Genomic DNA, 57671 nt, shown 5'->3' on the forward strand with positions numbered 1-57671 from the left:
GCCTGGCGCGTTACAGGGTGCCGCGCAACTGCGCGAGGCGACGGCGCTCGCCGAAACCGTCCTGCCGCCGTAAGATCCCCCGAAACGCACAAGAACCCTGACCTGCACCGCCATGCATCCGCTTCGCACGATTACCGGAGCGGCGGCCATCGCCGCGCTCGTAACGGCCACGCCGCTGCACGCCCAGCTCGACGCGACCGAGCAGCGCATCGTCCAGGCGGTCGGCGCGAACCAGCCGCAGGCGATCGCGCTGCTCGAGCAGATCGTCAACATCAACAGCGGCACCCTGAACGCTGCCGGGCAGCGTCGTGTATACGACGTCCTGGCTCCGCGCTTCGAGGCGCTCGGCTTCGAGGTTCGCTACGTCCAGCCCGCGGTTCCGAACCGCGGCGGGCACCTGGTCGCGACGCGCGCGGGCACGCGTGGTCCTCATCTGCTCCTGATCGGCCATCTCGACACGGTGTTCGAGGAGGACAGCCCGTTCCAGGCGTGGACACTGGTGAACGACAGCGTCGCGAAGGGTCCGGGCGCGAGCGACATGAAGGGCGGCGACATCGTAATCTGGTCGGCGCTGGAGGCGCTGCACGCCGCGGGCGCACTCGACGGCGCTGCCATCACCGTGGTGATGACCGGGGACGAGGAGCGGCCGGGCGAGCCGCTGGAGGAGGCGCGGCGGGCGCTGGTCGAGGCGGGCGTCGCGGCGGATATCGCGCTCGGCTTCGAGGGCGGCACACAGGGCTACGGCGTGATCGCGCGCCGCAGCTCGACGGACTGGCGGGTCGACATCGAGGCGCGGACGGCACACTCGTCGGGTGTCTTCTCGGATGGCGTCGGTGCGGGCGCGATCTACGAGGCCGGCCGCATCCTGGAGGACTTCTACTCCGAGATCCGCGGCGAGGAGTACCTGACGTTCAACGCGGCGACGATCGTCGGCGGGACGAAAGCCAGCTGGGACGACGAGACGGCCCGCGGCAGCGCGTTCGGCAAGACCAACGTCGTGCCGCCGGCGGTCGTGATCACGGGCGACATCCGCACGATCACGGACGAGCAGCTGGAGCGCACGCGGCAGAAGATGCGCGAGATCGTCGCGCGGCCGCTGCCGGGTGCGACGTCGCGCATCACCTTCGGCGACGGCTACCCCTCCATGCCGCCGACCGACGCGAACCGCGCACTCCTGGCCGAGCTCGACGGTGTGAGCCAGGCGCTCGGCATGGGGCCGGTCGTGGCCTTCGACCCGGGGCGTCGCGGCGCGGCGGACATCTCGTTCGTGGCGTCCGTGGTGGACGCCGGGATCGACGGGCTGGGTCCGGAGGGAAGCGGCTCGCACACGGTCGAGGAGACCGTGAACCTGAGCTCGATCGAGCGCGCGGCGAAGCGGGCCGCGCTGCTGATGTACCGGTTGACGCAGTCGGCAGAACAGGAGTGAAGCACATGAGGTTCATCCCCGGTCGGGGCGGTGCGGCCGCCACACTCGCGCTCGCACTGGGTGCGGCGTGCAGCAGCGGCACCACGGCGGGAGGGCCGGCAAATCACAGGGACGCGGCGGCAGCGCAGGCGGACACGCACGCGGCACACGCCGGTGACACGGCAGCGCAGGCGGCGGCCACGCATGCGGCACATGCCGGTGACGCGACTGCGCAGGCGGCGGACACGCACGCGGCACACGCCGGTGACACGGCTGCGCAGGCGGCGCCCACGCACGCGGCACACGCCGGTGACGCGGCAGCGTCGCACGCCCATGATGCGGCGATGCACGCTGCGCACATGGCTGACCCGGCGCACGCGGCGCGCCACGCGGCGATGCACGGGCAGCAGCAGCACGGCGCGCACGCGATCCCGGCCACTGCAGGTCCCGGCTACACGGTTGCCGACGTGCAGTTCATGCAGCACATGATCGGGCACCATGCGCAGGCGGTCACCATGACGGACATGGTGCCCACGCACGGCGCGGGTCCGGCCATGCGGCAGCTTGCGGAGAAGATCGACATCTCGCAGCAGGACGAGATCGGCTTCATGAAGCAGTGGCTGCGCGAGCGCGGCCAGGTCGTGCCGGAGCCGGAGGCCATGCACGGCATGGACATGCCGGGCATGCTGAGCGACGAGGAGATGGCGCGGCTCGACGGGGCGCGCGGCGCCGAGTTCGAGCGGCTGTTCCTGGAGTTCATGATCCGGCACCACGAGGGGGCGCTGCTGATGGTGGAAGAGCTGTTCGCCGCGCCGGGTGCGGGGCAGGAGCCCGACCTCTTCCGCTTCGCGACGGACGTCGACGCGGACCAGCGCGACGAGATCTACGTCATGCAGGGCATGCTGAACACGCTGACCAACACGGGAGGAAACTGAGCTGATGGGAATGCATCCGGAACGTGCGCGGTCGCGCCGCGCGATCACTGCAGCAGCGGCGCTGGCAATGGTGGTTGCCGTTGCGCCGGCCGCGGCGCAGCAGGACACCGTCGCAACGACGGACGACCCGCGCGTCGGCCTGAGCGCGGGCACCGGCAACACGGCGGGCATCTCCGCGGAGAACATGCGGCTCGTCTCCTGGTCGCCCAAGCCCGAGGCGTTCGACTCCACGCGTGGACTGGCGTACGTCAACTCGGACCTCGCGTTCCGCGGTGACGTCCTCTACCAGGGCAACTTCAGCGGCTTCTCGGTCTGGGACATCAGCAACCCTGCCGACCCGGAGCTGCTGAGCACCGTGCCGTGTGCGACCGACCAGGGCGACCCGTCGATCTACGGCAACCTGCTCTTCGTGTCGGCCGAGTCGCCGCGCTCGCGCATCGATTGCGGGATGCAGGGCGTGGAGGACGGCGCGGACCGCATGCGCGGGGTGCGCATCTTCGACGTCAGCAACCCGCGCGCGCCGAAGCTGATCAAGAACGTGCAGACGTGCCGTGGCTCGCACACGCACACGATCGTGCCGGATCCGAACGATTCGAAGACGATCTACATCTACGTGGGTGGCTCTTCGAGCGTGCGTGACTCGACGGAGATGCCCGGGTGCTCCGACGGCTCGCTCGACGAGAACCCGAACACGGCGCAGTACCGCGTCGACATCATCCGCGTGTCGCTGGACGCGCCCGAGCAGGCGTCGGTCGTGGGCTTCACGCGCATCTTCGAGGGGCTGCCACGCGCGCCCGGGCGTGCCGGCGTTGCGATCAGCGACACCGCCACGGGCCGTTTCGCGCAGGGGCCGCGCGGCTGCCACGACCTGACGTCGTACCCCGAGTTCAACCTGGTGGCGGGCTCATGCGGCACGTTCGGCATCCTGCTGGATGCGTCGAACCCGGAGAAGCCGGTGCGCCTCGATGCAAAGTCGGACCTTAACTTCTCGCTCTGGCATACGGCCGTCTTCAGCAACGACGCGCAGACGGTGGTGTTCACGGACGAGTGGGGTGGCGGCACGCAGCCTCGCTGCCGCGTCGGTGACCCCGTGCGGCTGGGCGGCAACACGATCCTGACGATCGACCGCGGCCGCATGACGCAGCACGGCTACGTGAAGATGCTCGCTGCACAGACGGAGACGGAGAACTGCGTCTCGCACAATGGCGGGCTGATCCCGGTGCCCGGTCGCGACATCATGGTGCAGGGCTGGTACCAGGGCGGCGTCAACGTGGTCGACTTCACGGATCCGAAGAACCCGGTCGAGATCGCCTGGTTCGACCGCGGTCCGCTGAGCGACAGCACGCTGATCATCGGCGGTTCGTGGGGCGCATACTGGTACAATGGCCACATCTACTCGTCCGAGATGGCACGCGGCCTGGACGTGCTCGAGCTGGTGCCGAGCGAGCACATCTCGCAGAACGAGATCGACGCCGCGAAGCTCGTGATCATGGACGAGTACAACCCGCAGGCGCAGCCGCAGATCACGTGGCCGGCGGCGTTCCCCGTCGTGCGCTCATACCTCGACCAGCTCGTGCGTGGTAACGGGCTGCCGGCTGCACGCACGCGTGAGATCGCAGCGGCGATCGATGCGGCGGAGCAGGCGACGGGCTCGGCGCGCGCGGAGCGGCTGAATCAGCTCGCGACGGCGCTGGACAGGGATGCTGCGGGTGCGTCCGACGCAGAGCGGGTACGGGCGATGGCGGCGGCGGTGCGGGAGCTGGCGAACGCCAGCCGGTAGCGCCGCGTCCGACGTTCACCGTCGTACCGTGTATCGCGAACGGGACAGGGCTCGGGCGGTTTGTCCGGGCCCTTTCTCCATCTGCTGCGAGCCTCGGAAATACTCGTGCATGACAGCAGAAAGGCCCGGGCTTGCGCCCGGGCCTTTCTTCGTGCTGGAACCTGCTGCGAGCTCGTCAGCAGGGGTAGTTCGGGTTCACGTCGCACTCGCGCTTCGGTGTCGGCAGGAAGTCCATCTTTGCCTGCTCACCGGAGTACTGGCCGAGCCGCCGCAGGTCCTCCCAGCGCAGTCCCGTGAGGAACAGCTCGTAGCGCCGCTCGTAGGCGATCTGCGCCAGCACGTCCTCGGCGGTCGGCAGGTCCACGAGCGTGAGTGCGGGCAGGCAGGGCGCCGGATCCTCGATTCCGGCGTCGCACTGGGTGCGCACCTCGTTGATCTCGTCGATGGCCGCCAGCAGGTTGCCGTTGCGGGCATGGACCTCTGCGCGGATCAGGCGCATCTCGTCCGGTCGATAGAGCGGCCAGGGCGAGTCACGCTCCATGAACGCGACAGGCGCCGCGAGCACCGGATCGACCGTTTCGTCGAGGTTCAGCGTGTCTGTCCACATGGCCACGCGCTGATCGCCGGCTTCGGCCTCCCGCGCGAAGCTGAGCAGCGGCCACGTGTAGTCCAGCTGCTCGGGAGAGGAGTACTGGTAGATCGTGTTCATCTCCGTGCCGCTGAACGTGTAGTAGGACGCGTTCTCGTCGTCGGCGCGGTTCGCAGCCTCGAGCGCCGCGTCGTACTGCCCGTCGATCAGGTAGTAGCGCGCGAGCACCGCGTCGATCGAGCTGCGCAGATCGATGCCCGGGTCGAGCACGCGCTGCCGGAAGCCGGCCAGGTCGGCGTCGCTCACGCCGGCCAGGTCGCTGCGGGCGCTCTCGAGCAGCGACAGCACGGTGTCGAGCACCGCGTCGCGCGACGCGGGTGGCGCTCCCTCGAGCGCGAGCGCGACGGGATACTCCTCGTAGATCTGGATCGCGCGGCCCATCGCCATGGCCTTGTGCAGCTTCGCGGTGGCGAGCACACCACTGAGCAGCGCGGGTCCGAGCCCGACGTTGGGCGCGTTCTGGACGATGTTGTCCGCCGTGCGCATGATCTGGAACGTCTGCGCGAACGGGTTCGCCACGATACCGAACTCCGGATCGGGCGTGCCCTCGAACATTGCCTTGTCGGCGGGCAGCGCGCGGCTGCGCGGTCCCCACTCGTCGGTCACGAGTGCCGAGGGCAGCGCGTAGTGGCGCGCCGCTCCTGCAAACTGCTCCTGGATGCCGACCGTCAGGCCGAGAATGCCGTCGTCGTCGGTCAGCACCGTCGCCTCGGTGGGCGAGTTCGGGTTGACGAGGTCGAGGTCGCAGCCGGCCGTCATGATGCCCATGACGAGCAGGGCTGCGCCGAGTCGTGTATGCATGCTGGTCACTCCGCGCATGATCTTGGAATGTCTGTTCATCACCTTGCCTCCGCTCAGAACGTCAGGGTGAAGCCGGCCGCGAACGTGCGCGGAATGGGGCTCGTCGCGAAGTCGACGCCGCGCGCCACGGTGTTGGCGGAGAACAGGTTGATTTCAGGGTCGATACCCTTGTAGTCGGTCCACGTGTGCAGGTTGCGCCCGGCGAGCGTGATCGTCGCTGCAGATGCGCCGATCCGGTTCGCCCACGACTGCGGCACGTTGTAGCGCAGTGCGATCTCGCGCAGCTTCACGTAGCTGGCATCCTCGACGAACTCCTCGTACAGCAGGTGCCGCTCGAGATTGAGGAAGTGGTACGTGCGGACGACCGCGCCGGTCGTCGGGTTCCGGAGCACCGGCAGCTCGCCCGAGATCTCGCCCTCGATGGCCGAGCTGACGCCGAAGTAGTCGGAGATGCGGCGCGAGAAATTCGCGACGTCGTTGCCGAAGCGGCCGTCGAGCAGGACGCTCAGCTCGACGTTGTTGCCGAACTGGAAGTCGTTGCCCCAGGACAGCGTGAAGTCCGGGTTCGGATCGCCCAGCTTCTTGGTGAGCACGCGTCCACTCTCGTCGCGCGCGCGGGTCGGCAGGCAGCCGAGCTCCACGTTCAGCTCGGTGCCGCAGATCGACGCATCGTAGATCGGCGTGTTGCTGGTCCCCACGCGCGGGAAGTAGATGATGTTGCCCTGCTCGTCGCGCGGGTAGTACGCGCCGTAGAACACGCCGATCGGCTCGCCCTCGACCACGTAGTTCAGGTAGGCGTAGTTGACGGAGTCCGTTGCCGCACCGAGATCGACGACCTTGTTGCGGTTGTGCGAGTAGATGACGCGCGAGCTCCAGCTGAAGTTGTCGCTCTCGATCGCGAGCGCGTTCAGCGTCAGCTCCACGCCCTTGTTGGAGACCTCACCGATGTTCTGGTACTGCGACGTGAAGCCCGAGCTGTACGGCAGCGGGACGGACAGCACGAGGTCGTTCGTGACCTGGTCGTAGTACGTGAACTCCAGGCCGAGCCGATCCTCGAACAGCCCCATCTCGAAGCCACCCTCCCACTCGCGCTGGCGTTCCGGCTTCAGGTCCGGGTTGCCCGCCAGTGTGCTGGGCACGAAGCCCACGCGGTCGGCGTGCGCGATGTTGCCGTAGTTCGAGAAGCGGAAATACGCACCCGGCGGCTGGCCACCCGTCTGGCCGTATGCCGCGCGCAGGCGGAGCGTGCTGAAGAGGTTGCCCAGGCTCGACTCCTGGAAGAACGGCTCGTCGCTCAGGACGTACGATCCGCTGACGCGCGGGAACATCTGCCAGCGCTCGTCCTCACCGAACGCCGAGGAAGCCTCGATGTTCAGGCCGCCCGTCAGGTACAGCCGGTCGCCGATCGAAACGCGCTCCTGCAGGAAGCCGCCCAGCGTCGTGATCTCCGCAATCGACTGCGATGCCGACGGCGTCGCGCCGCCGCCGCCGATCGTGCCCTGGCCGGGGTTGAGGCCGAGAGCCGCTGCACGCACCGTGTTCGTCCGGTCGAACGTGTGACGGAAGCCCGCCGTGCTCGTGAGGCTGACCGATTCCGTCAGGTCGGCATCGTGGCTGGCAGTGATGTCCGTGTTGTAGCGGCGGATCGAGCGGATCGGGTTCTGCAGCGACCCGGCATACGATGCGCCGAGCGAGAACGGGGGCTGCAGGTACACGAACTCCTCGCGGGAGTCGTCGAGCCCGAAGAGCATCGTGAAGCGCAGGTTCGACAGCGGCGTGACGTTCGCCTCGATGTTGCCCAGGAAGCGGTTCACGTCGCCTTCGGCCTTCCAGTTCTCGATCACGTCGAACGGGTTCGTGCTGATGATCGGACTGTAGGGGTAGCGGCCGAGATTTTCGTCGAAGAAGGGGTTGAAGGTGGTCGGCGTAAAGATCAGCGTCGTCGTCACGCCCTGCGTCTGCTCACCCTCGGGCACGAAGTTCGACTCGGTCTGGAGGAAGTTCGCGCTCGCGCCGACCTCCAGCCAGTTGTTGATGCGCTGCGTGAGTCGCGCCCGCGCACCCACACGGCCGAAGTCCGTGCCGCGGATGGCACCCGAATTCTCCATCCACGAGCCCGACAGGTAGTACTGCGTGCCCTCGGTTCCACCCGACAGCGCCACCTGGTTGTTCGTGCCGAACCCGGTGCGGAACAGCTGGTCCTGGTACAGGTAACGCGTGACCGGCTCACCGATGTCGTCCGCTGGGCCGAAGATCACGTCGCCCGGTCCCGCCAGCGGTGACTCCAGCAGGTCGTAGCGCTCCGGCACGCTGCTCCACGTGTTCTCACTGCTCAACGTGATTACCGGCTCGCCCGTGCGACCACGGCGCGTGAAAATCTGGATCACGCCGTTGTTCGCGCGCGAACCGTAGAGTGCCGCTGCTGCCGCACCCTTCAGCACCACGATGCGCTCGATGTCCGACGGCGGGATGTCGGCGAGGCGGTTGCCCATCGCGGCGCCGCCGTACGATGCGTTCGCGCCCAGACCGACGAGCGCGCTCGAGTTGTTCTCGACGATCACACCGTCGATTACGATCAGCGGCTCTGCACCGCCCAGGATCGAGCTCGTGCCGCGCAGGCGGATGCTCACACCACCGCCCGGCTGGCCGTTGTTCTGCGTGATCACCGCACCGGCGATCTTGCCCTGCAGCGCCCTGTCGATCGACGTCGCCGCGGGCGCCTCGTTCACCTCGTCGCCGCTGATCGACGCAACCGTGTTGCCGACCGCACGCCGCTCCGCCTGGACACCCGTACCGGTGACCACGATCTCGTCGAGCTGAACCGCACTTTCCCGCATGCCCACCTCCGGCACCTGGATCGTGCGCTCGTCGCCAAGCTCGACCTGCCGCGTCGCGTCCGCGTGACCGATCAGAATGAACCGGAGCGTGTACGTTCCCGGCCGGACCGCAGCCTCCAGGGAGTAGCGACCCGCCGCATCGGTCAGCGTACCGATCGACGTGCCCTGCAACAGCACCTGAACGCTGGGCAGCGGTTCCGCCGTCCCCTCGTTCACCACTGTGCCCTGGATCTGGTAGGGTTCCTGAGCCCAGGCCTGTGACCATGTGCCCAACAGACACAGGCCGGACAGTGCGACGCCCAGAAGCAGGCGTCGCGGAGCTGCGTGTGGCATGTAGTTCTCCTCTCCTCGTTGGCGGGCCCGCCAGCCGCGAAGGCAGGGTGAGCGGGCATTACTTCCCATCATCCGCACCCCGGTCAGGGGCCGCGCTACCATGCACGCGCCGGCGCCGCGGTGCAACCGCACCCGTCACCGGATCCGGTGCACCCGGGGCAAAGTGTTGGTGGGATCATGGGTTTGTATGCACTTCCATGTGCTGCTCCCCGGCGCTTCCAACGGCAGTCGGGGCAACCCACGGGCGCATTGCGGTTCCTTGACATGCGTCCGTTCGGGGCGTACGATGCCCAGATCTGCATACAACGTACGGTTCCAGCCCCGGCGCTTGCGCAAGGCGCCGGTGGCGTATTTCGCGGACGGGCGCGCAATCCCGGCCGCGGGGGCGACAAGCCCCGTAGACGCTCCAAACACTGAATAAAAATTCATCCGTGGGCTGAGGCCCGCGGACGAGACGTCGGCCCGAACGAGCCGAGCTCCGAAGGAACGCTGTCAAGGGTTGTTCGCCCGAGTGCGCCGGAGTGCGCATGTGGGTGCACGTGCGGGATGGCGCGCGGCCGTCCCGGTTTGATCGCCACCAGGAGGAGAAGGACGATGTCTCCAAACCGCGTCCGGAGACTGGGACTCGCGGCAGGGCTGCTGGGCTTCGTGCTCATGCCAGTTCTACCCGCAGCGGCCCAGTCAACCGGCACAGTCACGGGGCGCGTGGTCGATGCCGCGACGCAACAGCCGCTGGTCGGCGCGCAGGTCCTGATCGAAGGCACGGGTCTCGGGGCCCTGGCGAACGATGACGGCACCTACCTGATCCTGAATGTTCCGGCGGGTGCACGGATCGTGCGCGCGCAGATGATCGGCTACTCGGCAGCGGAGGCCACGACCACGGTGGAGGCCGGGCAGTCGGTGACCGTGAACCTGACACTGTCGCAGTCCGCAATCAGTCTTGACCAGATCGTGGTCACCGGTACGGCGGGCACGGGGCAGGCGAAGCGTACGCTGGGCAACAGCGTGGCGACGGTGTCTGCGTCCGACATCACCGAGAAGATGCCAGTAGCCGATGCGCGCCAGCTGCTGCAGGGGCGTGCTCCGGGTGTCACGATGCTGCAGTCGACGGGCATCGTGGGTGGCGGCTCGCGCATGCGGATCCGCGGCTCGGGATCGCTGAACGCCGGCAATGAACCCGTGGTGTTCGTGGACGGTGTGCGGGTGCAGTCGGGGCAGACGCGCACGCAGGGCAACACCGCGCAGCCGATCAACCTGCTGGACTCGTTCAACCCGAACGACATCGAGTCGATCGAGGTGATCAAGGGCCCGGCGGCGGCGACGCTGTACGGTGCGGAAGCGGCGTCCGGCGTGATCCAGATCGTCACGAAGAAGGGGCGCAAGGCCGAGGGGCTGCAGTGGACGGCCAACTTCGAGTACGGCGAGACGGAGTGGGCGGCGGATCAGATCACGAACTACTGGCTGTGCACGGACGCACGGATGGCGGATCTGGAGGACAATCCGGGGTGCGGCGTGTTCACGGGTTCGGAGCCACTGGAGGAGCGCCTGCTGATCGACCGGCCGCTCGACCCGAACCGCCGCTCGGCGGGTGTGATTCACCAGTATCAGCAGAACGGCTGGACGGAGGACTATCCGTGCCTGTTCCCGCAGCAGGCGGGCTGCCAGCCGAATCCGCTGCGGACGGGTGTCACGCAGAATGTGAACCTGGCGGTACGCGGTGGTGGCGACTCGTACAACTTCTACCTCTCGGGTGAGAAGAGCGACCAGGACGGCAGCTTCTACAACAACTACAGCGACCGGATGGGCGCGCGTGCGAACTTCGGCTTCGTCCCGACGGACAAGGCGAACTTCAACGTGAACGTGGGCTACGTGCGGCAGGACCAGCAGCTTCCGCTGTCTGACAACTCGTCGAACAGCATCCTGCGCAACGCGTACCGCGGCGAAGCGGGCGGGTTGTCGGGCCGCTATCTGCCGGGCTTCAAGAGCTACCATCCGGAGTTCAGCAACCACTACGACCGCCACCTGGAGCAGGAGCGCTTCACGATGGGTGTCACGGCGCAGTACACGCCGTGGGAGTGGTGGCAGAACAAGGTGACGGTCGGCGTGGATCGCCGTGAGCAGCAGAACATCAACGGCAACGACATCGACCAGACAGGCGGTCGGTTGTACGACGGAAATGAAGCTGGCGGATACTCGTTCATCGGCACGGACAAGATCTGGCTGTGGACGGCGGATGTCGGCTCGACGCTGTCGTTCGACGTCAACGACGACTGGACGTCGGCGTCGAGCTTCGGGATGCAGCTGACGAAGCGGACGGCGGAGGGGTACGACGTCGAGGGCTGGGGGTTCGTCGCCAACTCGCTGAACCTGATCGGTGACGCATCGCTGCGGGATGCGAGCCAGTCGTTCTCGGAGCAGACGTCGCTCGGCTTCTACCTGCAGGAGCAGGTCGGCTATCAGAACCGGCTCTTCCTGACCGGCGCGGTGCGGGTGGACGACAACTCGGCATTCGGCCGTGACTTCTCGCTGGTCGTCTACCCCAAGGCGTCGGTGTCGTGGGTGGTTTCGGAGGAGAGCTTCTTCGAGGTGCCGTGGGTCGACGACCTCAAGCTGCGCGCTGCGTGGGGTCGCGCGGGCAACTCGCCTGCGCCGTTCTCGGCGGACCGGACCTACCAGGCCACGGTTGGCGTGATCGGCGATCAGGCGGTCAACGCGATCACCACCGACGACTACGGCAATCCGGACCTGAAGGCAGAGACGGGAGATGAGATCGAGCTCGGCTTCGACGCATCGCTGCTGACCGGCCGCGTGGGGCTCGACTTCACGTTCTACAACAAGACGACGAAGGACGCGCTTCTCTCCGTTGACGATCCGCCGTCGAGCGGCTGGACCGGCTCGCACCTGGTCAACATCGGCGAGATCAACAACAAGGGGATCGAGCTGGCGGTCAACGCGACTCCGATCGTGAGCGACAAGGTGCGCTGGGATGCGATCGTCTCCTTCAGCACGGCGCACAACAAGCTGGTCTCGTTCGGCACGGACGCGCAGGGCAACCCGATCATGCACGAGGACCGCTTCGGTCCGTTCATCGCGACGCAGCGTCATCGCGAAGGCTACCCGCTGGGCGGCTACTGGTCGATCGACGTGCAGCGTGACGCGAACGGCCTGCCGATTCTCGGCTCCAACGGAGTTGCGCTGCTGCAGGAGTGCGTGAGCTGGGCGCCTGACCAGCGCGCGGACTGCGAGGAGGAGTTCGTCGGCTCGCCGTTCCCGACGCGTCTGCTCGGTCTGACGAACACGCTGGTACTGTTCGACAACCTGCAGCTGTACGCGTTTCTGGACTACCAGGGTGGTCACTACCAGTGGTGCGCCATCTGCTCGGTACGCACGCGCAGTGATCGCAACTCGAGGGAGATCAACGATCCGCGGCTGGATCCCAGCCATCCCGAGTACGACACGTGGGGCCGGTACGAGCGGGGCATCCTGCTCAGCCAGCAGTCGAAGCGCTACATCATGCCCGCGGACTTCATGAAGCTGCGTGAGCTGTCGGCCACGTACACCTTCCCGGGCTCCTGGGTCGATCGGATCGGCATGTCACGCGCTTCCGTGACGCTCGCCGGGCGCAATCTCTGGATGTGGACGAAGTACGAGGGCACGGCGGATCCGGAGGTCGCCTTCACCGGCGACGCCAACTTCGAGACCGCCGACTACGGCTCGGTCCCGATGCAGCGCCGCTTGTCCGTCTCGTTCAACCTGAACTTCTAACGGCGGCGACAAGGAGAATGGGAATCATGTTCCGAATTCGTGAATTGCGCCGCGGTCAGATCGCGCTTGCTGCACTCGCCGCCTTCGGGCTGGCCGCGTGCAGCCAGGTCGACGAGCTGATGGAGGCGAACAATCCGGCGGCGATCCAGGAGGACCAGCTCGATGACGAGACACTGGTCACCGTGCTGGCGAACAGCGTGGTTGCGCGGTTCGCCGCGGAGTACGGTGAGCCCGTGATCTGGCTCGCGAGCCACATCACGGACGAGCAGGTGTCCGGTATCAACTGGCCGACGACGCAGGAGCTCGGTGCACGGCGGCTCACCTTCGATGCGGGCCCGGCCAACGACATGTTCCGTGCGCTCAGTCGCTCGCGGTTCATGGCGGACAGCGTGGCTACACGACTGAGCACGCTGCTCGAGGATCCTGGCTCCGATCGCCGCATGGCCATGGTCCTCGCATATGGCGGGTACGCCTACACGCTGATGGCGGAGACGATGTGCGACGCGACGATCAACGTCGGGGCCGAGCGCTACACCCCCGCACAGCTCGCCGACATGGCCATCGCGAAGTTCCAGGCGGCCATTCCGGTCGCGCAGGCCGCGGGCGCCGATGACGTGCTCAACCTGGCGTACACGGGTCTGGCGCGTGCGGCTATGGCCGCCGATGATCCGACGCTCGCGATGCAGGCGGCGTCGAACGTCGATTCGGATTTCATCTGGTGGGTCGAGTACAAAGAGGGCGCGCTCAGCTTCGAGCTGGACGACAACGTGACCGGCAATAACCACACGATCGGCGTGCATCCGCGCCTGGTCAAAGAGTGGGGCACATTCGGTGAGACCGTGCCGGTCGAGGACCAGACGGATCCTCGGGTGCAGTTCAATCCGCAGCCGCGGACGGGTCACGATGCCCGCACGATCCTGTACACGCCGTACCAGCCGCTGTCGTACAGCGGGTACACCGGCACGCTGCAGACCGACGCTGATGCGCCGGTGCTGTTCAACAACGACACGGACATCCGCCTCGGGTCGTACCTCGACGCGATGCACAATTACTACGAGGCGGCCGGTCCCACGGGCACCGGGCCCGAGGGCACGACGCTCCAGTTCGTGAACGCCCGTCGGGCAGTGGGCGGCCAGGCACCCGTCGTCCTCGTGGGCGACGAGCTCATGGCAGAATTGCGCGAGCAGCGGGCGCGTGACCTGTTCCTGGGCGGCTTCCGCCTGGGTGACCTGCGTCGCTGGAAGCGGCAGGGCATCGATGATCCGGACAGCCAGTTCCCGACCGGGAATCACATCAACGTCACGCTGGGCGTGTACGGCGACGTGGAGTGCTTCCCGATCCCGATCGCGGAGTACGTGGGCAACCCGAACATCAACTGATCGGGGCGTCTACTGCAGTGAACGAAGGGCGCGGCGAGCAATCGTCGCGCCCTTCGTCGTTAGCAGGAGGGTGTTTCTACCACAGAGCGCACGGAGAGCACGGAGTCAGAGACTCTGCAGGAAACGGATCAGGCCGTGGCGGTCGAGCTCGGGCAGCGCGCGGAAGCGCTCGCGCACCAGCGTCGCCTCGCCGCCGTGCATCAGGATGGCCTCGGTCAGGTCATTGGTGCGGCTGTCGTGGAGGTAGCTGCTGCGGCTGCCGAGACCCATGAGCGGCTCGGTACGGCGCTCGGTGCGGGACGCGGCCGGTGTGCAGGCGCCGCTCAGGTCGGGTCCCATGTCGTGCAGCAGCAGGTCGGAGTAGAGCGCGATCGTGCGGCGGTCCAGCGCCGCGATGTCCTGTCTGCCGGTGCGCATCGTCGGCACGTGGCATGAACTGCAGCCGACCTCCGCGAACAGCGCTTCGCCGCGGGTGATCATTGCGCGCTGCGTCTCGTCATCCGGCAGTCTGCGCGGCGGCGGTGCGAGAAAGCGCATGAAGTCGAGCAGCAGGGCCACGTCGGCTTCGCTCAGCTCGGGGTCGGCGGCGGGGTCAGTGATGAGGGCTGCTGCACCGTCGGTGGCGAAAGCGACGTCCGTGGAGCGACTGTCCGCCTGCAGCAGCGCCTCGGCAAGCGCCTCCGCGATCGTGTCACGCGGCCGCGAGGGTGTCGTCAGGCCCATCTCCATGAGCGCGGCGTGCTCGATGAAGTCGCGCAGGGTTGGCTGGTCCGCCAGGCGACCGAAGCGGGCGAAGCGGCCGTCCCCGGCGACGCCCGGGCGCCCGGAAATGCCATCGCCGTCGCTGTCGTCCGGATCGACGCGGGAGCGGATCTCCGACTCCGGGATCGCCTCGATCAGGCCCATGCCGAAAACGAACGGCACGTTGAAGTGGACGGTGTCCGTCGCGTCTGCCGGGGCGCTCTGGCGCTGCACGCCGAGAGCCCGCAGCGCGGGGGTGGAGCGCAACCGTACGTTCTCGCCGCCCTCTGCGATGAGAGGATCGCACGTGCCGTCCGGCAGGGTGCGACTCATCCGCGTCACGAACTGGTCGCCCGTGCCGCCGGTTGCCGGGCTGGTGTGGCAGGCGCTGCACTGGTTGTCGTTGAAGAGAGGCCCCAGGCCTTCTTCGGGTGTGAAGACCCGGTTGAAGAGCAGCAGCCCCTCGTCGAAGTGTGCGCGCTGTTCCGCGGTGAGGCCCGGCAGCGGGTCGCCGATCATGGCGACCGTCACGGGCTCGCCCCCGCCGCAGGCTGCTGCGACGAGGGCGAGGCTCAGAGATGAACGGATGGTGAGGCGCTGCTTCATCAGGTTCAGACTCGGTCGGCCTGCGCGTCGTAGAGTTTCCAGGCGATCCAGAACGTGTAGAGCGCGATTGCCGTCCCGACCGGGAAATGGGTCAGGTTGAAGATGCCCAGGATCACGGCCAGCACGATCACCCAGCCGCCCCAGTTGCGCAGCAGCCCGAGGCCGCAGACCAGGTTCGGCAGCGCCATCAGCAGCATCATGGCGCCGGCGAAGCTGCCGATCAGCGACAGCGTGCCGAACGCGTGGACGTCGCCCGACAGCACTCCGATGCCCGAGAGAAGGCCGAACGCCGCCATGCCGATCAGCAGGTCGATCACGCCCAGTGCGATGTGCAGCCAGCCGAGGATCCTGACGTGCTTGCCCAATTTCGCCTCCTGTAAGGATTTAGTATGCCTTACGGGCGGGACGTGCGGCGAGTTTCCGGGGGCGCACTGAATCTGCCATACCTGCGGCCGCATTTCCAGTGTCCCGTGCGAACGTTCGGGGGCGCTGTGGCAGCTCAGCACTTCGGCGATGCGCGCGGGGTACATGGATTGCACGCCTGGACACCGCAACGCAAACCGTCCGGAGGTCTTCACAATGCGCGTCAGGGAGCTGCTGGGGCGAGGCCGCTCGCCCGTCATCACGATTGATTCAGAGGCACGGGTCGATGCAGCGGTACGGCTGATGATCGAGCACCGGATCGGCGCCCTGCCGGTCATGAGCGGTGGCAGGGTCGTCGGCATCGTCAATGAGCGCGATGTCGTCGAGCTGCTCGGCAATCAGTACGGCGACATCCGCGGGATCAATCTTTCGCGGATCATGCGACGGGCACCCACGTGCAATATCGACGACGACGTGCGGACCCTGATGGCGCGGATGACGGGCGAGAGGCTGCGTCACTTCATCGTCATGGACGGGGAGAAGCTCAGCGGCATCGTCTCCGTCGGCGACATCGTCAAGCGCCGGCTCGACGACCTGGAGCTCGAGACCGGCGTCCTGCGCGACTACGTGGCGGGTCAGCGGGTCAGCTAGGACCCTTCGGGCAGCGGATGACACGGGCGGCGGGTTGCGTCGCCCGTGCGCGCGTCGCACAATTTCCGGCGGTTCCCCCCTCTACAACCCGGAAGGATCATGGCGATGAAGCGCATGCTGCTCCCCCTGATCGCGCTCCTGTGTGTGGCACTGCCGGCCGCGGCCCAGTCGTCGTACACGATGGAGCAGGTCAGGAGCTATCCGTTCCCCAACGAGCTTGCCGCTGCGGCGGAGGTCGCGCGCATCGCGTGGGCGTTCAACGAGGAAGGCCGCCGCAACATCTACGTGGCCGAGGCCCCCGACTGGCGCGCGCGGAAGCTGACCTCGTACGACACGGACGATGGCCAGGTGCTGACGCGTGTGCAGCTCTCGCCCGACGGCCGCTGGGTCGTGTACCGACGCGGCGGCGACGACGCGAACTGGGACCAGGACAACTGGGGCCTCGCGGCCGTCAACGCGGCATCGATGCCCGTGCAGCCGAAGATCGAGCTGTGGGCCGTGCCGTTCGACGGCGGCGAGGCGCGCGTGCTGGCGGAGGGGGGCGATGGGCCGGTGATCGCGCCGTCGGGGGACGCGGTGCTCTTCGAGCGCAACCGCCAGGTCTGGTCGGTGCCGATCGACGGGTCTGCACCGGCGAAGCAGCTCTTCTTCGCGCGCGGCGTGAACGGCAGCATCGAGTTCTCCCCGGACGGCGAGCGCCTCGCCTTCGTGTCCAACCGTGGCACGCACTCGATGATCGGGATCTTCCAGGACAGCGTCACGCCGATCACGTGGATCTCGCCCAGCACCCACCGCGACGGCTCGCCGCGCTGGTCGCCGGACGGAACGTCGCTCGCATTCGTGCGCCGGGGCGGGAGCGGCGGACCGCCGCAGCCGATCCTGGAGCGGCGCCACCAGCCATGGTCGATCCGTGTCGCCGACGCACGCACGGGCGAATCGCGCGAGGTGTGGCGGGCGCCGGAGACGCTGGAGGGCTCGCCACCCTCGACACAGGGCTGGACCAACCTGCACTGGGCGGCGGGCAACCGCCTGGTGTTCCAGTCCTACCACGACGGTTGGCCGCACCTCTACTCGATCGATGCGGTGCGCGGCGGTGAGCCACTGCTGCTGACGCCCGGCGACTACCAGGTCGAGTTCGCCTCGATGTCGCCGGATGGCCGGTATGTCGTCTTCGCGGGCAATGCAGGTGACACACCAGGCGACATCGACCGCCGCCACATCGTGAAGGCACCGATCGATCGCAGCGCACCGCAGGTGCTGACACCGGGCACAGGGCTCGAGTGGACGCCCGTCGTGACCGGCGATGGTGCGACGATCGCGCTGATCAGTGCGACTGCCCAGCGCCCACCACTGCCGGCCGTGATGCCCGTGAACGGGGGACCGGTGCGGCTGATCGCGGAGGACCGCATCCCGGACGATTTCCCCACGCGCTCGCTCGTGATTCCGAAAAGCGTGACGTTCCGGGCGGACGACGGCGTCACGGTGCACGCGCAGGTGTTCGAGAAGGAGGGCGGCCCCGCACGCAAGCCGGCCGTCATCTTCATTCACGGAGGACCGCCGCGGCAGATGCTCGCGGGCTGGCACTACTCGGACTACTACGCGAATGCGTACGCGGCGCAGCAGTACTTCGCGGAGCTCGGTTTCGTCGCACTCTCGGTGAACTACCGGCTGGGCATCGGCTACGGCTTCGATTTCCACCGGCCGCCGAATGCCGGCGCGCAGGGTGCGGCTGAGTATCGCGACATCGTCGCCGCAGGTGAGTACCTGCGCTCGCTGCCCCAGGTAGATGCGGATCGCATCGGTGTGTGGGGCGGTTCGTACGGCGGCTACCTCACCGCAATGGCGCTCGCACGCGACTCGGACATGTTCGCTGCCGGCGTCGACATCCACGGGGTGCACAACTTCGCGGATCGTTTCACGGGACCCTCGAACCGCTACGAGCCGACGGACCGCGAGCAGGCTGCGGAGATCGGCTGGCGCTCCTCGCCGATCGCGTACATGGACACGTGGACGTCGCCGGTGCTGCTCATCCACGGCGACGACGACCGTAACGTGCGGTTCTCCGAGACGGTGGACCTCGCGCGGCGGCTCGAGCTGCAGGGTGTGCCGTTCGAGGAGCTGATCATACCGGACGACACGCATCACTTCCTGCGGCATGCGAACTGGATCCGGGTGAACGAGGCGACGGCGGAGTTCCTGGAAAAGCATCTTCGTTAGGGTTTTTGTACCACGGATCTACCACGGAGAGCACAGAGGGCACAGAGAATTTCGCTGAGGCCCTCGGCTGTCTGATGTCCCGGGTTTCTCCCGGCTGACGTGATGCACGGCGTTACAGGAGCTGTTTTCTCGCTGGAGGCGTGATGCGTGGTGTGATCAGAGCTGTTTTCTGTGCTGTCGGCTTCGCCGCCTTTGCGGCGGGGCCGGGGGGGCGGGGTGTGGCTGCGGGTGGTGCTGGCGATTCCGATGTCGCTTCATTCTCGCTGCCGTCAAACGCGACTGCTCCTGCCGCCGCCGATACGGCGGCGCTGCGCCGGGCGCTGGAGCGGGCGACGCAGGGGTATCATGGGGTGGTCGGGATCAGTGTTCGGAACCTGGCTTCGGGTGAGTCTGTGTCGCTGCGGGGCGGGGAGAAGTTTTCCTCTGCGTCGCTGATCAAGGTGCCGATCCTGGTGACGCTGCTGGACGAGGTGAACGAGGGGCGGATGCGCCTCGATGAGAGGGTGTCGCTCACGATGCGCGATCGCGTGGGCGGGTCGGGGGTGCTCAAGCACATGGGCTCCGGGCTCGCACCAACCCTGGAGGACCTCGCCTGGCTGATGATCGTGCTGTCGGACAATACCGCGACGAACCTGCTGCTCGACCGGCTCGACATCGGGACGGTCTGGCAGAAGACGGAGGCGCTCGGGCTGCCGCAGAGCAAGGTGCACTCCAAGACGTTCCGGCGGCAGACGTCGATCGCGCCGGACTCGTCGGTGAAGTACGGGTTCGGTGTGGCGGTGCCGGACGAGATCACACAGCTGTTCGCGCTGCTGCACCAGGGGCGAGCGGTGTCGCCTGCGATGGATTCGCTCGCGCTCGACATGCTGCATGCCAACCAGGACGGCACGATGCTGGTGCGCTGGCTGCCGTCGGACACGCGCGTGGCGCACAAGAGCGGGCAGGTGAACGAGGCGCGCAACGACTGCGGCATCATGTACACGCCGGCGGCGCCAATCGCGATCTGCGTGATGACGCGCGAGAACGAGGACACGTCGTACGGCGTGGATGCGGAGCCGCACCTGCTGGTGGCGCGCGTCGCGCGCGAGGTGTTCCGGCACTACAACCCGGACGTCGAGCTGCCGGCGCTGCCCGAGGTCCGGGACTGAGGCAGCGGCGGGCGTCGCAATCCGTTGGTCCACGGATGCGCCCCGGGCCCCGTCCGTGCGCGGCGGCGCCCGGGGGATCACGTGGTCGTGTCCTGCCCGATGAAGTGTCGGACGGGGGCGAGCGTACTCGCACTGGCAGACTAGTTGCCCTCCAGCCGGGGAGTCACTCAACAGGGGAGCAGCAATGCCAGCGAGAATCGTGACCGACGCCAGCGGGCTGCGCTGGGACGTCGTGCAGGAGCAGGGCAGCGACAGCGTCGTGTTCCGCCACCAGTCCGGGCGCGAGGTGCGCACGCAGCTCGGTGCGCCGCTCGACTCGCAGTCGACGGAGGACCTGCTCGATGCGCTGGACCGGGCGCAGCGGGAGCGGGGCGGGCAGGAGACCGGACACGAAGGGGAAGACGTGACGCGCGGCGAGGGGTATGTTGCCGGGTCCTGAGTAGTGTCGTCGCGAGCTGAGTCACGGAGCGAATGGGATACCGGAGTCTGGAGGAGTGCGTCACCGACCTGGAGGCGCACGGCCACCTTGTGCGGGTCAGGGAGGACGTCGATCCGCACCTCGAGATGGCGGCGGTCCACGAGCGGGTGTTCGCGGCGGGCGGCCCGGCGATCCTGTTCGAGAATGTGCGCGGCACGCCCTTCCGCGCGGTGTCCAACCTGTTCGGCACGATCGAGCGTGCGCGCTTTCTCTTCCGTGACACACTCGCGCGCGTGCAGACGCTGGTCGGGCTGAAGTACGATCCGGTCCAGGCGCTTCGTCATCCATTCCGCCACTTCTCGTCAGCCACCCTCGCCCCGTCCGCGCTGCCGCGGCGTGTGCGCAGCGCGCCCGTGCTCCAAGGTCAGACGCGCATGGGTGCCCTGCCGCAGATCGTGAACTGGCCGGACGACGGCGGACCGTTCGTGACGTTGCCGCAGGTCTATACCGAGGACGTGACGAAGCCGGGTGTCATGGGTGCAAACCTCGGGATGTACCGCATCCAGATGGCCGGCAACGACTACGTCCAGGACCGCGAGATCGGGCTGCACTACCAGATCCACAGGGGCATCGGCGTTCACCAGGCGCGCGCCAATGCGGCGGGGCAGCCGCTGCAGGTCAGCATCTTCGTCGGCGGGCCGCCCGCACACACGCTCGCCGCCGTGATGCCGCTGCCGGAAGGACTGCCGGAGGTGGTGTTCGCAGGCGTGCTCGGCAACCGTGCGTTCCGCTACCTGCGCGACGACGCCGGCCGCTGCATCTCGGCGGACGCGGACTTCGTGATCACCGGCACCGTGCATCCGCACGAGACGAAGCCGGAAGGACCGTTCGGCGATCACCTCGGCTACTACAGCCTGGTGCACGACTTCCCCGTGATGCGCGTGGAGCGCGTGTACCACCGAAGGGGCGCGATCTGGCCATTCACGGTGGTGGGACGCCCGCCGCAGGAGGACACCGCGTTCGGCGCGCTGATCCACGAGCTGACCGGCGACGCGATCCCGCAGGAGATTCCGGGGCTCCATGCAGTGCACGCGGTCGACGCAGCGGGCGTGCACCCGCTGCTGCTCGCGATCGGCAGCGAGCGCTACACGCCCTTCATGCGTGAGCGTCGGCCGCAGGAGATCCTGACCATCGCGAATCACATCTTCGGCAAGAACCAGCTCAGCCTGGCGAAATACCTGTTCATCACCGCACACGAGGACGACCCGTCACTCGACATCCACGACGTGGGCGCATTCCTGCGCCACGTGCTGGAGCGCATCGACCTCACGCGCGACCTGCACTTTCAGACCCGCACGACGATCGACACGCTCGACTACAGCGGTACCGGACTCAACGAGGGCTCCAAGGTCGCAATTGCGGCGGCGGGTGAGCGACGACGCGAGCTCTGGTCAGCGCTGCCGGAGGGCGTGCGGCTGCCGCGGCCGTTCGATGCGCACGCCATGGTGATGCCGGGCGTCGTTGCAGTAGAGGGACCTGCGTTCAGAAGTCACGAGGCCGCGGCAGGTGAGATCGCGGCGTTCGCCCGCGAGCTGGAGTCGTACGACCTCGCCGGCGTTCCGCTCATTGTGCTGTGCGACGACGCCACGTTCTGCGCCGCGTCCATCGCGAACTTCGTGTGGGTCACCTTCACACGCAGCAACCCGTCGCACGACGTGCACGGCGTCGGCGCGTTCATCGAGCACAAGCACTGGGGCTGCCGCGGCCCACTGATCATCGACGCGCGCGCGAAACCGCATCACGCCCCGCCGCTGGTGCCGGATCCCGCGGTGGAGAAGCGGGTGGACCGGCTGGGGGCGAGGGGAGCGTCACTGCACGGGATCATCTAGGGGGTGCGGGCGAGGGTGCTGCTTCTCGCGTGGGGTTGGGGCCGTCGTGGGGCACTGCGGGGCGTGGGAGCTGCGGAGCCCGGGGCCGGGGGCCTGGGCCGGGGAGGGCAGGCATCGTTGCACGCGTTCGAGTCTGGCGGAATGCGCTCAACGTTTCGCCGGGATGGTCGCAGCCAACGTTGCGCGCGATCGAGTCTGACGGAATGCGCGCAACGTTTCCCTGGGATGGTCGCAGCCAACGTTGCACGCGTTCGGGTCTGGCGGAATGCGCGCAACGTTTCCTTTGATTATCGCAGCTAACGTTGCACGCGTTCAGGCTTGGCGGCATGTGCGCAACGTTGCCTTTGATAATCAGAGCCAACGTTGCACGCGTTCGGTTCCAGCGGAATGCGCGCAACGTTTCCTTTGATCGCAGCCCGCCCGAACTGTCACGGCGCCGCGCCACCTCGCGACACCAGCAAGCCGGTTTGCCGCCTCCGCCCCTCCGCCCCTCCGCCCCTCCGCCCCTCCGGGCCGGCCGTGCCTCGGTGCACTGCTGCTGCTGGCCGGCGTCGGAGCAACGGTGGCGGCGCTCCGTTGTGCGGCGGGCGCGCGTGCTGAACTGAGCTGACGGCTCGCCGCCGCGGTTACGCCTCGGGCAACGAATCCACCAGCTCGACCATCCGTTGCCGCGTCGCATCGTCCGGCAACTCACCCGTGGCGGCGCCCAGGTTGTCGAGCATGTGGCGCGGCTGGCTGGTGGCCGGGGTGATCACGGTCACGGCGGGGTGTGCGGCGATGAACTTGAGGAAGAACTGGGCCCAGCTCGCCGCGCCGAACTCTGCGGCCCAGTCGGGCAGCTCGCGTCCTTCGACGCGACTCCAGAGGCGCGTCCGACCGAAGGGCAGGTAGACCATGACCCCGATCTTCCGCTCCTGCGCGAGCGGCAGGATCGTTTCCTCGACGCCGCGGTTGTCGATGGCATAATCGACGCCGATGAAGTCGAGCGGCTCGTTGCGCATGATCGACTCGAGCTCGTCGTACTGCCGCTCGCTGGTCGAGGTCACGCCGATATAGCGGACGCGCTTCTGCTGCTTGAGCTCCTTCAGAATCGCGAGCTGCGTCGGCACGTCGCCCAGGTTGTGCACCTGGATGAGATCGATCACGGATGTGTGCAGTCGGCGGAACGACTGCTCGATCTGTGCGCGGGCGGCGGCCGGGTCCGCGCTGCCACCGTCGCGGCCGGCGACGTTGACCTTGGTTGCCCAGAAGATCCGGTCGGTGATGCCCAGCTCGTGGGCGAGCTGCCCTGCGACCTCTTCGGACGCGCCGTAACCCGGTGCCGTGTCGAAGACCGTGCCGCCGTTGTCGACGAGCGTGCGCAGCACCTCCCGCAGTGCGCTCACGTCTTCCGAGCGGGCGACCCGCGAGAAGGTGGCCGAGCTGCCGAGGCCGACCAGCGGGAGCTCCTCGCCCGTCGAGGGGATCGGCCGCGTGATCAGCTTCAGCTTGCGCGGAGCACGCGCGGCGCGCAGGAGGCGCGGGTCCAGTGCGAGGGCGGCGCCCGCGCCGAGCGCGAGGCCCAGCCATTCCCGTCGATTGATCATGTGAGTCTCCGGTCCGGTGGTCGTTGGGCCGTTCTTCCGCAAGATGTCACACCGCCACCCAGGCGGCAAAAGCAGCGGGACAGGACGCGCTGCCCTTGTGATACGGATGGCGCGCCCGCAGGATACGCGCGTGAATCCGGCATTTGCATGGGCCGTTGCCGGCCTCGTACTCCTCCTGGGCAGTGCGGTGTTCCGCCTGGGCGGACGCGGTATCGAAGTGATCGCGGGTGGGCTCACCCCGGTGGAATGGCTGGCGCTGCTGCTGCTGACCGTGGTGTTCGTGGTGGGTGAGGGCTACTTCGCGCTCGCGCGGAAGTGGGTCCCACGAACGCTGGGTCGGGCGGCTGCCCTGCGTGCCGAGCCGCGACTGCTGCCGCGCCTGCTAGCCCCCTTCCATGCCATGGGCCTCGTGTTCGTGCCGTGGCGCACCGCGCTGCGACACTGGGCGGGCGTCGTGGCAATCGTTGCCGCAGTCCTGATCGTGCGCGCATTTCCGGATCCCTGGCGCGGCATCGTCGACTTCGCTGTTGCCGCAGCGCTCGCAGTCGGCGTGATCGCGCTGCTCGCCCGTGCGGGCCGCCATCCGGACCCGTCCTAGACCAGCTCCAGCGTTTTCTTCCCTGTCGCGGCCTGGTGGATGTTGGTCGTGTGCGCGCGGATGCGACGGTACTCCGTCAACAGCGTCGTGAACACCAGGCTCAGGTTGGCGTCCACGTACCCTTCGGTCATGCGCTGCAGGTGCTCCTCGCGCAGCGCACGCACGCGGTTGGCGATCGCGTCGTTGGCAGCGCGCGCATCGGCGTCGGGAATCGTGGTCCGCTCGGCATAGGCCTCGCTCACGCGCCGCAGGTAGGATGCGACGTCGTCGTGCAGCGCCAGCAGCTCCTCGCGCGGGCCGTCCGGCAGCGGGATGTTCATGTCCCGCAGCCGGAGGAAATTCTTCAGGACGCTCGCCAGCCGGTCGCTGATCGACTCGTACTCGTGTGCGATGCGGAACTGCTGCCGTCCCTCCTCCGCCACGGAGTACGGGACGTTGGCGTCCAGCACTTCCGTCAGGAACTGCACGATCTCGCGCTGCACGTTGTCGAGGATCTCCTCGCGGTGGAATGCCTTCTGGATCAGCTCCTCGTTCTGCGGGTCCTCGAACGCGATGGTCCGTACCCAGTCCATCATCCGGAGCGGGCCCTGCGCCATCTGCACGACCTCGCCGCGACTCTGCTCGACACCCAGCACGGGTGAGTCCACGCCGCGCGCATCCAGGTGCAGCAGGCGCGTGACTTCGCGATGCTCCGGCTCCGGCACGATCCGCTCGAGCAGCCGGGAGTAGCGGGGCAGGAAGGGCAGGAACAGCAGGGTGTTCAGTACGTTGAAGCCCGTATGCGTCAGGGCGATGCCGGCCGTTACCACCGTGGCAAAGACCAGCGGCGCGGTCGTATCGAGCGAGACCAGCATCGGGTTCAGGCCGTGGATCGACTCGATCAGCCCGGAGACGATGCGGATGTACCACTGGAAGATGGCCGTGATCCAGAGTACGCCGAACACGTTGAAGAGCACGTGACCGTATGCTGCGCGCTTCGCCTCGGTGTTTGCGCCCAGCGACGCGAGCACGGCCGTGATCGTGGTGCCGATGTTCTCGCCGAGCACCAGTGCGGCGGCCGTCGTGAACGGGATGACGCCGGTGGAGGCGAGCCCGATCGTGATGCCCAGCGTCGCCGAGCTGCTCTGTACGATCAGGGTCAGGATGCAGCCGACCAGGACCGCGCGCAGCACCCCGAAGTAGCTGTCGGCCCGGAACCAGGCGAAGGCGTCGATGAACGCCTGGTTCTCGGCCAGGGGGGCAAAGCCGTCCTTCATCAGCTCGAGGCCGAAGAAGATCATGCCCAGCCCCATCACGGCCATGGCGATGAAGCGCGGCCGGTCCTTGCGCGTGAACAGGTAGACCAGCGCACCGACGCCGAGCAGGGGCAGGCCGTAGTCGCCGATGTTCAGCACCAGGATCCAGCCGGTGATCGTCGTGCCGATGTTCGCGCCGACGATCACGCCGATCGCCTGGTGGAGCTGCATCAGCCCCGCGTTGACCAGCCCGACGACGATCACGGTCGTCACGGACGAGGACTGGACCAGCATCGTAACCAGCGTACCGGCGCCGACCGCGAGCACGCGGTTGTCGGTGACCAGGCTGATCAGCCGGCGCAGGGAATTGCCGGCCACGGCCTGCATTCCCTCCGACATGTACTTCATGCCGAGCATGAAGATGCCCAGGCCGCCGATCACTGCCATGACGATGGGAAGGGCGGTGGCGAGAACTGCAGTCACGAATGGTCTCTGATACGGGTCAGCAGGGTCGCACGCCGGCGGCAGACCGGCCCGGAAAGCTGCGTGACGTGGCCGTTACAATCAAGCATCGATTGTAACGACCGTTGTCTGCGGGCTCAGCGGTCAGGTCGGAATCCAGAGCAGGACGACCTGGTCCACGCGGATGTCGGTGCGGTCCAGCGGGATCCGGTGGCTGGTCACCCGCTCCGCGGCCTCATTCCAGCGATCGGCGATCGCCTGCAGCTCGTCGGCGAGGTCCTGCTCGAGGTCTGCGATCCCGGCCTCGACGTCCTGCGCCTTGCCCCTGGCACTTTCCAGCCGCTCCTTCGTGCGGACCGTCGTGGAGCGGCGGGAGGCGAAGCCGGACAGGCTGCGGGTGCTCCGGCGGCCGCCCAGGAACATGGAGAGCAGCGCCCCGGCCCCGGCGACCAGCTCCTGCTGCGAGCGGGACCGCGTGTCCACGTCCAGCTCCTGGACCCGCCGCTCCGCGTCGCGCAGCCGCTGCTGCAGGCGTGCGACCTTCTGCTCGTACCGGTCGCGCAGCTTTGCGGCTTCCGCGTCCGCCTGCTCGTCGGCAGCAGCGCGGCAGCGCTCGACGAACGCGCGTTCGTCCTCCCCCACGCGCGCGTACAGCTTCAGCTCTTCGTTGCGCAGGATCTCGATGCTGCGCTCGCGGTAGAGCCACTCCTCGAGGTCGCGCTGCAGGTCGCGGTAGAACGACGCCTCGCGCACGCCGGCGTCGGGGATCACGTACACGACGTCCTGCGGCGGCTCCGTCCGCAAGTCACGGTCGTCGTAGTCGACGCTGCGGGCGTCGGCGGCCCGCATGTGGGGTGAGAGCGGATACCACACGCACTCCCACGTCTCCGTGTGGTCGATGCCCGACGCGCGGTCGTCGAAGCGGAGGTGCACGCGCGCCGCGACTGCGGCCTCCATGCGTCGGCCATTCGCGCGCGCACCCAGCTCCGCGGCCCACGGAGCGGCCGGATCCAGGTAGCGCACGGGCACCGATGCCGGCGGCGCCGGTGCGACCACGGCGGCGTCGTGATGGTCCTCGCGCGCGGCAGGCGTTGCGCCGGAAGGTGCGGCACGCGACGCGGCCGGCGCGCGCACGTCGCCTGAGGCAGACCCTGCTGCCGGCGCCGGGACGTCGCCTGCGGCCGCCGCCACGCCGCCCGGCCGCGCCGGCATGGCCTTGTTCGTTCCGGCGGCGATGCCCTGCATCAGCCGTTCGATCTCGACGCGCGTGAGCGGGCCACGGAGGTACGACATCGCCCAGCGCGTGGTGAACCGGCGCGGCGCGCCGCCGCGGGTGGTGTGCAGCAGGAACTGCCGCTTGCCGAGTCCGCCGATCGCCGTTGCGAGCGCACCGAGGTCCGTGTCGCCTGCCGCCGCACGCATGCCCTCGACGATGCGGTCCTTGTCCCGCTCGGTCTGCAGCCGACCGATCATCCAGGTGCCCGCGTTGGACATCGCCTTGTAGTCGAGATCGACGGGGTTCTGCGTGGAAAGCACCAGTCCGACGCCGTGCGCGCGGGCCTGCTTCAGGATCGTGAGGATCGGCTTTTTCGACGGCGGCTCCGCTGTCGGCGGCGCGAAGCCGAACACCTCGTCCATGTAGACGAGCGCCCGCAGCTCGCTCGTGCCGGGCTGACGTCGCATCCAGCTCACCAGCTTCGACAGCAGCAGCGTCACGACGAACTGCCGCTCGGCGTCCGACAGGTGCGCCAGTGTCACGATCGCGCCGCGCGGCCTGCCATCGGCCGTGAACAGCATGCGCTGGATGTCCAGCGGAGCGCCCTCGAGCCACGTTGCGAACGCGGGCGAGGCGAGCAGGGCGTTGAGCTGTATGGCGAGTGCCATCCGCTGGTCGGCGGGGAAGAACGTGTCGAGGTCGAAGACGCCGAGCTTGCGGATCGGCGGACTGGCGACCTGCGCGACCAGCGTGGCGAGGTCGATCGGCTCGCCGGCCTCCCACGCACGCGCGACCAGGTTGGACAGCAGGATGTGCTCGCGGCCGGCCACCGGGTCCGCCGGCCGATCGATCAGCGTGAGCACACCGGATACGAACGCCTCGATCTCGTCGGCGCGCGCTTCCGCGTCCGCGTCGGGGGAGGGTTCCAGCGCGCCCAGCACGTTGAGCGGCACGCCGCTGGTCGAGCCGGGCGTGTAGATCGCGAGATCTGCCGCGTCCTTGAGCGTCTGCATGCGTGCGCCGTCGATGCCCCACGACGCGAGGCCGTCGCGCCAGGTGCCGGCGGCCTTCGTTGCAGCGTCGGCGCCCGGCGTCCCCGCGGTGTCGACCCACGGCTGGAAGTCGGAGGCCTGCAGGCCGGGGAAGTTGAGCAGCAGGTTGCCCATGTCGCCCTTGGGGTCGATGACGAGCACGGGGACCTGCTGCAGCAGTGCTTCCTCGAGCAGCACGACGCCCAGGCCGGTCTTGCCGGACCCGGTCATCCCGACGATCACGCCGTGGGTGGTCAGGTCGGCGGGATCGATCTCGATGCGCGTGTCAGTGCGCTGTGCGGCGTCGTCCAGCGCCGCACCGAGCCACAGCACTCGTTGTGAGCTCAACGCGTTCGTCTCCTACCGGTTGCGGTTCGTGGGGCGCTGTGCACCGTTCTGCACCGGCTCGACCGCGGTCCCGGCGCGCTCGCCCGGCCGCGCCATGTCCAGCTCCGTCCGGAACCGGATCGCATCGCCCGCCTGGCCCGTCGCCGGTGCGACGGTCTGCGGCGGGGCGTCGAGCAGCGGCAGCTCGCCCGACGGGATCTCGTCACCATAGAGCGCGAGCGAGCCGAGACGCGCGTAGTTGATCGCCAGGCCGAGCACGCGCACGGCTTCCTGGTCGGCGTGGAAGCCCATCGAGTTCTCGGCTTCGATGAAGTCGGTCAGGAACTGCGCGCGCTTGTGGTATGTGCGGGCCGCAGTCAGCCGCTGCGCGTCCAGGTTGTTCGCGGCCTCGGCGCGGATCGACTTCGCAAGATCCAGCACCGCGTCGATCGCGACGTTGCGCATCTGGTACGTGCGATCCTGGATCGTGTGCACGCGCGCGGACAGCTCCTCCTCCGTCCAGCGGTGGCACGTCTGGCAGGCGTTGTTGATGTTGAGCAGAGGGCTGCGCACCCAGTGGTCGCTCACCTTCATTGCGCCCGTGCGCTCGTACGGCATGTGGCAGTCGGCGCACATCACGCCGCTGCGGGCGTGCACGCCCTGCATGTACATCTCGAACTCGGGGTGCTGCGCCTTGAGCACACGCGCCTCGCTGATCGCGTGCGTCCAGTCGGTGAAACCGACCTCCTCGTAATAGGCCAGGATCTCGTCGGCACGCAGGCCGTTGGCCCATGGATAGGTGAGGCGCTTCTCGTCGCCCTGGAAGTAGTACTCCACGTGGCACTGTGCGCACACGAACGTGCGCATCTCCTGGCGTGTCGCGTCCGTGTTCACGTCGAAATCGTCCCGGCCGCGCGACGCCATGAACGTGCGGATGCCTTCCATGAAGCCCGGGCGTGTGACGCGCAACTCCATTGTCGCCGGATCGTGGCAGTCGATGCAGGCGACCGGATGCTCGGCGAGCGCCGCGGCTTCCTGGTAGGGCATCTGGTTGACCGCCTCGAACCCGGCGATCAGGTCGCCGTTGCCGGCATCGCGGTAGACCGTGTAGACCGAGGCATGACAGTGCAGGCAGGTGCCGGGCTGCTGCACCACGTTCTGCCGCTCCGTGAAGACCTGGTCGATGAACATGTAGGCGTGACCGCGCTCCTCGCGGAAATCCGTCGCGAACGCGTAGCCCGCCCAGAACTCGCGCAGGCGCGGGTCCTCCACGAGCCGGGAGGTCGAGACCGTGTCACGCGGATCGCTCGTCGTAGGGTGCTGCACCATGGCTTCACTGCCGCCGTAGCGCGTGCGCGTCATGTCCACGGTGCGCCGGTACGAGTCGTACTGCTGCGGGAAGTTCTGCCCCCAGATCGCGGGGTCCACGATCGAATCGTTCAGCTCGACGACGCGGTAGAACGGATTGCGCGCCTCCTGCTGCCGCTCGAAGATGTTCGTCAGCAGCGCCGCGAGCCCGAGCGTAACGACCGCCGCGATGACCGCCGCACCCACGATCCACCACGCCGGGACCCTGCGTCCACGTTCCTCGCGCTCAGCCATGTCCGCTCCTCGTTCGATGCATGTTCATCCTGAAATCCTCCGACGCCCGGGCTGCGCTCCTCAGCGGACCCGGTGCCCCACGTAGCGGTGGCAGCGTGTGCATTCGACGCCGTCCGCGCTGGTGACGTGCCGTACCTCGTCCGGCGGATCGTCGTCCCCCGCCTGCATGCCTGCGGCGATCGACTCGTGGCAGTAGCGGCACGCGCCCTCGGTGACGTCGTGGTTCGCCGGCGTGATGCGCAGCGGGTACGGGAAGTTGCCCGTCGTGAAGTAGAAGCTGTGCCAGAAGCCGTTGCGCGCCTTGACGACGTACTTGGGGATCGTGCTGTGCGGCGTGTGGCAGTCGTTGCAGGTCGCGACCGCCCGGTGGCTCGACTTGAGCCACGCGCTGTAATGCTCGTCCATGATGTGGCAGTTTGCGCAGGCGGCGGGATCGGTGCCCAGATACGAGTAGCCCTTTGCATACACGAACGTGAAGCCGCCGAGGCCGATCGCGATGCCGATCAGCACCGCTGCCAGGATGATCAGCCAGCGTCCCGTTCGCACCAGGTCCACTCCCCGTTGTCGTCGATGCCTCTGCGCGCGTCGGCGTCGCGTTCCCGCGGGCGGGTGCTGCCGCCCACGCAACAATCGTACACGGGCCGGCCGCGTCCGGCGAGAGCGTGCGCGCTACCGCAGCCACTCCTGCGCGATCGCTGCACCCTGGTTCATGCCCTGCGCGCCGAGCAGCAGCACCAGATCGTCCGGCCGCGCAGCGGCCAGGACCTGTTGCACCGCGGGCCGGAGCTCGGCGGATTCCCGGAACCGAACACGTGCACGGCGGAGCGGGCGCAGAAAGGCGTCGTACTCCTCGTCGCTCACGCGATTGAGATGGTCCGCGACATCGCTGCTGCGGGTGACGACGAGCGATGCGTGCGGCATCCGGCGCAGCCAGATGGCGAGGGCCTCGGCGTTGTAGCGGTTGATGCGCGGGCCGCGTCGGCCGCGCACGGCCCACACGACGTGGACGTGCCCGGGCCGCAGCCGCTCCACGGTTTCGAACACCACGTTGACGCTTTCCGGGTGCCCCGCGGTATCGTCAAGGATCAGGGGGGCAGTTTTCAGGAGCTGCATCCGGCGACGCGGCGCCGTGAGGTCGGGCAGGACCGCTGCTGCCGCGTCCGCGCTCGCTCCTGCACTGAGCGCGAGCGTCGTTGCCAGCGCGACATTGATCAGGTTGGAGCGGCCGAGCAGTGACAGCTCGAGCGGCAGGCGAAACGGAGCGTGCTCCGCGCCGTCGATGCGCGGCACGGGACGGCGTGCATTCAGCACGAAGCGCGTGCCGGCGTGCGAGACGTGCACGTCCTCGATCCGCATCGCGGCGGTGCGCACGGCGCCGCAGGCGACGCCCGCCACGTCACGCTCCCGCACGATGCGTGAGACCGCGCGGTCCTCCGCATTGAACGCCAGGGGTGCGCCGGCTGCCAGGTGGTCGAAGAATCGCGTCTTGGACTCCACGTACGTGCGGAAGTTTCGGTGGAACTCCGCGTGCTCGAGCGGCACCAGGTTCGTGAACGCCCCTGCCTCGTAGCGAAGGCCGGCCACGCGCTGCTGCACGAGGGCGTGCGACGTCACCTCCATCAGCGCGACGTCACATTCTGCGTCCGCCGCACGCTGCAGCCACCGGTGCAGCAGCAGCGGCTCGGGCACGGTGTAGCGGCTCTCCTCCGCTGTCTCCGTACCGATCCGCAATCCGAGTGAGCCGATCGACGCGACCCGCACACCGCTGGCGTGCAGCAGCGCTTCCGCAATGGACAGCACGGACGTCTTGCCGACGGTGCCGGTGATGCCGAGCAGCCGCATCCGGCGTGCGGGGTGGCCATACCACGCGCCTGCCAGGCGGGCCGCGGCAGCGCGCGCATCGGGAACGTGGATGAGCGGAACCGGCGCGCGCTGATCCGACGTGCCGGGACCCTGAGCAACGATTGCGGCTGCACCCGCCGCCACCGCGTCTGCAATGAACGTTGCGCCGTCCACCTGTGTGCCCGGTATGGCGATGAAGAGCGCGCCGGGTGTCACCTGTCGCGAGTCCGTGACCACAGCCCGGATCATTGCGTCGGGTGCGGTCCCGGCCCGGATGCCGGCGTCGGCAAGAAGGCTGTGGAGCGGTCGCTGGTCGGTCATCGTCAACGGGTTGTGGGGGCGTCGGTGGCAGTCGGTCGCAGTCCGCGCGAGGTGAACCCCCCGAACTGCGTCGGCGCCGTATGGCAATGCCTGTTCCGCCGGTGTGCAAGCCCGGCCGCTTCCGACGTCCTCCCAGCAGAAGCACCCGTTCGGTGCCCGCGCGGAATCTCCGCCCGCGGCACCCAGGCCTCAGCAGGGAGGTTCCCGTGAAAGCCCTCGTACTGGTTCCGCTGTGCGCACTGCTCGCTGTCGCGGCAATCGGTCAGCGGACGATCGTGGTCACCGGCGTCGTGAGCGACGCATCCAGCGGCGTGCCGCTGGCCGGTGCCCAGGTGACGACCATGGAGACCGGGCATGGCACACTGGCCGGGCGCGACGGCGCGTACCGGCTCGAGCTGCCGGAGCGCCTGCGCGGCCAGTCGGTCACGGTGCAGGCGCACGCCATCGGCTTCGAGCCGGTACGTCGCAGTGTCATGCTGGCGGGCGACAGCATGCGCGTGGACCTGTCCGCGCAGCCCTCGGCTGAGGTGGTCGAAGCGATGCCGCTGCGCGAGGACGTCGCAGGCAAGGAGCTGCGCCAGGAGTCGCGTGCGCGGCACGCCGGCGATGCCGCTGCCGCCGCGGTACTCGCATCGCCGCAGGCCAGCGCCACGCCCGGCCCGCCACCCGCGCCGCCGTACCGCATGCCGCGCGAGCCGTGGAACACCGAATCGTACGCCGCAATCGACGAGAACGCGTTCCTTTCGGTCGGCGCCAACCCGCTGTCCACGTTCTCGATCGACGTCGACCGCGCCTCGTACAGCAACATCCGGCGCTTCCTGAAGGATGGACAGCTTCCGCCGAAGGATGCAGTACGCATCGAGGAGATGGTCAACTACTTCCCCTACAGCAATCCCGAGCCGCAAGGCGAGCATCCGCTGGAGGTGACCACCGAGGTGATGGCCGCGCCCTGGCAGCCGCGTCACCACCTGGTGCGCATCGGACTGCAGGCGCCGCGACTCGACATGGAATCGCTGCCGCCCAACAACCTGGTGTTCCTGCTGGACGTTTCAGGGTCGATGCTGTCGCCCGACAAGCTGCCGCTGCTGAAGCAGGCGATGCGGCTGCTGGTGAACGAGCTGCGGGAGCAGGACCGGGTCGCGATCGTCGTGTACGCAGGGAGCGCAGGCCTCGTGCTGCCGTCCACGCCCGGCAGTGAGAAGGACGCGATCATGGATGCGATCGAGCGCCTCGAGGCGGGCGGCTCGACCGCCGGCGGCGCAGGCCTGCGCCTCGCCTACGACGTCGCACGCCGCAGTCACCTGCGCGATGGAAACAACCGGGTCATCCTGGCGACGGACGGCGACTTCAACATCGGTGTCTCCAGCGACGCGGAGATGGTCCGCCTCATCGAGGAGCGCCGCGGGCAGGGCACATTCCTCACGGTGCTCGGCTTCGGCACGGGCAACCTCAAGGATTCCAGGATGGAGGCGCTCGCCGATCACGGGAACGGCAACTACGCGTACATCGACGGCCTCGACGAGGCCCGCAAGGTGCTCGTCGAAGAGCTGGGGGGTACGCTGCTCACGGTGGCCAGGGACGTGAAGCTCCAGGTGGAGTTCAATCCGGCCCACGTGCGTGCGTACCGGCTGATCGGCTACGAGAACCGACTGCTCGCGGCGGAGGACTTCGACGATGACCGGAAGGATGCGGGTGAGCTGGGGGCCGGCCACACGGTGACCGCGCTGTACGAGGTCGTGCCGGTCGGCGTGGACAACACGGTCGAGGTGCGCGAGCCGGCCGAGCTGCGCTACCAGCAGCGCCAGCGTGCAACGGACGGTGGTCCACGCGCGGGGTCATCTGAGCTGGCGTGGGTCAAGCTGCGCTACAAGCGACCCGCGGAGGAGGTCAGCCGGCTGCTCGAAGTGCCGGTGCGCGCGTCCACGTGGCGTGGCTCCGATGACATGCGCTTTGCCGCGGCGGTCGCCGCGTTCGGCATGCTGCTGCGCGATTCGGAGCACAGCGGCAGCGCAACGTACGCGGACGTGATCGCACTGGCTCGCGCTGCGCTCGGCACGGATCCGAACGGGTATCGTGCGGAGTTCGTGCGGATGGTGGAGCGCGCGCGGGAACTCGGGGCCGTTGCTGCGGATGGCTCGTAACACGGGCGAACGTGACGGCGCGCTTCTTTCATCGCGCCGGGCGCATGTCCTGTTTCCCTCACGCCGTCCCGCGCGGCGCGACCATCGCGCTGCTGATTGGCGCACTCTCCGGCTGCGACGGCAGCAGCGGCGGCGTCCCCGACGCGGGGGCGCCTGCCGCAGCGCCGGACACGGAGGACCCGGTCGCGGCGTTGCGGGCTGCCCATGATGCGGCCATTGCCCTTGCAGATTCCGTGGAGGCGCTGCTGCGCCCGGTGCCCCTGCTCACGCCCGGCGAGGAGGCGGCGCTGCGGACGTCGAATGCGGCGCAGCTCGCGCGGGCGCGTCGCCTCGGTGAGCACGTAGCCGACTCCGCCTCGCTGGAGCGGCTCATCGGTGCCGGTGCGCTGGTCCAGCTGCAGGACTCGACGCAGTGGTGGGTCGTGCGCGAGCTGGATCACTCCCTCCCGTACGTGACGCCGGACGTCGTTCTGCTGCTCGAGCAGATCGGCAGGCGATTCCAGGACGCGCTCGGGGCGATGGGGTTGCCGCGCTACCGGCTGGAGGTGACGTCCGTGCTGCGAACACCGGCAGGGCAGGCTGCACTGCGCGAAGGAAACGTGAATGCTGCAGCGGGCACGAGCACCCACGAGTACGGCACCACGCTCGACATTGCGTACGAGAGCTACGCGGCGCCGCTCGTCGATGCGGCTGCAGGTGCGGGAGAGGTCGAATGGCTGGCGGAGCGCATCCGCACGCTTGCGATGGAGCGCGTCGCGGCGGTGAAATCGCGCGAGCTGCAGAAGCTGCTGGGCGGGGTGTTGCGCGACATGCAGGCGGAAGGGCTGCTGCTGGTGACGCTGGAGCGGCAGCAGCCGGTCTACCACCTGACGGTCGCGCGCTCGCTCGCCGACGGCTGAGCGGCGCGCCAGCAGCGCTGTGATCACCCGGAGAACACGCTGCGCCAACCGCAGACAGATCGCCCGGCTGGTACGTTTTCTGCGCGTTTACATCGCAGGCATCGGCAGCAGAATCACCCGGGAAAGCAGTGATGAGCACGACGGCGGTCGAAGGCGGCGGGCGGTGGAGCAACGGCGTCGGTGAGCGGACTCGCAGCACGCGGTTGCACCTCATACGAGGGGATCGCCCCCGTGAGCAGGAGGAGGGCCGTCGTTTCCTGATCATCGCCAGTGCGAGCCGTTCCATCTCGCAGGCGACCTCGCTGTCGGAGGCGCTTGCTTCCATCACTTCGGCGCTGGTGCCTGCGCTGGCCGATCGCTGCACCCTGCATGCGACGCCGCGACGCGGGGATCCGGGCGGAATTCCGGGTGCCCGGTCGCTGCGGACTTCGTCCCTGCCGGAAGGTCATCCGCTTCGTGAATGCGCGCGCCGCCGACAGTCGATGATCTTCTCGACGACGTCGACGGCGCTGTTGCGCAAGCTCGATCCCTGCCCGGCGGACGCGGCGCCGGCGCTGGGCGGGTGTGTGCACGCGCTGCTCACGCCGATCGTGCTGGATCGACGCGTCATCGTGCTGACGCTGCTGCGGGGTTTTGCGCGCGGCAGCTTCGACGCGGACGATCTGCTGGTGGCCGAGCTCGCCATGAGCCGGCTGCCCACGGTGCTTCGGCGCGAGGGCATGCGGTTCCACGGCTGAAGCTGCGCCGGCCACTGCGTGCGGCGCCTGGTGCGCCGTGGTCTCCCGATTCGTCCATCCGGCCGCGCCGCGCCATCCAGGTCCCGTAGCTCGCCGGCAGGTATTCTCGCCTCTTTCTGTCCCGCCCCACCACACCCGGCCGCCCGCCCTGAAGGATTTTCGGGACGGCGGTCGTTGTGCATCGGCGACCGATTCTCGATACTGTGAGCGATTCGTACCGGCTCCACCGAGGATGATGCCGAAACTGCACCGATGCGGGCGCTGCCTGCCCGCTTTCGTTCTTTTGCTGGTCGTGTGCGCCCCACCTGCCGCGGCGGGCGCCGTGGACTCGTCCGTGCTGCACGCGCGGCTCGAGGCCTCGACGCCTGCCCCCGACGACACGCTCGTCGCCCCGCTGGATTCGGTCCGCCTGGAGTTCAGCGCGGCTGTCTCGGCCGATCTGACGCGCCTGCTGCTCGTCGGGCCGCAGGGAGACACGACCGTGCTGTCGGCCGGACAGGCGGGTGATGGCAGCGTGATCCTGGCGCCGCTGCCTCTGCTCCCCCCCGGCGCACACGAACTGCACTGGCGCACCACGTCGGCCGACGGCCACGTGCTCGAAGGCACGATCCCGTTCGTGGTCGGCCCGACTGCGGCCCGGGCGATGGAGGAGCCGGCGTCGGCCGCACCGGACAGCGCGCCCGTTGCAGCGACCGGCGGCAATGTACCCGGTGCCGCGCCGGAGGTGAGCGAGGCTGCGCCGGCGAATACCCCGGCGCTGCTGCCGCTGCTGCGCGCGCTGGGGACCCTGCTGCTCCTGGCACTGGCGGGCGGGCTGCTGTTCGCGTCGCGCGCCGAGCAGGCTGCGGCGGCGCTGCTGCCCACGCTGCGCTGGCTGGCCATTGCGGCCCCGATCGCGATCGCGGCCGAGCTCGTCACGTGGACCACGCACGTGGCCGGCAGCCTCGACCTGGCCGGTTCTCTGCAGCTCGCCACCGGCCGCGCGCTGCTTGCGCGCATCGTATTCGCGCTCACGGCCGCGCTCGTGCTGCTGCTGCTGCGCTCGATGCGCGGCGCGGCGGTCGTCGCGCTCGTCGCTGTGCTGGCTGGCGGCTCACTCGGCCATGCCGGCGCGATTGCCCCCGCGGTCTCGGTCCCGCTGCGGGCTGTGCACATGGCCGCCGCGGCCGTGTGGCTCGGCGGACTGCTCGCGCTGGGCCTCACATTGCGAAACACCCCCGCGCAGCGCTCACTCCTGACTGCGGTTTCGACGGCAGCGCTCGCGTCATTCGTGGTGGTGGCGCTCACCGGCGCCGGGCAGGCGCTGCTGCTGCTCGGCTCTCCCGCCGCACTGCTGCAGACGACGTACGGCCGCATCGTGCTCGTGAAGGCGACGGGGCTGCTGCTGCTTGCTGCGTTCGGATACCTGCATCGCCGCATGATCGCGGTCGTGCCAGAGGGTGGTGACGCAAGCGCGCTGCGTCGCTCGGTCACCGTGGAGACACTGGTCTTCATCGCGCTCATCCTGGTGTCAGGCGCGCTGTCGTTCGCGCAGCTACCCGAATGACAGAGACCGTCGATCACAGGCGTGTTGCGCTGACATCATTCTTCATCGGCATCGCGGCGGGCATGTTCGGCGGACTGCTCGGCGTGGGCGGCGGCGTGATCATGGTGCCGCTGCTGACCGGAGTGGCGGGACTGACGCAGCACGAAGCGCACGCGGCGAGCCTTGCGGGTGTCGTGGTCACCGGGCTGGGCGGCGCGTTCACGTACGCGGCCGACAACGCGTTGGATCTGCGTGTCGCAGTGGTGCTTGCGTCCGTCGCAGTGCTCGCGACCTTTGCGGCCGCATCCTACGCCTCGCGCGTTCCAGCCATGCGGCTGCGTGCCGTGTTCGGCGGATTCCTCATCTTCGCCGCCGCGCTGCTGATCGCGAAGGACGAGCTGCTCGGGCTCCGCGCGCCGCAGGGCTCGCTGAGCACGGTCTTCCTGATCGGCACCGGTCTGTTCGTCGGTGTCGCATCCGGCCTGCTCGGCATCGGCGGTGGTGCCCTCATGGTCCCGCTGCTGGTGATCGGTCTCGGCATGACCCAGCACGTGGCGCAGGGCACTTCGCTCGCCGCCATGATCCCCTCGGGCGTGAGCGGCACGATCGCGCATCTGCGCACCGGTGCGCTGCGACGTGATGCGGTGCTCGGGCTCGCGCCGGGCATCATCCTCGGCTCCTGGGCAGGCGGGCGGCTCGCCCTCGGAATGGCCTCCGGCACCCTGCAGCTCGTGTTCGCCGTTGCACTCACACTCCTCGGCATCCAGTACCTTCTCGGCCTGCGCCGTGCGCGCAGGGCCCGGCTCTCATGACGACGTCCACACTCGTGCAGCTCATCGGCGGTGCCACCCTGCTCATCGTGGGAGCCGAGCTGCTGGTCCGCGGCGCAAGCCGCCTGGCACGCATGCTCGGCATCACGCCGCTGATCATCGGTCTCACGGTCGTTGCATTCGGAACCAGCGCGCCGGAGCTCGCGGTATCGGTCAATGCCGCGTTCAAGGGCCAGGCGGACATCACCGTAGGCAACGTGGTCGGCAGCAACATCTTCAACATCCTGGTGGTGCTGGGCCTCGCGGCGTCGATCGCGCCGCTCACCGTTGCGCAGCAGCTCGTGCGGGTGGACGTGCCGCTCATGATCGCCGCATCGTTCGTGCTGCTGCTCCTCGCACTGGACGGCCACCTGACCCGCTTCGACGGGTTCGTGCTCGTCAGCGGGATGGCAGGCTACCTCTGGCTGATGCTGCGCCAGGGAAAGAAGGAGTCCGCCGCCGTCAAGGAGGAGTACGAGCGGCAGATCGCGACGGGCGAGGTGGAACGCATCAGCGCGCCCATGAGCATGCTGCTGGTCGCCATCGGTCTCGCCATGCTGGTCGTCGGCGCGAACTGGCTGGTGGACGCAGCAGTGGACATCGCGGCCGCACTCGGTGTGAGCTCCCTGGTCATCGGCCTCACGATCGTCGCGGGCGGTACATCACTTCCCGAAGTCGCGACGTCCGCGATCGCGAGCATCCGGGGCGAGCGCGATATCGCCGTCGGCAATGCGATCGGCAGCAACCTCTTCAATATCCTGGCTGTCCTCGGGATCACGACGATCATCGCACCGGGAGGGATCAGCGTTGCGCCCGCAGCCGTGAATTTCGATATCCCGTTCATGATCGCGGTCGCGATCGCATGCCTGCCGATCTTCGTGCATGGGCATGCTCTGCTGCGGTTCGAGGGGCTGATCTTCCTGCTGTACTACGTGGCCTACACGGTCTACCTCGTGCTCAAGGCCTCCGAGCACGATGCTCTGCCGGAGTTCAGCCTCGTCATGCGCTTCTTCGTGGTTCCGCTCACACTTCTTACGCTGGTCATCATCACCATCCGGGTCATCCGACAGGGACGGCGGGAACGGCGGGAGCTGAGCGCGTAACGCGGCTGCCTGATCCGACACGGTGAATGGGGGTCGAACGAGCAGCGATCCCGCACGGTGACGGGAGCTGAACGTGCAGCCGGCTCGAGAATCGAAGGGAAACGGCCGGGTCGCATGGACCCGGCCGTTGTTCCGTTCACTGCACGACGTTGCTCAGCGTGCGTGCGGACGCCGCTACTTCTGCGCCTGCTCTGCCGCACGCCGGTTCACGTCCACGCGGATGCGACGCGGCTTTGCCTCTTCGCGCTTCGGCAGCACGATGTGAAGCACGCCGTCATCGAACGTGGCGCGGATGTTCTCGACGTCCACGGCACGGGCCAGCGTGAAGCTGCGCTCGAAGCGACCGTACCGGCGCTCCACCACGTGCCAGTTCTCTTCCTTCTTCTCCTGCTCGGCACGCTTCTCGCCCGAAATGGTGAGCATGCCGTTCTCCACGCTGATGTCCACGTCATCGGGGCGCACACCGGGCAGCTCCGCCTCGACGATCACCTGCTCGTCGTTCTCGCGAACGTTGATGGGCGGTGCCCAGACGAGGTTCTCGCCCGTGCCGCGCGGCCAGTTCACGGATTCCAGCAGGTCCTGCATTTCGCGGCGGAGGTTGAACACATCCGGTACCGAACCCCAGCCATTGGCACGACGTGTGGTTGGCAGCATAGGTTCCTCCTCTGAAGCGACTGATGTCATATGCGAGCGCGGCCGACAGCGCCGCTCCGCACCCGTGAAGGCCTGCAGTCAGCGTGCCGCAAGTGGTTGTCAGTCAGGCATATGAAGCTGCCATGAAAGCAGTGGGGGCGGCACCGGACAGCGCAGTTCTGACAGGAGGCTCAGGTATGGTACAGTCCCGCGGTATTCTGCTGATCCTGGCGCTCGTGGCGGCAGGTGCGTGCGCAGAACCCGATCAGGCAACACAGACTCCGGCAGGCACGCCGACAGCGGAGCAGGCGACGCCCGAAGGCGCGCCGGCCGCCGTCAGCGAGACGCCGGAGGACTCCGCCATCTTCGAGCGAACGGTGGCGTGGGTGCGCGAGAGCGGATCGGACACGCTCGGGATCGGGGAGCTGACCGCCGCAATCGGCCAGCGCTTCGTCGGGGCGCCGTACACCCCGGGGCTGCTCGAGGTACCGCAGACGGAACAGCTGGTCGTCAACCTGCGGGAATTCGACTGCGTGACGTACGTCGAGCAGATGCTGGCGATCGCGAGGTCCGTGGCTGCGGGGGAGCCGACGTATGCGCGCTTCAAGGACGAGTTGCGACACATCCGCTACCGGGGCGGCGAGCTCACGGGGTATCCGAGCCGGCTGCACTACTTCAGCGAGTGGATCAGCGACAACGACGCCAAGGGCGTCGTCGAGAACATCACCCGGTCGCTCGGCGGCGTGCGCGATACGACCGGCATCGACTTCATGACGCAGCACACGGAGTCGTACCGGCAGCTGGCCGATTCGGTGAACCTGCAGGCGATCCGCGAGAAGGAGGCGGAGCTCTCGGCATTCCCGCGCTTTGCGGTGCCCGAGGCAGCCATCGGCAACGTTGCCGAGGGTATCCGCAACGGCGACGTGATCGCCGCGACCAGCACACTGCCCGGGCTCGACATCGCGCACACCGGCCTGGCCCTGTGGGTCGACGGCCGGCTGCACCTGATGCATGCGCCGCTGGTGGGGAGCGTGGTCGAGATCAGCGAGGTGCCGCTGGCGCAGCGCATCCAGCGCATCGAGGCGCAGGACGGCATCATGGTCGCGCGGCCGCAGGCGCCGGAGGGCGCGGCGCGCTAGCGGGAGCCGGTCAGGACGACTGCGGCGGCCGCCCCGGGACGTCCACCGCCGCAGTGCGGCGGCAGCCGGTGCACAGCACCCATGTGCGCCGGCGCACGTACGGCACGCCGCGCGCGGGCCGCACTTCCGACGTGGTGAGGGGTGCCTGGCAGACGGGGCACGCGATCACGAACCCCTTCGCGATGGAATCCGCGATCCGGCGGCGCTGCTCGGCGTCAAAGGTGCCGCCGGCCGAAGGTGACTTCTCCATCCCCTGAACGTAGGTGCTCGCGAGCGCGTCGGGTACACCGTCGTCGCCGAGCAGCGCATGCACGCGCCGGGTCCACCGGCGTGCGGCGCGGTGCGCGCCGTCGGCGAGCGCGAGGGTGGCGAGCTGCGCTGCGACGCGTGCGGCAGGGCGTCGCCTGCGCTGGAGCCTCGCCACCTCGTACGCCCAGCGCAGCAGCGTGTACGCGCCGCCCGTGTGGCCGGCGGCTCGCGCGGCGAGGCCGGCATCGGCGAGGGCACGGTACAGCGCGGCAGGTGGAAGCGGCCGGCGGCGCAGCAGCCGGCGCAGCGCCCGTGCGTCCCCGATCGGTATCGCGTCGAGGTACATGCGTGCTGCACGTCGCGCGAGCCGGAGGGAGTGCGGATGGCCGGCCGCTGTTTCCACGAGCACGCGAAGCGTGGCGTGTCGCGCGAGCACGGTGATGGTATCGTCTGCCGGTGCGGTCTCCAGGTCCCGCAGGGCCAGCTCGCCGGGGTAGATCTCACCCTGAACGTCCCAGAGCTCCTGTGGCCGCCGGCGCCAGTGCGGCGCCTGCGCATCCCGGCGTGCCTTTCCGGCGCGCGCGTCATCGATCATGGTGCCCTCCAGTTGGCAGGTAGGGCAAAGATGTCCGGTGCGTGCGGCGCAGCCCATGGCTGGATCGGCCAATCCGCGGGTGCGCGGCGGGACGCGTCGGGAATGGCGCACAGCCGTCCGAAATCAGGCGAAGCAGGGTGGCGCAATGGGTGAACGCGCCGATCGGAGCGGCAGCGCAGCGGAACCCGGTCGTGATTGCCGCCGGCGGCAGCGCGCATAGGTTCCCGTCCGCAACGCGCACATCAACGGAGGCCGGCCGCAGGGGATGAAGAAGTCAGAGGGTGTGCTGTTCGCGGCCGTCCTGATCGACATGCTCGGCTTCGGCATCGTGATGCCGGTGCTGCCGTTCTATGCGACGGCGCTGGACGCGTCGCCGCTCGAGGTCACCCTGATCATCGCGTCGTTCAGTGCGACGCAGCTTGCGGCCGCGCCACTGTGGGGGCGCGTCTCCGATCGGCGCGGGCGCCGGCCGCTGATCATTGCGGGGTTGTTCGCCTCGGCGGTCTCCTACCTGATCTTCGGCCTCGCACACTCGGTTGCGGTGCTGCTCCTGTCACGCATGGCGGCGGGCGCGGCAGGGGGCACGGTTTCGGTCGCGCAGGCCTACGTCGCGGATACGACGGCGGCGGAGGACCGGGCGCGGGGTCTCGGGCTGCTCGGCGCGGCGTCCGGGCTGGGCGTGATGCTCGGCCCCGCGCTCGGCGGGATGGTGAGCGGCTGGGGCGGGTACTCCGCGCCCGGCTTCGTCGCCGCGGGGCTGTGTGCAGCCAACGGCGTCGCCGCGATGGTGCTGCTGCCGGAGACGCGCGTGCGGCCGCAGTCGGAGGCGCACGAGACCGCGACGCTGCGAGGCTGGCTGCGCACGATGACGCGCATGCCGCTGCGGCTGCTGCTCTCGGTGTACTTCCTGGGGATCGCGTCGTTTACCGGGCTCACCTCGCTGCTGGCGCTGTATGCGGATGCGCGCTTCGGGCTGGACGCGCGCGACGTCGGCCTGCTGTTCACACTGTCGGGCGCGACGACGGTGATCGTGCGGGGCGTGCTGCTCGGCCGGCTGGTGCGGCGCTTTGGCGAGCCGTTCACCGTGCGCGTGGGACTGGTCGGGCTGATGGCTTCGCTGCTGGCGATGGCGCTGATCCCGCACGAGGCGTGGCTGTGGGGCGTCGCGCCGATGTACGCGTTCGGTGCGGGGACCCTGTTCCCTGCGCTCGCCAGCCTGGTCTCGCGCGCCACCGACGAGCACTCGCAGGGCTCCGTGCTGGGGGGCAGCCAGGTGGTCGGTGGCAGCGGGCGCGTGATCGGGCCACTCTGGGGCGGGTTCCTGTTCCAGCAGGTCGGCATCCGCAGCCCCTTTTTCTTCGGTGCGGCGGTGACCGCAGCGGCGTTGATCCTCGCGGCGCGGATCCAGCGGCCGGTCGGGCGGAAGGCCGTGCCGGAAGCGGAGCCGTCCGTGGAGGTGGATCCGGTGCGGGGGGACGACTGAGGGCTGGACCCCGGTGCCACTTGCGAGGAGCAGGTCGTGCGGATAACGTCCGCGCGCCCGCGTAAGTCCCTGTCGGAGGTCGAAATGGAGTTCGTTCCCGGGTTCATGGTCTGGATCGCGTTCGGTCTGGTTGCGCCGTTCCTCGTCCGCACGCTGTATCGCGCGGAAGGGACGACGAAATTCCTGACCTTCACGTTCGGCGTTTTCGGTGCATTCATCGGCGGCATGCTCGGCACGTCCGGCTACATCTTCCACGATCCGAATCCGCTGCGGCTCGGTGGAATGCTGGGCGCACTGCTCGGGGCGTCGTTCTTTTCGTTCCTGTATCACTTCATGGCACGGCACGCAGTCTGAGCAGCTCGCAGGGCCCGGACACACCAGGCGGCGCGGCGCCCGGCCCGTCGTTCGACTCGAACGACGACGAGGCCTGGGACCGCGCCGGCTGTTTCTGGTCGCTGCTTCGCTTCTCGATCGGCTGGACCATCCTGTACGCGATCATGGCGCTCGCCATCCTGCTCGTCGCGCTGCTGTCCCTCGCCCTCTTCAACTGACGCGAACATGCGTGCAGTGGTAATCACGCGCCCGGGCGGCCCCGAGGTGCTGGAGATCCACGACGTCCCCGACCCGCACCCCGGATCGGGGGACCTGCTCGTGCGTGTGCATGCGACGGCGCTCAACCGCGCCGACCTGATGCAGCGACGCGGCCGCTACCCCGCGCCGGAAGGGGCGCTGCAGCACGTGCCCGGGCTGGAGTATGCCGGCGTCGTCGAGGCGGTCGGCGGGGACGTCGAGGGCTGGTCGGCCGGGGAGCGCGTGATGGGGCTGGTCGGCGGCGGCGGTTACGCCGAGTACGTGACGGTCCCGGCGTCGCATGCGCTCCGGGTGCCGGCCTCGCTCTCACTCGAGCAGGCCGCGGCCATTCCGGAGGCGTACCTCACCGCGCACGACGCGCTGTTCACGCAGGGCAGGGCGACGGCACCGGAATGGGTGCTGGTGCACGCGGTCGCGAGTGGCGTCGGCGTGGCTGCGCTGCAGCTCGGCAACGCATTCGGCCTGCGCGTCGTCGGCACGTCGCGCTCCGCGTGGAAGCTCGAGCGAGTGCGCGCGCTCGGGCTCGAGCATGCGGTCGATGCGTCGCGGGGCGACGTCGCGGATATGGTGCGTGCTGCGACGCACGGTGCAGGCGTGGACGTCGTGATCGATCTCGTCGGCGGAGAATACCTCCGCGCCAATGTTGCGCTGGCGCGGCCGCGCGGGCGGATCGTGATCGTCGGACTGGTGGCCGGACGTGAAGCCGTGCTGGACATGGGTGCGGTGCTGTCGAAGCGGCTGCATGTCGTGGGCACTGCAATGCGATCGCGCAGCATGGAGGAGAAGGCGGAGGTCACGCGACTGTTCGCGTCCCGGGCGCTGGAACTGTTCGATCGCGGGCTGCTGTCGCCGGTGGTGGACGAGGTCTTCCCCGTGAGTCGGGTGAGGGAGGCGCACGAGAGGATGGAGACGAACGCCAACGTGGGGAAGATCGTGCTGGCCTGGTGACTGCGGGACCCGGCGTGCTACACCAGCATTGTCCGGGCGCACGCGGCGAGAGCCTCGCGTGATTCTACGCCCAGCTTGCGGTAGATGTTGTTCAGGTGGGTGCCGGCGGTGCGGGCCGAGATGCCGAGTCGCGCGCCAATCGCCTTGTTCGAAATCTGACTGTTGGCCACCACGAGCCGGACCACTGCCAGCTCACGCTCTGTGAGGTTGCCGGCACCGCGGATGCTGGTGCGCGGCTGCGGGCGGGCGTCGACTTCGCGGAACTGCCCGCGCACTTTTTCGAGCTCACGTCTTGCGCCGAGCCTCGTGAGTACGTCGTGGACGCGCCGCAGCTCCCGGATCGCGCCGTCGCGATCCCCGGCATCGGCCAGCCGGCCGGCGAACTGCCGCCGGACCCGCGCGGCGTCGTACACGTAGGGAACTGCCTCGAGTCGTTCCGCTGCGTTCTGCATCAGCACGGCGCCACGCGCTGCATCGCCGTTCAGCCACTGCATGAGTCCGTCGGCGGCGTCCGCCCATGCGAGTCCGAGCTCGTGGTGGAGTGCACCGGCCTCGCGGCGCAGACGCTCGGCGAAGGGGCGGCACTCCTCGACGCGGTGCATCTGCAGGTACGCTTCTGCAATGAAGGGCAGCAGCCGGTGCACGGCCCAGGCGCGGAACGCCGTATGGTCGACGACTGCGAGTCCCCGCTTTCCCGCTTCGATCGCCTGCTCGTACTCGCCGCGTGCCAGGTGCAGGCAGGCACGACCGATGGCCACGGGCACGAGGCTGTGTATGTCCCGTGCTGACGAGTGGTCGTCCGCGCGCGCCACTCGTGCGGCCTCCGCAATGTACGCCGCGGCAGTGTCGAGCTCGTCGCGGCCGGTGTAGATGAGTGCGGTCCACACCAGCACGCGCGGCAGGAGCGCGCGCAGCTGCAGGTTGCGGGCGAGCCCGATCGCGCGCTCGCCGACGGCGAGTCCCCTGTCCCATTCACCGCTGCCGTAGCAGTACTCGATCAGCAGCTCGAGCGCCGCAACACGAAGAAAGGGCGATCCGACGTTCTCGGCGAGGCGGCCGGCGTCGTGAATGGCGCGCAGGGTGCCCGGGGCGTTGCCGGTCATGCCGTGCAGCACACCGAGCGCCCAGTGCACCGTGCATTCGAGGTACTCGTCACCACTGGCGTGCGCCAGCGCCAGTGCACGTTCACCGTGCTCGCGTGCGCGCTCGGGCGAGCCTGTCCAGATGTTGAGCTGCAGCAATGCCCGGTCGACGCGCGCCTGCAGCACGGGATCGCCGGGTCGTGCGACACGTTCGGTCGCGTCCTCCAGCGCATCCTCCGCATCACGCACCCGGCCGAGTGCATGCAGTGCGATCGCGCGTGCGACCTGGATCCGCGCCGCCAGGGGTGCTGCCTCGGGCGTGATGCTGGCCAGCCCGGCGTCGTACGATTCGATGGCCGTGTCCTCAGCACCCGACCAGAACTGAGCGAGTCCCGTGCGCCACCAGAGCCGCGCAACTGCAGCGTCGTCGCCGCGGGCGCGGGCCGCGCTGCGCGCACGTGCGAGCAGCTCCAGCGCCGACTCGAGTCCTCCCTGGCGCAGCCGGGCGCGCGCGAGATCCTCGAGCAGCACCGTGCGGAGTGCGTTGTCCGGGTCGACCGCTTCGACGGCAGCCTCGAGGTAGGACACCGCAGCGTCGTACGCATGACGGCGCAGGGCCGAACGGCCGGCCACGTGCAGGTAGCGGATGGTCCGCGCATCGCGTCGTATGCCGCCGCGCAGGAAATGCCTGGCCAGCTCGCTGGCGTACTCGTCCGCACGGCTGCCGTACGCCTGCTCGAGGGTTTCCGCGATGCGCGCATGCAGCAGGCGACGCCGGGCGAGGCCGACATCGTCGTAGAGCACGTCGCGTACGAGCGGGTGCTGCACGTCGTACACGGGCTCCAGCTCGATTACGGTCTGTTCGACCAGCGTCAACCGGCACAGCTCATCCAGCGCTGCGGCGAGGGACTCCTCTCCCAGTCTCGAGAGTGGAAGCAGCGTCGTGTAGCGCACCCGTGTGCCGAAAACGGCGATCAGCTCTGCCGTCTCCTGTGCCGGTGCGGAGAACGCGCTGCAGCGCACGCGCACCGCGTCCCGTACCGTGGCAGGTGGGTAGAGACGCAGGGTGTCCCAACCGGTCCATGCGCCGCCGCGCTGCGAAAGAGCACCGCTCATCACCAGCGTCTTCAGGATCTCGTCGATGAAAAATGCATTGCCGCGCGTGCGCGCGTGCAGGTCCGCCGCGAAGCTGCCTGACACGCTGCGGTCGACACGGAATGCGGCGCACACGACTTCGCGCGTGTCCGCTTCCGAAAACGGATCGAGATGTACTACCTCCAGCATGCCGCCGCGCCCGAGCGACTGCTCCAGACCGGCGAGCAGCGCCGCAGCGTCAGGCTCGGTCTCATTCACCGTCAGCACGACAGCGACACGGCGGTCCGCCGTGTGGCGGACCAGGAAGTGAAGCAGCTCACGCGACGCCACGTCTGCCCATTGCAGGTCGTCGATGGCGACGATGAGCGGACGCTCCGATGCCAGACGGCTGGCCAGCTCGACCATTGCCCAGAGAAGCTGCGCCGATGATTCGACCCGGCTGTGCACGGCGGAGCGCGGGGAAGGAAGGGACATCGGGAAGAGGTGCTCGACCTCGCGCTCGAGGCCGCGTACCAGGTGGTGCCGCTGCTCATCCGACAGCGAGCGCAGCAGGGGAACGAACGCGTCGCTGACCGGCGCGAACGGAACGTCGCGCTCCGCCGCGTACGCCTGCCCCTTCGCGACCGCACAGCCGCGCAGGCGGGCTTCCTCCAGGAAGGCATGCACGAGGCGGCTCTTGCCGACTCCCCCCGGGCCGGCAACGGTGAGCGCGCCACCGGCACCGCTCGACAGCCGCTGCAGGAGTGCCTGCCAGCGGGCGAGTTCCCGGGATCTGCCGACGAGTGGGAGACGCTCGAGCGTGGGCTGGATCGCCATGCGCGCTGCGGGCCGGAGGGATCTGCCTGCCCCGCAGTATTCGCCCGCGCCGCCGGTTGCACAAGGAAGACGACTACGTCATCCGGGCGCCATGCCTGCGTCGCGCGCGGGGTGACCCCGGATTCCGGCAGATCGCGGGATGCGCTCCGCCGGGCACGTGACTACACCCGCACCGGTGCGGCCCTCGTCGTTCAGCGGAGCAGGTCGACGTTCATGCCCTGGTTCTCGCCGTAGCGCATGACGCCGCGCAGCCCGCCGCGGAACGAGTAGGCCTCGTAGCCGGCGCGCTGCATCTTCTCGGCGAGGTAGGCGGTCTGGATGCCGTGAGCGCAGTAGAGGACGTAGGTCCTGTCCCTGTCGAGGCGGCGGAAGTCGCGGAGCAATTCCCACTCGTCGCGCTGCTGGGCGCCGCGGAGGTGCCAGGTGCGGTACTGGGCAGCGGGGCGGCAGTCGATCACGACGGCGTCGTCGGGGATCTCCTCCGTGAACAGGTACGACGCGGCGAGGTCCGACGCCGAGACGGCGCGTGGCTCGATGATGCGGCGCTCCGCGAGGGCCTTTTCCAGGACGGACGGATCGAGCTTGTCGTCTTCGGCGTCGACGCGCTCGACGCTCGCCGCGGTCACCGGCTTTCCCGGTGCGATCGCGCAGTATTCCTTGACCTGCTCGGACAGCGCGGCGGTGCCGATCGCGCGTGCGCGGTCGATGATCTCACCCTTGTCGAAGCCGATCAGCGGGCGGAACACCGGGAGGTCCGCGGCCGGCTCCAGCGCCCTGAGGTTGGTCAGCGTCTGCGAAGACACCTGCCCCACGGCCTCGCCCGTGACGATCGCCTGCGCGTTGAGCTCCGCGCCAACGCGAGACGCGGCGCGGTACATCAGCCGCTTGAGCACGACCTGCCAGTAGCTCGGCCGTGTCTTCTCACGCAGGTCGTTCACGACGTCGCCGAAATCGATCACGTGCAGCCGCGGCTGCGTGCCGTAGCTCCACTCGTCGCCGAGGAGCTTGGCGACCTGCACGACGGCGCGCTCGTAGGCGTCGCCGCCGAGGTTGCAGAATACGTAGTCGAGTGCGACGCCTCGCTTCAGCAGCAGCCATGCGGAAACGGCGGAGTCGTAGCCGCCGGACAGCAGCGCGACCGCATTGCCTTCGACGCCGATCGGCAGGCCGCCGGGACCGTCCACGCGCTCGCTGAAGAGGTACGCCTGCTCGTCGCGCACCTCGATCGAGACCGTGACCTCCGGGTTCCGCAGGCGGACGCCTGCGGCGCCCGGCCGCAGCGCGGCGCCGAGCTGCACCTCGATGTCACTGGATGAGAATTCGTGCGTGCCGGCGCGGTGCGCGCGCACCGCGTAGTGCCTGCCGGCGACACGATCGGCGAACAGCTCGGTACCTGCGGCCACGATGTCGTCGAGGCGTGCGGGGACGACGCGGTCTACGATCGACAGTGAGCTGATGCCGAAAACCCGGCTGAGCGGCATCAGCGCGGCGGGCGAGCTGGCGCGGACGTAGATGCGACCCCACACCGGGTCGACGGTTGCCTCGATGCCTGCAGTGCGCAGCGCGTCGCGCATGTTGCGGACGAGGCGCCGGATGAAGGCGGTGCGCGTACGGCGCGACTTGATCGTGAGCTCCGCCGCGAGGCGGACCAGAATGAGCGTCTGCTGTTCTGCCATGGTGACCCAACGATAACGGATCACCAGGGGCGGGTCACGGCTGCGCGCTAGTCCGGTTCGTCCGGCATCTTCCAGCCGAATCGGGCCAGGTCGATCCGTCCCGCGCGGTCGAACTTCACGCGCTCGCGCTCGAGCAGCTCACGCTGGAGCCGGTCACGGTGGATGCTGCCGCCCGGGCTGATCCCGCCACGACCGTTGACGACGCGCCACCAGGGGACCTCCATGTCGTCAGGCAGGGAGCGGAGCGCGGCGCCGACCGCGCGTGCTGCGCGGGGTCGCCCGACCAGGGTGGCTACTCCTGCGTAGCTGGTCACGCGGCCGCGCGGGATGCGTCGCACCGCGTGGAAGACTGCTGTTGCGAACGGCGTCATGCCGGGATCACCGCGCTCACGCACAGGATCTTCGGCAGGTAGCCGAACAGAACGTTCCAGCTCGCACCGCCGTCGCTGCTCGCGAAGAGCTGCCCGTTCGACGTGCCGAAGTAGATGCCCAGGGGATCGTGCGTGTCGTTCGACATCGCATCGCGCAGGATGGAGACGTAAGCGTGCGCCTGCGGCAGGCCATGGGTGAGCGCGCGCCAGGTGGAGCCGCCATCGTCGGTGCGGAACACGCGCAGCCTGCCATCGACGGTCGCGCGCATGTGGCTGGATTCTTCGGGGATCGTGAACAGCACGTCCGGGTCGCGGGGATCGGTGGCCAGCGCGTAGCCGAAGTCGCTGGGCAGACCTCCGGTGATTTCGGTCCACGAATCGCCGCGATCATCGCTGCGGTACACGCCGCAGTGGTTCTGCTGGTAGAGACGGTCCGGATCGGCAGGGTGCACGATCAGCTTGTGCACGCACTGGCCGAACGGCGGATAGCGGTCGGGCAGGAAGTCGGCGCGCGTGCCCTCGTTCTTCGGCGACCAGGTCGCGCCGCCATCGTCGCTGCGGTAGACGCCGCCCGCCGAGAGCGCGCAGTAGATGCGCTGCGCGTCGCGCGGGTCGTGCTGGATCGCATGCAGCGCCAGGCCGCCCCCGGCCGGCTGCCAGGACGTATTCGACTCGTGCTCGTTCAGCGAGTCGACGCCGCGCCAGGTCCCGCCCGCATCATCGCTCACGAACAGGCCCGCCGGCTCGATGCCGGCGTAGAGGCGCCGCGGTGTATCGGAGGTACCGGGCGCGAGAAACCAGATCGCCTGGAGGCCGCGCTCGTCCTGGTAGTGCGGTGCGCTCTCGAGCAGCGTCCATGTCTCGCCGAGATCATCGCTGCGATGCACGTGCGCGCCCCACACCTTGTGCGCGCTGGCGGCCCACAGCGTGCCCGTGCGCGGGTCGTGGATGGCGTGATAGATCTCGCGGCCTGCCAGCAGTGGCGGTGACAGCGTCCAGGTCTGGCGGTCAGGCGATCGGGCGATGAAGAGGCCGCGACGTGTGCCGATCAGGAGGAGGGTCTGCATCCGGGATGATTGGTGGTCACTCGTTACATGCCTGAGGTCGCTGCCGGGTCCCGGCTCCATCGGCGCCGATAACGTTACAATTCACGGATGGCTTTCGCGGAGCTGTGACGTTTCCGGCGTATAGCGACGGAAAGGTTACAACCAGGGGTGCAGATCGGCGAGTTGTGTAGCGAAACCGGCGCCGGAGGCCGGAAAGGTCACAACCCGTTTCAAGACCGGCGCCAATTGTAACATTGCCGGCGTCGTCGGGTGTTGATCCGAGGCGGAAGGGAGTTTCACGGCCTCGAGCGACGGCGCGGGCGCACTGCGCACCCGCAACACCATTGACGACGTCAACCCAGCCGGATCCACTGCTCCCCGCACAGTCCGCCCCGCCCGCGCTCCGCATCCACGCGCATGACCCGGCTCACACGTCCCGATGATACGCGGACGCAGCGCCGCTTCCGGAATCCCCGGGCGTGCCCACCCGGTCCAGCACCATCCCGAGCGTCGCGGCGAGCAACCCGCCGTCCGCGCGGCCGGCGCGCTCCACCACCTCGTCCACGCTGTCGGTGATCGTGCGCGATACTGCATCGAAGACGGCGTCGGCAGAAGCGGACGCATCGCGCTCCATCAGGTAGCTGAACGTGCGGGCCATGCCGCAGTTGGAAAGGATGTCGGCCAGGACGGCGAAGCGGAGGTCGGCAGAGCGGGCGACCCGTGTCGAGCCGAGCTTGCCCTCGCGGAACGGCTGGTTGGCGCCGCATGCAATCGCGCGCACGCCAGCGCGCTCGAGCCGGTCGAGCAGCGGCGGTGTCAGCGACTCCGAAATGGCGGCGCACACGAACACGTCGGCGGGCGTGTCGTGGAAGCGCGTGCACGACGCGTTCGGCTCGCAGCGCACGTCGTGCGCAGGCAGCAGCTTGTGCTCGCGCGTTTCCAGCAGCGCAGCGAAGCCCTCGGCATCGAGGCCCTCTGCGTCGATCAGCGTGCGTGTCGCATCACGGATCGCGACGACGCGCGCACCGGCCCGCGTGAGGTACAGCCCGCATGCGGCGCCGACATTGCCGAAGCCTTCGAGCACGACGCGCACACCCTCCAGCGACGCCCCCTGCGCTTCATGCCAGCGGCGGATCGCGGTTGCGACGCCGTAGCCGGTGACCAGGTCTGCGACGGTCATGGCGCGGCCGGCGTCGCCTGGCACGCCTGCAACGGCCGCGGAGACGCCGCGCTCCAGGCGCTCGTGGATGCGCGCGTACTCGGTGTCGTCCGGCTTCAGGTGGCCGCGCACGACGCCGTCCTGCGGATGGCCGAGGCCGATGCGGTGAAAGGCGGGGATGACGTCGAGCACCTCGTCGACATTCAGGTCGCCGCCGGTGCCGTAGCGTTCGCGCAGCACGGGCGCGATCGCGCGGTACCAGCGTTCGAGCACGTCGCCCTTGCGCGGATCGTTCGGATCGAAGTCGATACCGCTCTTGGCACCGCCGATCGGCGGGCCGGAGATGGAGAACTTGAGCTCCATCGCCTTGGCGAGGTACGTGACCTCGCGCGCAGTCACGCCGGCCCGCATGCGCGTGCCGCCGCCGGCAGCGCCGCCGCGCAGCGAGTTGATCACGAGCCAGGCACGCGCGCCGGTCTCCGCATCGTTCCAGGTGATCGTCAGCTCGGGTGGGGTGCGCAGCCAGGCGGCGTAGCGTTGCCAGGGGGAGAGATGCGGGCGGGCGACGGCACGGTGCGCCGCCGCCCGGGTATACGCGCCGTCCGCACCACGGGGCGTGAGCGCGCTGCTCATGCACGCACCCTGACCGCTTCGACGAACACGTCCATCACGCCGCCGCATACGGCCTGGCTCCACGTGTCGATCGCGTCCAGCAGCTCGACGCGCACCAGGCGCGGCTGCCCGTGCTCCACGACTTCCCGCGCCACCTCGATCACGTCCGCCTCACCACAACCACCGCCAATGGTCCCGACGAGTCCGTGCTCCGGGTCGATCAGCATGCGACTGCCTGCGTGACGCGGCACGGAGCCCCTGGTGCGAACGACAGTCGCGAGTGCGACGCAGCGTCCCTCGCGCGCGGCGCGCAGCGCGGCCTCATAGACCTTCCCATCAGGCATGTGCTTCTCCGGGGTGTGCTTCTTCGGCGCTGAGGAGTCGATCGAGTACGCGCTCGCGCGCCGCCAGCGCCGGCGCATGCGTCGCCTGGTGCCGCACCGCGACGAGCTCCGCCGCGATGCTGACGGCAATCTCCGCCGGCGTCTCGGCGTGGATGTCGAGGCCGATCGGCGCGTGCAGTGACGCGAGCTCCTCGCGCGGGATGCCTGCATCGACGAGTGCCTGGAACGCTGCGCGGATGCGGCGGCGACTGCCGATCATCCCGATATAGCGGGGCCGCACCGGCTGCGCCAGCAGCAGCCGCAGGCAGTCGAAATCCCAGCGGTGGCCGCGCGTCACGAGCGCGACATACGTGCGGTCATCGATCCGGACGCCGGCAAACGGGTCTGCTGCAAAATCGGCGCGCCGTACGGTGACGTCCGGTGTGAAACGCTCCTCGGTCGCGAACGCCTCGCGGTCGTCCAGCACCAGCACGCGAAAGCCGAGCTCAACGCCGATCAGTGCAAGCGGCACGGAGATGTGTCCCGCACCGACCACGATCAGCCGCTCGGGTGCGCGATGCGCCTCGAAGAAGAGCTGCGCATCACCGTTGGCTCCGCCCACCGTCTCGTATGCGACACCCCCACGCGCGAGCAGTGCGCGCGCAAGCTCCGTCGCACGCGCATCGATCGATGCGTCGCCGAGAGTGCCGCGGATGCCGCCGTCCGCATCCAGCAGCAGCCGCTCACCCGGCATGCCCACACCGCCGATGTTGGTCACGACGACGACCGCGGGCCCGCCGTCCAGCGCCCGCGCAATCGCTTCCAGCGCTTCGGTGATCGGCAGCGGTGCATTCATGCGGTTTCGCGGTCGGATGCGCGCGGCTGGCCACCACTGCCACGCAGGCGCTGGTACTCCTCGGGCGTGTCGATGTCGACCAGGATGCCGGGATCGGTGACGGACACAAGCTCGACGTGATGGCCATGTTGCAGGATGATGCCGCTGAGACCCTCCGGGTGCTGCGTCTCGAGCACGGCGTCGTAGAAGGGGCGTCGCAGGATCACGGGATGTCCCCCGATGCCGTTGTACATGGGGAGCACGACCGGCAGCGTGGTGTGCGCCGCGGCCGCCGCCAGGGACTGCACCGTCGCCGACGAGACGAGCGGGCAGTCAACGGGCAGGACGGCGGCCGCGGTCGAGTCGTCCGGCAGCGCACGCAGGCCGAGTCGTACAGAATCGATCTGCTCGGAGGCGGGATCCGCATTGCGAACGAGCACGGCGCCAAGCGCCGCAACCGCCTCGTGCAGCTCGGGCAGCTCTGCCGCGACCACGTACACCTCGCGGCAGCCGCCCTCGCGCAGCACGCGGACCGTGCGGTCGATGAACCGCTCGCCCTCCACCTCCAGCAGCGCCTTGGGCTGCCCCATCCGGCGCGCCGCACCCGCGGCGAGGACCAGGCCATCGGGAGCCCCGGCGTTCTGAAGCGTCATCCTCTCTCCTTCGGCACGACGTCGTGCCATCCATCATCGTAGCCCGGGAAGCCGGCCCGTTCAACGCCGTGCAACGCCCGCGCCGCAATCCTCGTTGCCCTGCACGAGCGCTCCACGTTACGTTTAGCCGCGGCAGATCATGCAAGAAATCATCGCCCTCGACATCAACGGCGAACGCCGCGAGGCGGCCGTTCCGACCCACTTCACCCTGCTCGAAGCCCTCCGCTACGTGTTCGGCATGACCGGATCGAAGCAGGGTTGTGACAAGGGCGACTGTGGTGCGTGCACCGTACTGCTCGACGGCCAGCCGGTGCTCTCCTGCATCACTCCCGTGTTCGAGGCCGTGGACCGCAAGGTCCTCACCGTCGAGGGTCTCGCCGAGGCCGGCGGCCTGAACCCGCTCCAGGATGCGTTCGAAGTGACGGGCGGCGCCCAGTGCGGCTTCTGCACACCGGGCGTGCTCATGAGCGCCTGGGCCCTGCTCCAGCAGAACGACGCCCCTACCCGCCAGGAGATCCGCGACGCCCTCGCCGGCAACCTGTGCCGGTGCACGGGCTATACGAAGATCTATGAGGCGGTGGAGATGGCGGGGCAGCGGATGAGGGAGGGTGGGCCGTCGGGGCCGTTGGGGCCGTCGGGGCCGTAGGGGCCGTCCAGGGCCGTCTGGGCCGTCAGGGAGCGCGGCCCTGAAGGAAAATGCTCGTTTTTTCACCAATTCGTGATCCATCGTAGGGCACGATTGCCCGAATCAAACCATATCGCGGAGGACATGTATGCGGCGCGTGGTCATTGCGGCCGTGCTTGGGTTCCTGCTGGTGATGCCGGCAGATGCGAGTGCGCAGCTGGGTGGGCTGGGACGACGGCTGAAGCAGAAGGCGCAGGAGAAGGTGGAGGACCGGATCGAGCAGCGGGCGGACCAGGCGATGGAGCGGGCGCTGAACTCGGTGGAGTGTGCGGCGACGGACCAGGCGTGCATCGATGCGGCGGCGGCGGAGGGGAAGCAGCCGGTGGATCCGGAGGGGAACCGTCTGTCGACGGGCAAGCCGGGGCAGGGTGCGTGGACGAACTACGATTTCAAGCCGGGCGAGCGGATCCTGTACGCGGATGATTTCCGCGGTGACAACGTCGGCGACTTTCCGCGCCGGCTGGAGTTCAACGGCGGGCAGGTCGAGATCGTGGAGTGGAACAACGGTCGCTGGCTGAGCAGTGGCAACGACGGCAAGTTCTTCATCAACCTGCCGGAGCCGCTGCCGGAGCGGTTCACGATGGAGTTCGACCTGGCGGGTGGCGGCAACGGCATGACGCTGGTATTCGACGGCAACGACTACTACAACTCGACGGCGAACATCGACATCAACGCGCACAGCGGCTACCTGAAGGCGGACCCGATCCGGGCGGAGGGTACGCTGGGCGTGGACACCAACGAGCAGCCGGTCCACATCGCGATCCAGGTGGACGGCCAGCACGTGAAGATGTACGCGGACGAGAAGCGCGTGTTCAACGCGCCCAACGTGAACATCGGCCGTGGCAGCCGCATCCACGTCAACCTGAACGGCTGGAGCGACGAGAGCCCGCGCATGATCGCGAACCTGCGGATCGCGGCGGGTGGTCGTGAGCTGTATGACGCGCTGTCGGCGGAGGGCCGGGTGGCGACGCAGGGCATCCTGTTCGACACCGGCTCGGACCGGATCCGTCCCGAGTCGACGCCCACGCTGAAGGAGATCGGCGAGATGCTGAAGGCGCACGCGGATCTCACGCTGCTGATCGAGGGGCACACCGACAACGTCGGCAGTGCGGATGCGAACCAGTCGCTGAGCGAGAAGCGGGCGGCGGCGGTGCGGCAGTACCTGATCGACAGCCACGGCATCGATGCTGCGCGGCTGACGTCGCAGGGATTCGGCGCGAGCAGGCCGGCGGCGTCCAACGACACGGTCGAGGGTCGTCAGCAGAACCGTCGCGTGGAGCTGGTCAAGCAGTAGGAGCAGGAGGAGGTCCATGAGGCCGGAGGATCTTCGCGGGCGGCAGGCGTCGAGCGCACTGACTGATGAGCAAGTGCGCGCGCTGCTGGAGTCACGGCGCGCTGCAGGCGACGTCGAGCGTGGCGCGTCCGTGGCGTCGCCGCAGGGTGGCGGCGTCATCGGTGCGCGCATGCGCAAGGTCGATGGCGCGGGCAAGGTGACGGGCACGACCGTCTACACGGACGACATCGTGCTGCCCGGCATGCTGCACGCGAAGATCCTCCGCTCCCCCCATCCGCACGCGCGCATCGTCTCGATCGACACCACTGCTGCCGAAGCGCTGCCCGGCGTGCATGCGGTGGTGACCGGTGCCGAGATGCCGACGCCGTACGGCATCATCCCGTGGACGCGCGACGAGACGGCGCTGTGCGTGGATCGCGTGCGCTACATCGGCGACGGCGTCGCGGCGGTCGCGGCAGTCAACGAGGAGACGGCGAACGCGGCGCTGCGGAAGATCCGCGTCGAGTACGAGCTGCTGGAGCCGGTGCTCGAGCCCGAGGACGCGCTGAAGCCGGGTGCGCCGCAGATCCACGAGGCGTCAAAACCCGGCCGCAACGGCAACATCACCAAGATGGTGAAGCTCGAGTTCGGCGCGGTGGACGACGCGCTCGCCTCGAGCGACGTCGTGATCGAGGGTGACTACTTCTTCGAGGGCACGACGCACACGCCGATCGAGCCGCACTGCGCGGTCGGCTGGTACGACGCCACCGGCAAGTTGACCGTGTGGAGCGCGACGCAGGTGCCGCACTACCTGCAGCGCGAGCTGGCGCGCGTGCTGGAGCTGGACGTCGCGCGCATCCGCGTGGTGCAGCCCGCGGTGGGGGGCGCGTTCGGCGGCAAGAGCGAGCCGTTCGACCTCGAGTTCGTCGTCGCGAAGCTGAGCATGAAGACCGGCCGTCCGGTCAAGCTGCTGTACACGCGCGAGGAAGTGTTCTACGCGCACCGGGGCCGCCACCCGATGAAGATGCGCTACCGCGTCGGCGCTTCGCAGGACGG

General features: G+C 68.7%; 44 protein-coding genes (1 of these 44 running past the window's edge). 24 read left to right on the forward strand and 20 right to left on the reverse strand.

Going from position 1 to position 57671, the window contains the following annotated elements; genetic code table 11:
* Positions 1 to 112 precede the first annotated feature (112 nt).
* The 3 genes from VFU06_01305 to VFU06_01315 are packed head-to-tail and all read left to right on the forward strand — an operon-like array spanning position 113 to position 4120.
* Entirely contained in the window at positions 113 to 1426 is a 1314-nt protein-coding gene (locus VFU06_01305) for a M20/M25/M40 family metallo-hydrolase (GenBank protein HEU5208019.1), read from the forward strand.
* 5 nt (positions 1427 to 1431) lie between these two features.
* Positions 1432 to 2340 (forward strand): DUF305 domain-containing protein, encoded by a 909-nt coding sequence (locus tag VFU06_01310; protein ID HEU5208020.1) that lies wholly within the window; start codon positions 1432 to 1434, stop codon positions 2338 to 2340.
* 4 nt (positions 2341 to 2344) lie between these two features.
* Positions 2345 to 4120 carry a hypothetical protein gene (locus VFU06_01315; protein ID HEU5208021.1) on the forward strand — a complete coding sequence of 592 codons (1776 nt, stop codon included), beginning with the start codon at positions 2345 to 2347 and terminating at the stop codon, positions 4118 to 4120.
* A 175-nt stretch (positions 4121 to 4295) separates the two neighbouring features.
* Here VFU06_01315 and VFU06_01320 read toward each other — a convergent pair whose 3' ends face one another.
* A complete protein-coding gene (locus VFU06_01320) occupies positions 4296 to 5609 on the reverse strand; it encodes a RagB/SusD family nutrient uptake outer membrane protein (protein HEU5208022.1) in 1314 nt (437 codons plus the stop codon).
* 14 nt (positions 5610 to 5623) lie between these two features.
* Positions 5624 to 8740, reverse strand: coding sequence for a TonB-dependent receptor (locus VFU06_01325; GenBank protein HEU5208023.1), 3117 nt, complete (start codon positions 8738 to 8740; stop codon positions 5624 to 5626).
* 594 nt (positions 8741 to 9334) lie between these two features.
* Here VFU06_01325 and VFU06_01330 point away from each other — a divergent pair.
* Both VFU06_01330 and VFU06_01335 read left to right on the forward strand, forming a co-directional pair.
* On the forward strand, positions 9335 to 12505 hold the full coding sequence (locus tag VFU06_01330) for a SusC/RagA family TonB-linked outer membrane protein (protein ID HEU5208024.1): 3171 nt from the start codon (positions 9335 to 9337) through the stop codon (positions 12503 to 12505).
* Between the two features lie 26 nt (positions 12506 to 12531).
* A complete protein-coding gene (locus tag VFU06_01335) occupies positions 12532 to 13884 on the forward strand; it encodes a hypothetical protein (protein ID HEU5208025.1) in 1353 nt (450 codons plus the stop codon).
* Positions 13885 to 13989: 105 nt separating this feature from the next.
* On the opposite strand, the gene VFU06_01340 is transcribed toward VFU06_01335, so the two are convergent.
* Both VFU06_01340 and VFU06_01345 read right to left on the reverse strand, forming a co-directional pair.
* A complete protein-coding gene (locus tag VFU06_01340; GenBank protein HEU5208026.1) occupies positions 13990 to 15231 on the reverse strand; it encodes a di-heme oxidoredictase family protein in 1242 nt (413 codons plus the stop codon).
* Positions 15232 to 15236: 5 nt separating this feature from the next.
* A complete protein-coding gene (locus VFU06_01345; GenBank protein ID HEU5208027.1) occupies positions 15237 to 15596 on the reverse strand; it encodes a hypothetical protein in 360 nt (119 codons plus the stop codon).
* 214 nt (positions 15597 to 15810) lie between these two features.
* On the opposite strand from VFU06_01345, the gene VFU06_01350 reads away from it, so the two are divergent.
* The 5 genes from VFU06_01350 (at position 15811) to VFU06_01370 (ending at position 21917) form a co-directional block, all read left to right on the forward strand.
* The gene (locus VFU06_01350) at positions 15811 to 16245 is read left to right on the forward strand and encodes a CBS domain-containing protein (GenBank protein HEU5208028.1); all 435 of its coding nucleotides are present in this window, start codon (positions 15811 to 15813) and stop codon (positions 16243 to 16245) included.
* 99 nt (positions 16246 to 16344) lie between these two features.
* Entirely contained in the window at positions 16345 to 18462 is a 2118-nt protein-coding gene (locus tag VFU06_01355; GenBank protein ID HEU5208029.1) for a prolyl oligopeptidase family serine peptidase, read from the forward strand.
* Between the two features lie 152 nt (positions 18463 to 18614).
* Positions 18615 to 19610: a serine hydrolase gene (locus VFU06_01360; protein ID HEU5208030.1), complete on the forward strand. Its 996-nt coding sequence runs from the start codon at positions 18615 to 18617 to the stop codon at positions 19608 to 19610.
* A gap of 184 nt (positions 19611 to 19794) precedes the next feature.
* Entirely contained in the window at positions 19795 to 20049 is a 255-nt protein-coding gene (locus VFU06_01365) for a hypothetical protein (protein ID HEU5208031.1), read from the forward strand.
* Between the two features lie 32 nt (positions 20050 to 20081).
* Positions 20082 to 21917: a UbiD family decarboxylase gene (locus tag VFU06_01370; GenBank protein HEU5208032.1), complete on the forward strand. Its 1836-nt coding sequence runs from the start codon at positions 20082 to 20084 to the stop codon at positions 21915 to 21917.
* A gap of 626 nt (positions 21918 to 22543) precedes the next feature.
* Here the strand turns inward: VFU06_01370 and VFU06_01375 are convergent.
* The gene (locus VFU06_01375; protein HEU5208033.1) at positions 22544 to 23503 is read right to left on the reverse strand and encodes an aldo/keto reductase; all 960 of its coding nucleotides are present in this window, start codon (positions 23501 to 23503) and stop codon (positions 22544 to 22546) included.
* Between the two features lie 130 nt (positions 23504 to 23633).
* On the opposite strand from VFU06_01375, the gene VFU06_01380 reads away from it, so the two are divergent.
* Positions 23634 to 24101: a hypothetical protein gene (locus tag VFU06_01380; GenBank protein ID HEU5208034.1), complete on the forward strand. Its 468-nt coding sequence runs from the start codon at positions 23634 to 23636 to the stop codon at positions 24099 to 24101.
* Here VFU06_01380 and VFU06_01385 read toward each other — a convergent pair.
* The 5 genes from VFU06_01385 to VFU06_01405 all read right to left on the reverse strand — a co-directional run bounded on the left by VFU06_01385 (position 24098) and on the right by VFU06_01405 (position 32137).
* A complete protein-coding gene (locus VFU06_01385; protein ID HEU5208035.1) occupies positions 24098 to 25819 on the reverse strand; it encodes a Na/Pi cotransporter family protein in 1722 nt (573 codons plus the stop codon). The genes VFU06_01380 and VFU06_01385 overlap by 4 nt on opposite strands.
* A gap of 123 nt (positions 25820 to 25942) precedes the next feature.
* On the reverse strand, positions 25943 to 28393 hold the full coding sequence (locus VFU06_01390) for a DUF87 domain-containing protein (protein HEU5208036.1): 2451 nt from the start codon (positions 28391 to 28393) through the stop codon (positions 25943 to 25945).
* A gap of 12 nt (positions 28394 to 28405) precedes the next feature.
* Positions 28406 to 29974 (reverse strand): ammonia-forming cytochrome c nitrite reductase subunit c552, encoded by a 1569-nt coding sequence (locus tag VFU06_01395; protein HEU5208037.1) that lies wholly within the window; start codon positions 29972 to 29974, stop codon positions 28406 to 28408.
* Between the two features lie 60 nt (positions 29975 to 30034).
* Complete coding sequence (gene nrfH / locus VFU06_01400) at positions 30035 to 30520, reverse strand: cytochrome c nitrite reductase small subunit (GenBank protein ID HEU5208038.1); 486 nt, start codon at positions 30518 to 30520, stop codon at positions 30035 to 30037.
* A gap of 123 nt (positions 30521 to 30643) precedes the next feature.
* The gene (locus tag VFU06_01405; GenBank protein HEU5208039.1) at positions 30644 to 32137 is read right to left on the reverse strand and encodes a Mur ligase family protein; all 1494 of its coding nucleotides are present in this window, start codon (positions 32135 to 32137) and stop codon (positions 30644 to 30646) included.
* A gap of 206 nt (positions 32138 to 32343) precedes the next feature.
* Between VFU06_01405 and VFU06_01410 the strand changes: the two genes are divergently transcribed.
* The 6 genes from VFU06_01410 to VFU06_01435 all read left to right on the forward strand — a co-directional run bounded on the left by VFU06_01410 (position 32344) and on the right by VFU06_01435 (position 39351).
* On the forward strand, positions 32344 to 34278 hold the full coding sequence (locus VFU06_01410; protein HEU5208040.1) for a von Willebrand factor type A domain-containing protein: 1935 nt from the start codon (positions 32344 to 32346) through the stop codon (positions 34276 to 34278).
* Positions 34279 to 34322: 44 nt separating this feature from the next.
* On the forward strand, positions 34323 to 35177 hold the full coding sequence (locus tag VFU06_01415; GenBank protein HEU5208041.1) for a DUF5715 family protein: 855 nt from the start codon (positions 34323 to 34325) through the stop codon (positions 35175 to 35177).
* Positions 35178 to 35308: 131 nt separating this feature from the next.
* Positions 35309 to 35914 (forward strand): hypothetical protein, encoded by a 606-nt coding sequence (locus tag VFU06_01420; GenBank protein HEU5208042.1) that lies wholly within the window; start codon positions 35309 to 35311, stop codon positions 35912 to 35914.
* Positions 35915 to 36236: 322 nt separating this feature from the next.
* Entirely contained in the window at positions 36237 to 37460 is a 1224-nt protein-coding gene (locus VFU06_01425; protein ID HEU5208043.1) for a copper resistance protein CopC, read from the forward strand.
* A complete protein-coding gene (locus tag VFU06_01430) occupies positions 37457 to 38251 on the forward strand; it encodes a sulfite exporter TauE/SafE family protein (protein HEU5208044.1) in 795 nt (264 codons plus the stop codon). The genes VFU06_01425 and VFU06_01430 overlap by 4 nt, the downstream gene beginning before the upstream one ends.
* Complete coding sequence (locus VFU06_01435) at positions 38248 to 39351, forward strand: calcium/sodium antiporter (GenBank protein HEU5208045.1); 1104 nt, start codon at positions 38248 to 38250, stop codon at positions 39349 to 39351. The genes VFU06_01430 and VFU06_01435 overlap by 4 nt, the downstream gene beginning before the upstream one ends.
* A gap of 174 nt (positions 39352 to 39525) precedes the next feature.
* Here VFU06_01435 and VFU06_01440 read toward each other — a convergent pair whose 3' ends face one another.
* Positions 39526 to 40005, reverse strand: coding sequence for an Hsp20/alpha crystallin family protein (locus tag VFU06_01440; GenBank protein HEU5208046.1), 480 nt, complete (start codon positions 40003 to 40005; stop codon positions 39526 to 39528).
* 176 nt (positions 40006 to 40181) lie between these two features.
* Here VFU06_01440 and VFU06_01445 point away from each other — a divergent pair, with 176 nt between their 5' ends.
* A complete protein-coding gene (locus tag VFU06_01445) occupies positions 40182 to 41123 on the forward strand; it encodes an N-acetylmuramoyl-L-alanine amidase-like domain-containing protein (protein ID HEU5208047.1) in 942 nt (313 codons plus the stop codon).
* A 10-nt stretch (positions 41124 to 41133) separates the two neighbouring features.
* On the opposite strand, the gene VFU06_01450 is transcribed toward VFU06_01445, so the two are convergent.
* On the reverse strand, positions 41134 to 41967 hold the full coding sequence (locus tag VFU06_01450; GenBank protein HEU5208048.1) for a hypothetical protein: 834 nt from the start codon (positions 41965 to 41967) through the stop codon (positions 41134 to 41136).
* 265 nt (positions 41968 to 42232) lie between these two features.
* On the opposite strand from VFU06_01450, the gene VFU06_01455 reads away from it, so the two are divergent.
* From VFU06_01455 to VFU06_01465, 3 genes are all read left to right on the forward strand, one after another.
* Positions 42233 to 43450: an MFS transporter gene (locus VFU06_01455; GenBank protein ID HEU5208049.1), complete on the forward strand. Its 1218-nt coding sequence runs from the start codon at positions 42233 to 42235 to the stop codon at positions 43448 to 43450.
* Positions 43451 to 43534: 84 nt separating this feature from the next.
* Positions 43535 to 43804 (forward strand): hypothetical protein, encoded by a 270-nt coding sequence (locus VFU06_01460; GenBank protein ID HEU5208050.1) that lies wholly within the window; start codon positions 43535 to 43537, stop codon positions 43802 to 43804.
* 204 nt (positions 43805 to 44008) lie between these two features.
* The gene (locus VFU06_01465) at positions 44009 to 44989 is read left to right on the forward strand and encodes an NAD(P)H-quinone oxidoreductase (GenBank protein HEU5208051.1); all 981 of its coding nucleotides are present in this window, start codon (positions 44009 to 44011) and stop codon (positions 44987 to 44989) included.
* Between the two features lie 17 nt (positions 44990 to 45006).
* Here the strand turns inward: VFU06_01465 and VFU06_01470 are convergent, their stop codons facing one another.
* From VFU06_01470 to VFU06_01505, 8 genes are all read right to left on the reverse strand, one after another.
* Positions 45007 to 47982, reverse strand: coding sequence for an AAA family ATPase (locus VFU06_01470; GenBank protein ID HEU5208052.1), 2976 nt, complete (start codon positions 47980 to 47982; stop codon positions 45007 to 45009).
* Between the two features lie 191 nt (positions 47983 to 48173).
* Positions 48174 to 49658, reverse strand: coding sequence for a tRNA uracil 4-sulfurtransferase ThiI (gene thiI, locus VFU06_01475; protein ID HEU5208053.1), 1485 nt, complete (start codon positions 49656 to 49658; stop codon positions 48174 to 48176).
* Between the two features lie 47 nt (positions 49659 to 49705).
* Positions 49706 to 50029: a methylated-DNA--[protein]-cysteine S-methyltransferase gene (locus VFU06_01480; GenBank protein HEU5208054.1), complete on the reverse strand. Its 324-nt coding sequence runs from the start codon at positions 50027 to 50029 to the stop codon at positions 49706 to 49708.
* Positions 50026 to 51096 (reverse strand): hypothetical protein, encoded by a 1071-nt coding sequence (locus VFU06_01485; GenBank protein ID HEU5208055.1) that lies wholly within the window; start codon positions 51094 to 51096, stop codon positions 50026 to 50028. The genes VFU06_01480 and VFU06_01485 overlap by 4 nt, the downstream gene beginning before the upstream one ends.
* 406 nt (positions 51097 to 51502) lie before the next feature.
* Positions 51503 to 52867, reverse strand: coding sequence for a Glu/Leu/Phe/Val dehydrogenase dimerization domain-containing protein (locus VFU06_01490; protein HEU5208056.1), 1365 nt, complete (start codon positions 52865 to 52867; stop codon positions 51503 to 51505).
* Positions 52864 to 53190: an XdhC family protein gene (locus VFU06_01495; protein ID HEU5208057.1), complete on the reverse strand. Its 327-nt coding sequence runs from the start codon at positions 53188 to 53190 to the stop codon at positions 52864 to 52866. The genes VFU06_01490 and VFU06_01495 overlap by 4 nt, the downstream gene beginning before the upstream one ends.
* A complete protein-coding gene (locus tag VFU06_01500) occupies positions 53183 to 54025 on the reverse strand; it encodes an XdhC/CoxI family protein (GenBank protein HEU5208058.1) in 843 nt (280 codons plus the stop codon). The genes VFU06_01495 and VFU06_01500 overlap by 8 nt, the downstream gene beginning before the upstream one ends.
* Positions 54022 to 54657 (reverse strand): nucleotidyltransferase family protein, encoded by a 636-nt coding sequence (locus VFU06_01505; protein ID HEU5208059.1) that lies wholly within the window; start codon positions 54655 to 54657, stop codon positions 54022 to 54024. The genes VFU06_01500 and VFU06_01505 overlap by 4 nt, the downstream gene beginning before the upstream one ends.
* A gap of 139 nt (positions 54658 to 54796) precedes the next feature.
* Here VFU06_01505 and VFU06_01510 point away from each other — a divergent pair, with 139 nt between their 5' ends.
* The 3 genes from VFU06_01510 to VFU06_01520 all read left to right on the forward strand — a co-directional run.
* Positions 54797 to 55303, forward strand: a complete 507-nt coding sequence (locus VFU06_01510) for a (2Fe-2S)-binding protein (GenBank protein HEU5208060.1) — start codon at positions 54797 to 54799, stop codon at positions 55301 to 55303.
* A gap of 127 nt (positions 55304 to 55430) precedes the next feature.
* Positions 55431 to 56636: an OmpA family protein gene (locus VFU06_01515; protein HEU5208061.1), complete on the forward strand. Its 1206-nt coding sequence runs from the start codon at positions 55431 to 55433 to the stop codon at positions 56634 to 56636.
* A 16-nt stretch (positions 56637 to 56652) separates the two neighbouring features.
* Positions 56653 to 57671: the start of a molybdopterin cofactor-binding domain-containing protein gene (locus VFU06_01520; GenBank protein HEU5208062.1), read on the forward strand. It continues 1546 nt past the right edge of the window; only the first 1019 of its 2565 coding nucleotides appear in the window; it begins with the start codon at positions 56653 to 56655; the stop codon falls past the right edge of the window.

The organism is Longimicrobiales bacterium, assembly GCA_035764935.1.
Lineage (GTDB): Bacteria > Gemmatimonadota > Gemmatimonadetes > Longimicrobiales > RSA9 > DASTYK01.

What these genes read in the sequence shown, in the direction of transcription:
- VFU06_01435 (HEU5208045.1), top strand. Translation starts at nt 38,248, where the DNA reads ATGACGACGTCCACACTCGTGCAGCTCATCGGCGGTGCCACCCTGCTC.
- VFU06_01350 (HEU5208028.1), top strand. Translation starts at nt 15,811, where the DNA reads ATGCGCGTCAGGGAGCTGCTGGGGCGAGGCCGCTCGCCCGTCATCACG.
- VFU06_01365 (HEU5208031.1), top strand. Translation starts at nt 19,795, where the DNA reads ATGCCAGCGAGAATCGTGACCGACGCCAGCGGGCTGCGCTGGGACGTC.
- VFU06_01455 (HEU5208049.1), top strand. Translation starts at nt 42,233, where the DNA reads ATGAAGAAGTCAGAGGGTGTGCTGTTCGCGGCCGTCCTGATCGACATG.
- VFU06_01310 (HEU5208020.1), top strand. Translation starts at nt 1,432, where the DNA reads ATGAGGTTCATCCCCGGTCGGGGCGGTGCGGCCGCCACACTCGCGCTC.
- VFU06_01395 (HEU5208037.1), bottom strand. Translation starts at nt 29,974, where the DNA reads ATGGCTGAGCGCGAGGAACGTGGACGCAGGGTCCCGGCGTGGTGGATC.
- VFU06_01465 (HEU5208051.1), top strand. Translation starts at nt 44,009, where the DNA reads ATGCGTGCAGTGGTAATCACGCGCCCGGGCGGCCCCGAGGTGCTGGAG.
- VFU06_01315 (HEU5208021.1), top strand. Translation starts at nt 2,345, where the DNA reads ATGGGAATGCATCCGGAACGTGCGCGGTCGCGCCGCGCGATCACTGCA.
- VFU06_01355 (HEU5208029.1), top strand. Translation starts at nt 16,345, where the DNA reads ATGGCGATGAAGCGCATGCTGCTCCCCCTGATCGCGCTCCTGTGTGTG.
- thiI (HEU5208053.1), bottom strand. Translation starts at nt 49,658, where the DNA reads ATGGCAGAACAGCAGACGCTCATTCTGGTCCGCCTCGCGGCGGAGCTC.
- VFU06_01420 (HEU5208042.1), top strand. Translation starts at nt 35,309, where the DNA reads ATGAGCACGACGGCGGTCGAAGGCGGCGGGCGGTGGAGCAACGGCGTC.
- VFU06_01505 (HEU5208059.1), bottom strand. Translation starts at nt 54,657, where the DNA reads ATGACGCTTCAGAACGCCGGGGCTCCCGATGGCCTGGTCCTCGCCGCG.
- VFU06_01460 (HEU5208050.1), top strand. Translation starts at nt 43,535, where the DNA reads ATGGAGTTCGTTCCCGGGTTCATGGTCTGGATCGCGTTCGGTCTGGTT.
- VFU06_01515 (HEU5208061.1), top strand. Translation starts at nt 55,431, where the DNA reads ATGCGGCGCGTGGTCATTGCGGCCGTGCTTGGGTTCCTGCTGGTGATG.
- VFU06_01490 (HEU5208056.1), bottom strand. Translation starts at nt 52,867, where the DNA reads ATGAGCAGCGCGCTCACGCCCCGTGGTGCGGACGGCGCGTATACCCGG.
- VFU06_01405 (HEU5208039.1), bottom strand. Translation starts at nt 32,137, where the DNA reads ATGACCGACCAGCGACCGCTCCACAGCCTTCTTGCCGACGCCGGCATC.
- VFU06_01430 (HEU5208044.1), top strand. Translation starts at nt 37,457, where the DNA reads ATGACAGAGACCGTCGATCACAGGCGTGTTGCGCTGACATCATTCTTC.
- VFU06_01500 (HEU5208058.1), bottom strand. Translation starts at nt 54,025, where the DNA reads ATGAATGCACCGCTGCCGATCACCGAAGCGCTGGAAGCGATTGCGCGG.
- VFU06_01495 (HEU5208057.1), bottom strand. Translation starts at nt 53,190, where the DNA reads ATGCCTGATGGGAAGGTCTATGAGGCCGCGCTGCGCGCCGCGCGCGAG.
- VFU06_01325 (HEU5208023.1), bottom strand. Translation starts at nt 8,740, where the DNA reads ATGCCACACGCAGCTCCGCGACGCCTGCTTCTGGGCGTCGCACTGTCC.
- VFU06_01440 (HEU5208046.1), bottom strand. Translation starts at nt 40,005, where the DNA reads ATGCTGCCAACCACACGTCGTGCCAATGGCTGGGGTTCGGTACCGGAT.
- VFU06_01370 (HEU5208032.1), top strand. Translation starts at nt 20,082, where the DNA reads ATGGGATACCGGAGTCTGGAGGAGTGCGTCACCGACCTGGAGGCGCAC.
- VFU06_01320 (HEU5208022.1), bottom strand. Translation starts at nt 5,609, where the DNA reads ATGAACAGACATTCCAAGATCATGCGCGGAGTGACCAGCATGCATACA.
- VFU06_01445 (HEU5208047.1), top strand. Translation starts at nt 40,182, where the DNA reads ATGGTACAGTCCCGCGGTATTCTGCTGATCCTGGCGCTCGTGGCGGCA.
- VFU06_01480 (HEU5208054.1), bottom strand. Translation starts at nt 50,029, where the DNA reads ATGACGCCGTTCGCAACAGCAGTCTTCCACGCGGTGCGACGCATCCCG.
- VFU06_01450 (HEU5208048.1), bottom strand. Translation starts at nt 41,967, where the DNA reads ATGATCGATGACGCGCGCGCCGGAAAGGCACGCCGGGATGCGCAGGCG.
- VFU06_01335 (HEU5208025.1), top strand. Translation starts at nt 12,532, where the DNA reads ATGTTCCGAATTCGTGAATTGCGCCGCGGTCAGATCGCGCTTGCTGCA.
- VFU06_01340 (HEU5208026.1), bottom strand. Translation starts at nt 15,231, where the DNA reads ATGAAGCAGCGCCTCACCATCCGTTCATCTCTGAGCCTCGCCCTCGTC.
- VFU06_01330 (HEU5208024.1), top strand. Translation starts at nt 9,335, where the DNA reads ATGTCTCCAAACCGCGTCCGGAGACTGGGACTCGCGGCAGGGCTGCTG.
- VFU06_01305 (HEU5208019.1), top strand. Translation starts at nt 113, where the DNA reads ATGCATCCGCTTCGCACGATTACCGGAGCGGCGGCCATCGCCGCGCTC.
- VFU06_01415 (HEU5208041.1), top strand. Translation starts at nt 34,323, where the DNA reads ATGTCCTGTTTCCCTCACGCCGTCCCGCGCGGCGCGACCATCGCGCTG.
- VFU06_01470 (HEU5208052.1), bottom strand. Translation starts at nt 47,982, where the DNA reads ATGGCGATCCAGCCCACGCTCGAGCGTCTCCCACTCGTCGGCAGATCC.
- VFU06_01375 (HEU5208033.1), bottom strand. Translation starts at nt 23,503, where the DNA reads ATGATCAATCGACGGGAATGGCTGGGCCTCGCGCTCGGCGCGGGCGCC.
- VFU06_01510 (HEU5208060.1), top strand. Translation starts at nt 54,797, where the DNA reads ATGCAAGAAATCATCGCCCTCGACATCAACGGCGAACGCCGCGAGGCG.
- VFU06_01485 (HEU5208055.1), bottom strand. Translation starts at nt 51,096, where the DNA reads ATGCAGACCCTCCTCCTGATCGGCACACGTCGCGGCCTCTTCATCGCC.